Genomic DNA, 57,671 nt, shown 5'->3' with positions numbered 1-57,671 from the left:
ACCAGGTGGTGATTGAAAACGGCATCCTGCCCAACGACCAGCTGTACTGGTCGCTCAAGCCGCAATCGCTGAACCGCGGCCAGACCGACGTCAACAAGCTGTTTGCCGCCGAGCCGCAGCCGGCCTTGTCGGAGCAACTGGGCGACGGCCGCTTCCTGCTGTTCCGGGTCGGCGATTGCATCTCCATGCATAACATCCACGCCGCGATCTACGATTCGCTGCGCCTGTGCAAAGACTTCTGACCATGAGCGCGGCGGCTTCTTCTCTCAATCTGCTCATCACGGTCTTGTTCTGGCTTTCGGTGGCCGGACTGGCAGCTGGCATGGCGCGGCGGGCGGCGCTGTGGCGCGCCGGCCGCGAAGCGCCCGTGGCGTGGCTGGGATTGCTGGCCATTCCCAAGCGCTATTTTGTCGATCTGCATCACGTGGTGGCGCGCGACCCGTATATCGCCCGCACCCACGTGGCCACCGCCGGCGGCGCCATCGCCGCCATGGCGCTGGTGGCGGTCAACTACGGCTTGATGCTGTATGTGTCAGCCCTGAATACAGCAATCGGCTTGTTCGCGCTGCTGATGCTGGTGGGCGTGCTGTTCGTCTGGCATCGACGCCGCACGCCGCCGGCGCGGCTGTCGCGCGGCGCCTGGATGCGGCTGCCGTGGATGCTGGCGGCGTTTGCGCTGGGCCTGCTGGCGCTGGGCTTGATCCCTCTGCAGTTTGTCTCCGGTGTCAGCGCGCTGGCGACCGTGGTCTTGCTGGGCCTTGGCGCCTGGACCCTGACTGTCGGCGCCACCCGAGGCGGGCCGATGAAGCATGCGCTGGCCGGCTTGCTGCACCTGGCCTTTCATCCACGCCCGGAACGCTTCAATAAAACAGCTGGCGGCACCCCGACGACCGCGCTCAAGCCCCTGCAGCTGGAACAGGGCGAGCTGGGCGTCGGCAAGCCGGTCGAGTTTCGCTGGAATCAGTTGCTGAGTTTCGATGCCTGCGTCCAGTGCGGCAAGTGCGAAGCCGCCTGCCCGGCGTTTGCCGCAGGCCAGCCCCTGAATCCTAAGAAGCTGATTCAGGACATGGTGACCGGCATGGCCGGCGGCAGCGACGCCGGTTTCGCCGGCAGTCCCTATCCCGGCATCCCGCTCGGCGGCCATCAGGGAAGTCCGCTCGATGCGATCGTACCCGGCCTGATTTCCAGCGACACGCTATGGTCTTGCACCACCTGCCGCGCCTGCGTGCAGGAGTGCCCGATGCTGATCGAGCATGTCGACGCCATCGTCGACCTGCGCCGCCACCAGACCTTGCAGTTCGGCGCCGTGCCCGGCAAAGGGGCGGAAGTGCTGGCCAATTTGCGCGAGACCGGCAGCGCCGGCGGCTTCGACCTTGGCGCGCGCTACAACTGGGCGCTCGACCTGGATGTCAGGCAGATCAGCGCCGGCCAGCCAGTCGACGTGCTGCTGCTGGTGGGCGAGGGCGGCTTCGACATGCGCTACCAGCGCAGCCTGCGCGCGCTGGTCAAGGTGCTGCAAGCCGCGCAGGTCGATTTCGCCGTGCTTGGCTCACTCGAAAGCGATTGCGGCGATGTCGCGCGTCGTCTGGGCGATGAAGCAACCTTCCAGAACCTGGCGCAGCAGATGATTGCGCAGCTGTCGGCATTCACCTTCAAGCGGATCGTCACTGCCGATCCGCACGTCATGCACTGCCTGCGCAACGAATATCCGGCGCTGGGCGGCCGCTACGAGGTGCTGCATCACACCGGCTTCATGGCGTCGCTGGTCAGCGAAGGCAAGCTCAAGCCGCGCGCCGCCGTCGACAGCGATCTGCGCTTTACCTATCACGATCCCTGCTACCTGGGCCGCTATAACGGCGAAACCGAAGCGCCGCGCGAACTGCTGAAACTGCTGGGCTTGCCGCTGCACGAAATGGAACGCCACGGCATGCGCGGCCGCTGCTGCGGCGGTGGCGGCGGCGCGCCGTTGACCGATATCCCCGGCAAGCAGCGCATTCCCGATATCCGCATCCACGATGCCCGTGCGGTGCGCGCCGACACCGTGGTGGTGGCTTGTCCGAACTGCACCGCGATGCTGGAGGGCGTAGTGGGGCCGCGTCCCGAAGTGCGCGATATCGCTGAACTGCTTGCCGCCGCGTTGGAGAATTGAAGATGGACATGGCAACGACAATGACAACAGCGAGCGGCATCAGACGCATAGACCCGCGCCGCCCGTTCACGCTCAATGCCGATGGCTTGAAACGCATTGTGCTGGGGCAGGCTGGCAATGCGGACCTTGAACTGCATATGTTGCCGCATGCGCAGATACACCGGGCGATCAAGCCGCAGCGCCTGGCCGTCGACGCTCGGCTGACCAAATGCCTGCTGGCAGTGGCGCACAGCGACCGCGGCAGCCTCGATGAACATGCGCGCCAGGCGGTGGCTGCCGCAGCGCTGCTGGCGGACGAGGCCACCGAAGTGGTGCTGCTGGTGTTCGGTGCATTGAACGACGATGCCGCCGCGCTCGGTGCCGACCGCTGCATCGTCCTGCCCCAGTACGGCAGTCACCTGTTTGCGCCGGAAGCTGAACTGGCGGCCCTGATCGCCTTGCTCGAAGAATTGCTGCCGGCGCATGTCTTCATGCCGGATAACGGCGTCGCCGACAGCGATCTGGGACGACGCCTTGGTGCGGCCATCAACGTGGCCAGCATCGCCACTCATGTGGTGGAGATCAATTCTGCCGGCGTGGCGACTTATCGCCAGCAGGGCAGCCTGATGGCGCGCCGCAATCTGACGGAGATCATCTTGCTGGAGGCCGATGCGGTGGACGCACGCTTGCCCTTCCTCGGACGGGGGCAGCAGGCAGAGCAGCTGGTCGGGATGGTTGGTGCTGCCGCGAATGCCGCCGCGGCAGGCGCCTTTGCCGACCTCGGGGTCAGAACCATGGCGGCATCGCAGGTGGCGCTGGATGAAGCCGATTTCATCGTTTCCGCGGGTAATGGCGTGGGCGACGTTGCCTTGTTCAATGCGCTGGCGCAGGTGCTGGACGCTGCCGTCGGCGCCAGCCGGGTCGCGGTCGACGACGGCAAGTTCGAGCGCGACAAGCAGATCGGCGCCACCGGCAAGACGGTCAGCGCCAGCGCCTACCTGGCCTTTGGCATTTCCGGCGCGGTCCAGCATCTGCAGGGCATCAAGGATTGCCGTCACGTGATCGCGGTCAACCTGGATGCCAGCGCGCCCATGATCAAGCGCGCCGATCTCAGCGTCATCGGCGATGCGCAGGAACTGATGTCGGCTTTGCTGGAGCAGGTCCGGCAGGCTCGTGCTGTGGAGATAGCATCATGAAACAACAGGCTATCAGGCGCATCGCGGTGCTGGTATCGATAGGCAGGCACCCTGTCAGCGGCGTGCCGCGCTATAGCCGCAACGACGCCGCCGCACTCGGGCTGGCGAAGGAACTGGTGGCGCAACATGCGACCGCTGTCAGCATCGACGTGATCCACGCCGGCCAGGCCGACAATCCGGCGTTGCCCGAGTATCTGGCGTTGGGCGCGGCCAGGATCAGCGTGATCGAAACGGCTGCGGCGCAGGATGTATTGCCGGCCTTGCAGGAGCAGCTGCAAGCTTATGACCTGGTGCTGTGCGGCAGCCGCGCCGAGAGCGGCGAAGCCAGCGGCATGCTGCCTTATCTGCTGGCCGCGCGGCTGAACCTGCCTTTACTGGCCGGGGTGATTGCGATGACGTCGGGCAGCGATGCCATAGTCGCCCAGCAGTTCTTGCCGAAAGGGCGGCGGCGCGAAGTCGCGTTGTCGCTGCCGGCCTTGCTGACGGTGCATCCGTTGGCGCCGTCTCGCTTGCGTTATGCCTATGCCAGGCTGCGTGCCGGCCGCATCAGCAGCCAGGCTTCTCCTGAGGTGATGAGCGATGCGGGCGAGGAATGGCAGGTCGAAGCCGCCAGCGCATTGCCGCGCAAGCTGGCGGCGCCGGAGAAGCGTTCCGGCCACGCGCGCATGCAGGCGGCCACCGTGGCCGAAAGCCGCGGCGGCAAGGTGCTGCAGGAAGGCAGCGCAGCCGACAAAGCACAGGCGGTGCTGGCTTATTTGCGTGAACATCACCTGGTCGATTATTGATTTGTAAAGCGACGGTTCCATAAATGCATCACATGGAGAAAAAATTGAAAGTATCCAAAGAGATCCACTCACTGATCGCCGAACGCCTGCCTGGCCATAGCCTGGATGCGCCGTTTTACCTGAGTCCGGAAATTTTCGAGATGGATATCCGGGAGATTTTCGGCAAGCACTGGATCCATGTCGCGGTCGATCCCGACATTCCCGAGCCGGGCGACTACGTGACGGTCGAGATCGGCCTCAATTCCATCGTGGTGGTGCGCGACGACGACATGGCGGTGCGCGCCTATCACAACGTCTGCCGCCATCGCGGCGCGCGCCTGTGCTCGGAGCACAAGGGCTCGGTCGGCAACCTGGTCTGTCCCTACCACCAATGGACTTACAACCTGGGCGGCGAGCTGATCTATGCCGAGCACATGGGCGAGAAGTTCGACCGCTGCAAGCACAGTCTCAAGCCGGTGCATGTGGAAAACCTGGCGGGGCTGATTTTCATTTGCCTGGCGGAGCAGCCGCCTGAGGACTTCTCGGTGATGCGCGCAGCCATGGCGCCCTACCTGCAGCCTCACGGCCTGCAGGATTGCAAGATCGCCAAGCAGGTCGACCTGATCGAGGAGGGCAACTGGAAGCTGACCATGGAGAACAACCGCGAGTGCTACCACTGCGCGACCAATCATCCGGAACTGACAGCGTCCTTGTTCGAGTTCGGCTTCGGCTATCAGACCGCACCCGGCAACGCCGAGCAGATCGGCGAATTCAACCGCCTGGCGGCAGAACGCTGCGCCGAATGGGAAAGCGGCGGCCTGCCGTCGGCCGAGATCGAGCGGCTGGACGAGCTGGTGAGCGGCTTCCGCACCCAGCGCCTGCCGCTGGACCGCGCCGGCGAATCGCAGACGCTGGATGGCAAGGTTGCTTGCGGCAGGCTGCTGGGGCAGTTCGAACGCGCCGACCTGGGCGGCCTGTCGTTCTGGACCCAGCCGAATTCCTGGCATCACTTCATGAGCGACCATATCGTCAGTTTTTCGGTCTTGCCCTTGTCGGCGGAACGCACGCTGGTGCGCACCAAGTGGCTGGTGCACAAGGACGCGCGCGAAGGCATCGATTATCAGCTGGACAACCTGACGGCGGTGTGGAACGCCACTAACGACCAAGACAAGCGCCTGGTCGAACTGTCGCAGCAGGGGGCGCGCAGCAGCGCCTATCAGCCCGGCCCCTATTCGCCGTTTACCGAAGGCCTGGTGGAGAAATTCTGCACCTGGTACATCGGCCGTTTGAAGCACGGTTTGGCCGCGCCGGAGGCTGCTTCAGTGAGCGTGCTGCGGAGAATGGATTGAAAGCCGAAATTTTGCCGGGACCGGTCATGGAAACAAATAAACTGAATCGCCGGAATTTCTGGGACGCCATGCCGCCGCTGTGGAACAGCGAGAGCGAGGATGCCTTGGTATGTTGCCAGGTGCGGGCGGAGACGCATGACGTCAAGAGCTTTTTCTTCGCCACGCCCGACGGCAGCGGCTTCACCTTCCAGCCCGGCCAGTTCATCACGCTGGAGCTGGAAATCAATGGCGAAGCCGTCAACCGCTGCTACACCGTTTCCTCGTCGCCGGCGCGGCCGCATGCCATCTCGATCACGGTCAAGCGGGTGCCGGGAGGGCCGGTGTCCAACTGGTTGCACGACAACCTGAAAGCAGGCGACAAGGTCAAGGTGCTGAGGCCGGCCGGCGATTTCACCTGTGCGCTGCATCCGGCGGAGAAATACCTGTTCCTGTCGGCCGGCTCCGGCGTGACGCCCTTGATGTCGATGACGCGCGCCCACCATGACCTGTGCGACGACCGCGACATCGTTTTCATCCATAGCGCGCGCACGCCGGACGACATCATCTTCGAGCGCGAGCTGGGCCTGATCGCCGCCAGCCAGCAGAATTTCAAGACCCGTTTCATCTGCGAACGGCTCGGCCAGCGGCGCGACTGGCCGGGACCGACCGGCATGCTGTCGCTGGCGGCGCTGAAGCTGATGGCGCCCGATTTCATGGAACGCGAAGTCTTCGTCTGCGGCCCCGCGCCATACATGAAGGCGGTGCGCAGCATGCTGGATGAAGCAGGCTTCGACCGCGCGCGCCATCACGAAGAAAGCTTTTCCTTCGAGACCTTGCAGCAGGAGGCCGAGCAGGCAAGCGTGGCAAACGGCGTAACGCCGGCAAGCAGCGAACCGGCGGCGCTGGCCGGCTTTGAAATCAACTTCCAGAAAAGCAACCGCCAGATCGTCTGCGGTCCGCAGCAGCATGTGCTGGAAGCCGCCCGCAACGCCGGCGTACGCCTGGCATCCTCTTGCGCCCAAGGCATGTGCGGCACCTGCAAGGTCAAGCTGGTTTCAGGCAGCGTCGACATGCAGCACAAAGGCGGCATCCGCCAGCGTGAAATAGATCAAGGCATGGTGCTCCTGTGCTGCAGCAAGCCGTTAAGCAACCTCGTGGTAGACAAATAGGACGGCGCACCAGAAACGCAGTCATTCGGGGTCAGAGTAATTTACGACGGTTTCATCGTCGTAAATTACTCTGACCCCGATTGACGGATCACGGAGTACAGGCAGTAGCCAGTCGATGTAAATAAATTCAACTCCGACCCCAATTAATTCAATTGATGGCCCACGGAGTACAAGCCGCAGCAGGTCGGATCAAATTAATTCGACTCTGACCCCAATTAATTGCACGAACATTGAAAGAGTCGAGCCATGAACCCGCTACGAAAACTATGCTGTCTCGTCCTTATGCTGACATGCCTCGCAAGCTCAGGTGCAGCAATCGCTGAGTCTAAACCTGTCATCAAGATCGGCTATGTGGAAGGCTGGTCTGACAGTGTGGCGACGACCTATGTCGCGGCGCAAATCATCCGGCAGGACCTCGGCTATGAAGTCAAGCTGATTCCGGTTTCCGCCGGCCTGATGTGGCAGGGCGTGGCGCGCGGCGACCTGGATGCGACCATGTCGGCGTGGCTGCCGGCTACCCAGGGCGCCTACTATGAAAAGCTGAAGGACAAGGTAGTCAACCTGGGCGTCAACTTCCCCGGCGCCAGGATAGGCCTGATTGTGCCGGCCTATGTCAATGCCGCCAGCATCGCTGACTTGCCGGCGCAGAAAGCCGCTTTCGACGGCCGCATCGTCGGCATCGACGCCGGCGCCGGCGTCATGACCAAGACGGAACAGGCGATCAAGGAATACGGCCTGGACTACAAGTTGCTGCCGAGCTCGGGCAGCGGCATGGCAGCCGAACTGGAACGCTCGATCAGGAACAACAAGGCGATCGCGGTGACGGGCTGGGTGCCGCACTGGATGTTCGCCAAGTGGAAGCTCAAGTTCCTCGACGATCCGAAGAAGGTCTATGGCGAAGCCGAGCATGTCGACAATATCGCCAATCCCGGCCTGGCGGCGAAGGCCAGGCCGGTCAATGACTTGCTGAAGAACTTTTCATGGAAGCCGGGCGAAATCGACAGCGTCATGCTGGCGGTGGAAAACGGCGCCAAGCCGGAAGCGGCGGCGAAGCAATGGCTGGATGCACATCCGCAGCGCGTCAGTGAATGGCTGCAAAAATAGGGCAGGCGGAACTAACGGCTTGCTTATTTCTCGTTGTAGAACACTGGCGGCCGTTCCGCAGCAGCTGGGCTGGCTGCAGCTACTTTCATGTCGCCGCCTAGCGCCTGATACAGCTTGACCTGGCTGTTGAGCAGGTTGAGATTGTTGTCCGCCACAGCAATCTCGGCGGAGCGCAGGGTTTCCTGGGCGTCGAGCCAGATCTTCAGCGCCACCGAACCGGCGCGGTAGCGCTCCTGGTACAGGCTTTCGATGCGCCGGGCCGCCGCCAGCGACTGTGCCAGCTTGCGGCCTTGAGCCTGGAACTGGCTGCGTGCGGACAGCGCGATTTCGACGTCGCGCAAAGCCTTGTAGAAAGTCTGGCGGAAGTCGACCGAGGCCTTTTCATAATCGATCTTGGAGACGGCGATGTTCAGCTGCATCTGGTGCCATTGCAGGAATGGAAAAGTCAGGCTGGAGGCGAGCGTGCCTACCGGGTTCTGCAGCAGGTTTTGCAGGCTGGTGCTGGTGCTGCCGAGGCTGCCAGTCAGGCTGAAGGTCGGGTAGTAGCCGGTGCGTATGGCGTCGGCGCTGGACAGCGTCTTGCGCAGACGCAGTTCTGCCGCGCGCAGATCCGGGCGCCGCCCCAGCAGCTCTGCTGGCAGGCCGGCGTCGACCGCCGGCAGGGTCTCGGTGGCCAGCCGGTAATGCTCGCTGCCCCCGGTTTCCGGCGGACCGTCGAACAGGATCGCCAGCGCGCTGCGGGCTTCAACCATGTCTTGCAGCAGCTGCGTATGGCTGGCCTGCTGCGACGCCAGCGAGCGCTCGGCTTCCAGCACTTCCAGCGAGGAGACGGCGCCGGCGTCGTATTGCACGTGCACCAGCTGCAGGATCCTGGCGACATAGGCGATGCTTTGTTCGCTGAGGGCGATGCGTTGCTGCAGGTTGGCGATTTTCCAGTACAGGCCGGCGGTGGTGCCGATCAGCGACAAGGCCGCGCTGTCGCGGTCCTCCGCCGTCGCCAGCGCTTCCCATTGGGCGGCGTCGCGCTGGCTGGCCAGCTTGCCCCACAGGTCCACTTCATAGGCGACGCTCGCGCTCAGCGACTGGCTGCGGCTGCCGGCCGGCGTAGCGGGCAGGTCCGGAAAATCCGGCACAGCGCCGGATGATCCATTCAGATTGCGGCTGTTGCTGGTGCTCAGCCCTAGCGTGACGGTTGGATTGGTGGTGGCCAGGCCGGCTTGCAGCTGCGCCCGCCGCACCAGGATGGCGGCCGCCGCCAGGTCGTTGTTGCGCGCCAGCGCCAGCTCGATCAACTGGTCCAGCTGCGGATCGTTGAAGTTGCGCCACCAGCGGTCGCGCTGGGCGGCAGCGCCGGCAGTCGGGATCGGCTGGTTTTGCCAGCTTGCCGGCGCACTGAGCGCTTGCGGCTGGTAGGACGTGTGCAAAGCGCTGCAGCCGGCCAGCAGGCTGGCTGCAAAAACGCCGAGGGCGGTATGGAAATTACGCATGGGGATAGGTTTCATTCTCGTGCCAGGGCCTCGACCGGATCCAGGCGGGCCGCATTGCGGGCGGGTAGAAATCCGAAGATGATGCCGATCAGGGTGGAGCAGGTACAGGCGACCACGATCGAGGTGAGCGAATAGTGCATCTGGAAACTGCCGCCGAAACTGGCGAACAGCACGCCGATGCCGAGCGCCAGGCCGATGCCCAGCACGCCGCCCAGCAGGCAGACCAGCACCGCTTCGATCAGGAACTGCCGCATGATGTCTCCCTGCCGCGCGCCGACCGCCATGCGCACGCCGATTTCCTGGATCCGTTCGGTGACCGAGACCAGCATGATGTTCATCACGCCGATGCCGCCGACCGCCAGCGAGATCAGGGCGATCATCGACACCAGCAGGGTCATGGTGCGGGTGGTCGATTCGATCGTCTTGCGGATGCTGTCGCTGTTCAGGATGTAGAAATCCTTGCTGCCGTGGCGCTGGGTGAGCAGTTTGACGATGCTCTGCTCCGCGGCGGCAGGCGAGGCGGCATCGTTGATGCGCACCGCGATCGATTGCAGGGAAGACTGGCCGATGATGCGCTTCTGTGCGGTGGTGTAGGGCACCCACAAGGTCAGGCTGCTGCCGCCGCCGCCAAAGGAATTTCTTTCTTTCTTGGCGACGCCGATGATGCGGCTGGGTATATTTCCCAGCATCAGCACCTGGCCGACAGGATCGCCGCCGCTGCCGAACAGCTTCTGGCGCGTGTTGTGATCGATCACCACTTCCTGCAGCTGATGGCGGATGCTGTCCGGCGTAAAGGATCTACCTTCCGCCATCTCTATCCCGTACACGCGGAAATGCTGGTCGCCGACACCTTGCAGCGAAGCGCTCACCGAGATGTTCCGGTAGCGCACCGTGGCCGCCGTGGTGACGCCGGGCGTGGCGCTGTCGGCATACGGCTGCTGCGCCAGCACATCGGCGTCGGCCGACACCAGGGTGCGCAGCGCGGCGGCCTTTTCGTCGCCCCAGTCCTTGCCGGGATAGATCGTGATGTTGTTGGTGCCGAGGAAGCTGATGTCCTTCAGGATCTGGCGGCGCGAGCCTTCGCCCAGCGCCACCACCGACACCACCGAGGCGATGCCGATGATGATCCCCAGCATGGTGAGGAAACTGCGCAGCCGGTGCGAACGCATGGCCAGCAGGGCCATGCGGCAGGCTTCGACCAGGCTGGCGCCGGTGGCGCGCCAGGACGATTCTTGCTGCAGGCCGATCTGCGGCCGGCTTGCGTTTGCTGCGGCAGCCGGCGCTGAAGCCGACGCGATGCTGCCGCCGCTCTTGCTAGGACGGTCGGCGATGATTTCGCCGTCGCTGATCTCGATGATGCGTTGCGCATACTCGGCCACGTGCATGTCGTGCGTGACGATGATCACGGTATGGCCTTCGGCATGCAGTTCCTGCAGGATCTTGATGACTTCCTGGCCGCTGTGGCTGTCGAGGGCGCCGGTCGGTTCGTCCGCCAGGATCACCTGGCCGCCGTTCATCAGCGAGCGGGCGATGCTGACGCGCTGCTGCTGGCCGCCGGACAGCTGGCTGGGACGGTGGTGGCTGCGGTTGGCCAGGCCCAGGCGCGCCAGCAGTTCATGGGCACGCTGCCTGCGCGCTGCCGCCGGCTTGCCGGCATAGATCGCCGGGATTTCGACATTGCTGGCGGCGTCCAGGTCCGGCAGCAGATGATAGCGCTGGAAGATGAAGCCGAAATGCTCGCGCCGCAGCTGCGCCAGCGCATCCGGCTGCATCTCGCCGGTAGCCTGGCCGGCGACGTGATAGCTGCCGCTGCTGGGCCGGTCGAGGCAGCCGAGGATATTCATCAGCGTCGACTTGCCCGAGCCGGATGGGCCGACCAGCGCCACCATTTCGCCGGCGGCGATTTTCAGGTTGATATTGTTGAGGACGGTGACGGTTTCTTCGCCGGATGGAAAGCGCCGGTACAGTCCGCTCAGTTCTAGCAGTGCGGGTTCCATGCTCAGCCCGCGATCATGACGCTTTGTTCGGCCGCGGGAGCGCCGTCGGCCTCACCGATGACAACCTTTTCCCCGGCCTTGAGGCCATCCAGCACCTGCGCCTGGACATTGTTGATGCCGATCCGCACCTGGCGGGTATCGACGATATGCTTGCCATCTTTTTCCCGCAACACCTTGACCAGATAGCGTCCATCCTTGCCGCGTTCGCCCAGCGCGGTCGACGGAATCATCAGTGCGCCCTTGGCTTCGTTGAGGACGATGGAGACCTGCGCCGTCATCGAAATGCGCAGCTTGCTGTCGGGATTGGGGACGTCGAACAGAGCGTTGTAGTACACCGGCGCTGCGGTTGCATTGGTCTTGCTTTTGTCTGTGCCGTCGCCGCCGATCGAATCCGGCGCCGGATCGACGCTGCGCAGGGTGCCGTGGTAGCGGTGGTCGGGATCGCCCAGGATGGTGAAGAAGGCCGGCTGCTGCGGCTTGACGCGGATGACGTCGGCTTCCGACACCAGCGCTTTCACGGTCATGGTTTTCAGTTCGGCCAGGATGATGATGGTCGGCGCCAGCTGGGCGGAATTGACGGTTTGCCCTTCCTTGGTGACGATAGACACCACCTTGCCATCCATCGGCGCGGTGATCTTGGTGTAGCCCAGGTTCAGCATGGCGGTGCTGACGGTGATCTTGGCCTGTTCGATCTGGGCGTTGAGCGCATCGATATCGGCCAGGGTCGTTTGCAGCGTGGCTTGCGCGCTTTCATAGCTCTCGCGCGAACCGGCGTCGCCCGCCAGCAAGCGCTGCTGGCGCGCAAAATTCAGCCGCGCCTGCGCCAGGCTGGCCTGTTTGGAACGCAATTGGGCGCGCACCTGGTTCAGCCCCGCCTGCGCGTTTTGCAGCGCGTTCTGCTGCGTCAGCGAATCGATCTCCGCCACCAGCTGGCCCTTCTTCACCTCCTGGCCCAGCATCACCTTCAGCGATTTCAGCTGGCCGGATACCTGGGCGCCGACATTCACCTGCTGCAAGGCTTCCAGCGAACCGCTGGCCAGCACGGTGTCCTGGATGTCGCCGGTGGTGACCGGGGCGGTGAGATATTGCGGTTCTTTGCTAGCGGAAAAGAAATGGCGGTAGAGACCGAATGCAAGCAGTAAAAGTAGCCCTACGGAAACAATGTAGGTCAGGGGTTTGTTTTTCAATAAACGCATGATGGGAGTCCACGGATTGCCGGATCGCCATGTTCTGCCATTCAAATCGAAATGATGAAATAAAGAATAGAGAAAATGGCACGATATTCACGATGTTGCATCTCGGCATCTCGGCATCCCGGTTCCAGCCGTTGCTTCAATGCGGCTAGCGCATTGCGCATGGCTGTGCATCAGAAGCCGCACCGGCGCATTAGTTCCCTTGCCATGAGTGCAAGCCTGCGGTTGTCAGCGCGTTTCCTTTGCCGTTACTATGGGTTCACGCCACGCTGGCAACGTACCGGCTGTCGTGTATCTCATTAAAGAGGATGCTTATGGATCTGCTTATTCGTAATGCCTCGCTGCCGAACGGCAGGACCGGGGTTGATATCGCTATTGCCAACGGCCGTATCAATGCGATCGGCGCGGCGCTGGGGGTCAGCGCTGCGCAGGAAATCGATGCCGGCGGCAACCTGGTGACGCCGCCGTTCGTCGATGCCCATTTCCATATGGATGCCACGCTCAGCTACGGCCTGCCGCGCGTCAACAGCTCCGGCACGCTGCTGGAAGGGATTGCGCTGTGGGGCGAACTGAAGCCGATGCTGACGCAGGAAGCGCTGGTGGCGCGCGCCATGCAATATTGCGACTGGGCGGTGGCGCGCGGCTTGCTGGCGATCCGTTCGCATGTCGATATCTGCGACGACCGCCTGCTGGCGGTGGAGGCGCTGCTGCATGTCAAGCGCCGGGTCGCGCCGTATTTGGATCTGCAGCTGGTGGCGTTTCCGCAGGACGGCTTGCTGCGCAGTCCGAATGCGTTCGCCAACCTGAAGCGGGCCATCGCCATGGGCGTTGACGTGGTCGGCGGCATTCCGCATTTCGAGCGCACCATGGCCGAGGGCGCCGAGTCGATCAAGCTGCTGTGCGAGTTTGCCGCGGAGAAAGGACTGCGCGTCGACATGCATTGCGACGAATCGGACGACCCCATGTCGCGCCATATCGAAACCTTGGCCTTTCATGCGCGACGGCTGGGGCTGCACGGCCTGGTGGCGGGATCGCACCTGACCTCGATGCATTCGATGGATAACTATTACGTCAGCAAGCTGCTGCCGCTGATCCGCGAAGCGGGCGTGGCGGCGATCGCCAATCCGCTCATCAACATCACCCTGCAAGGCCGCCACGACACTTATCCGAAACGGCGCGGCATGACCCGCGTGCCGGAAATGCTGGCAGCCGGCATCGACGTCGCCTTCGGCCATGATTGCGTGATGGATCCCTGGTACAGCCTGGGATCGGGCGACATGCTGGAGGTGGCGCACATGGGCTTGCATGTGGCGCAGATGACCGGGCAGGAAGCGATGCACGCCTGCTTCATGGCGGTGACGGAAACGCCGGCGCGCATACTCGGCCTCGGCGGCTACGGCCTGGCGCCGGGCTGCAATGCCGACCTGGTGGTGCTGGATGCCGGCTGCACGGTGGAGGCGATCAGGCTGCGCGCCGGCAGGCGCTATGTGATCCGGCGCGGCAAGGTGATTAGCCAGTCGCCGGCGGCGCAGGCCACCCTGAACTTGCCGGGCCGGCCGGCGGCGCTCGATTTCCGCCTGCATTCCGCCTGACCGGAAACCGTCAGGCGGCCCCGGTCTGTCAGAAGGTTTTGGTGAGCGACAGCACCAGCGTGGTGGCCAGCGGATTCGAGACTTCCGCCACGCCGGCTGAATTCAGGACGCCGGTGGTGTAATGATCGTAGACACCGTTCTTGCCCCAGCCCTTGGTGACCGCGCCGGTTACCGACCAGCCGCCGTCGAAGGACTTGCTCAGCGCCACTTTGCCGTCCTGGAAGCTATAGGCGGAAAAATTCCTTACCCGTTCGTTACCGTAATGCAGCAGCAGGCTGTAGCCGCTGCCGAGATCGAAAGTGCCGTTCAGGTCGAGATAGCCGGAGCCGCGGCTGTGCTGGCCGTTGCCTATGCCCAGCGTGGCGCTGTTGTAGCCGAAATAGTCCGGCGTGTAGGTCAGCCAGTACTTGACGTTGAACCATTTATAGGTGAGCGAGGCGACCGCTTCGCCATAGTTGTACTTGGTGTGGGCAAACGATACTTCGGCGCCCGGGTAGACGTAATAGTAGATCTGTCCGGTGTAAGTCAGGTCGCCGGCGCTGCCGGTATAGCCGCCATACAAATCCCACTCGACCGAGCCGTTCTCGATGAAATGATCGCTCACGCTTGACATCCAGGTGCCGGCAAACAGGCCGCTCGGATGGGCATAGTCGACGCCGCCCTGTATCGCCGGCTTGCCCCAGGTCTGGCGGAAGCCGCGCGAGACATATTGCGATGCGATCGTGACGTTGGCGGTGAACGGCGATGCCGGAGCGGCGGCGGGCGCCGCAGCCGGCGCCGCGGCAGCACCGGCGCTGTCGCTGGTCTGGGCCAGCGCCGGCAGGTGCAAGGCGCAGGCCATCAGCGCCGCCAGCCATGGAGTTATCCTGATTCTGTTGAATTTCTGAAACATGTCTACTGCTCCCTTTGAATGCGTTTCCATTTTGATATCAATCGCATTTATGACGATTGCCGGCGATTGCTGCAAACGGAAAACGTGACTGCATGGATGCGGCGGCAGTCGAACCGCTGCCGTGCCGGTGCGGTAACGCGCGCCAGGTTGACGTGTGCGGCGATTACCTGCGGATAATTATTGTCCCGGCGTCCAAACGCAACTCCCCGCAATTGCGACTAAAAATGATGGAATTGCGACATGCCGCCAGCGCGCCGGCCGCCACCAGTCATGGCACGACACGTGCTTCGTCGTTTTTGAATAAGTGCTTGTCGTAAATCGTCATTCGGTCAAAGACCTTTGTCGCGACTATGTGATTAACGCTGGATGAAATTTCCCGTGAATTTCCCGCGATCGTGACGGTCGGGCCGATGCCGCTGCTGCTTGTCTTTCCTGCTGTGCTGCACATACACTCTGCAGCAGTGGATTTCAAACAAGCGGGCAATGACCGTCAGGCTAGACCCGCACGCTAGCGATACGTTGCAGCCAGGCATTGCCCCGGCAGCAACTGATCGCATGCATTATCAGGAGACAGGTAATGAAGTCTGCAAAAGTAGTGGTCGACCGTTTGTACAAGGTCTTCGGCAACAATCCGCAACTGGCCTTGAGCATGCTCGAAAAAGGGCACTCCAAGGACAAGATATTCGCCGAAACCGGGCAGGTGGTCGGCGTCCACAACGTCTCCTTCGAGGTGCAGGAGGGCGAGATCTTTGTCTTGATGGGGCTGTCCGGCTCCGGCAAGTCGACCCTGATCCGCCTCATCAACCGCCTGGTCGACCCGAGCGCCGGCAATGTCCTGGTGGATGGCCAGAACGTGGCGCAGATGACGAATTCGCAATTGATCAAGCTGCGTCGGCGCGACATGAGCATGGTGTTCCAGTCGTTCGCGCTGATGCCGCACCGCACCGTGCTGTCGAATGCGGCCTTCGGCCTGGAAGTGGCCGGCACCGGAAAAAAGGAACGCGAGCGGCGCACCATGACAGTACTGGACCAGGTCGGCCTGGCGCCGTTCGCCAACAAACTGCCGTGCGAACTGTCGGGCGGCATGCAGCAGCGCGTCGGCCTGGCGCGGGCGCTGGCGGTCAATCCGTCGCTGATGATCATGGACGAAGCCTTCTCCGCGCTCGATCCGCTCAAGCGCAAGGAAATGCAGGACGTGCTGCTGGATCTGCAAAAGGAACAGCGCCGCACCATCATCTTTGTTTCGCACGACCTGGAAGAAGCGCTGCGCATCGGCAGCCGCATCGCCATCATGGAAGGCGGCCGCCTGGTGCAGGTCGGCACTGCCCAGGAAATCATCGACAACCCGGCGGAAGAATACGTGCGCGCCTTCTTCGACGGCGTCGACACCAAGCGTTACCTGACCGCCGGCGACCTGATGCAGGCCAACGCCGTGCCGCTGGTGGCTTGCGCCAGCGAAGTCCATGCCAATGGCGACCTGTATCAGCGCAGCCGCTCCGACTATGCCTTCGTGGTGGATGGCGCGCGCAAGGTGCAGGGCATCGTCGCTACCCGCCGCCACGCCGACACCGACGGCAATCTCCAGGCCGGCGGCATGGACCGGATCGAGGTGATCCATCACCGCAGCAACCTGGAAGACGTGATGGACAAGCTGATAGTCAGCCGCTCGCCGCTGCCGGTGGTGGATGGCGACGGCTGCTACTGCGGCGCGATCAGCCAGGCCATGGTTCTGAAAGCTTTGTCTACATCCCGAGGTTCGCATGTCTGAGCATCTTCCTTTGGGGCGCTGGGTCGACCAGTTTGTCCATTACATCCTCGATAAGCACGGCAACAGTTTCGACAGCTTCGGCAACGCCATCAGCTGGTTTGCCGAATCCATAGAACACGGCTTGCAAGTGCTGCCGCTGTGGCTGCTGATGGGGTTCTTCATCGTGCTCGGCGTCTGGCGCGTCGGCTTCAAGTTTGCGCTGTTCACCGTGATGTCCTTCTTCGTGATCTACAACACCGGTTTCTGGGACCAGACCATCGTCACCCTGGGGCTGACCATTTCCTCCACCCTGATCAGCCTGGCGCTGGGGATTCCGGTCGGCGTCTGGGCCGCCAAGAGCAAGCGGGTGGCGATGATCGTGCGGCCCATCCTTGACCTGATGCAGACCATGCCTGCCTTCGTCTACCTGATCCCGGCCGCCATGATGTTCGGCCTGGGCCGGGTGCCGGGCATTATTTCCACCGTGATTTTTGCGATGCCGCCGGCAGTGCGCCTGACCGCGCTCGGCATCCGCCAGGTCAACAACGAAATCGTCGAAGCGGGGCAGGCCTTCGGCTGCACCAGCTGGCAGCTGCTGTACAAGGTGCAGTTCCCGAACGCCTTGCCATCGATCATGGCGGGCATCAACCAGACCATCATGATGGCCTTGTCGATGGTGATCATCGCTTCGATGGTGGGCGCGGGCGGGCTCGGCAACGACGTGCTGGCCAGCATCCAGCGGCTGGATATCGGGCTTGGTTTCGAGAGCGGCCTGAGCGTGGTGCTGCTGGCGATCATCCTCGACCGCATCACCGAAAGTTTCGGCCGCACGCCGGAAGCCGGCAAGGTGCAGCGTTTTTTCCGGCTGCGCAAATGGTTTCGCAAGAGCCCGGCGCTGGCCACCAGCTAGCCGGCCGGCAGAAGCATTAAGCAACTTGAGCAAGATTGCAGCAACGTGATCCGCGCGCTGGAAGTCCAGCGCCGGTAGCCAAAGATGGAGGCAGGATGTCTTCGCAGCAGCTAGCTTCAAAACCGGCGTTGCCGCACGGCGCAGCGCCGTCGGCGGTGGTTCATTTCGGCTTCCTGACCTTGCCGAATTTTTCGATGATCGCCTTCGCCAGCGCCATCGAGGTCCTGCGCATGGCCAACTACATCAGCCGCCAGACCTTGTACCGCTGGTCGGTGATCAGCGTCGACGGCTTGCCGGCGCAGGCCAGCAACGGCTTGCCGATCACGCCGACGCTGACGCTGGAGCAGGCCGGCACGCCCGACATCCTGTTCGTCTGCGGCGGCGTCAAGATCCACGAGGCGGTCAACGACAAGCTGAACGCCATGCTGACCCAGCTGGCGCGGCGCAACGTCATGCTGGGCGGGATCTGCACCGGCAGCTATGCCTTGGTCAAGGCCGGCCTGATGAACGGCTACCAGTGCGCCATCCATTGGGAAAACATCTCGGCCCTGCGCGAGGATTTTCCGCGGGTATTGTTTACCGAGGGGCTGTTCGCAGTGGACCGCGACCGCCTCACCTGTTCCGGCGGCACCGCGCCGATCGACCTGATGCTGAACCTGACCGCCAACCGCTACGGCAAGACGCTGGCGGCGGAAATTTCCGAACAGTTCATCCTGGAGCGCATCCGCGACGGCGCTTACCAGCAGCATATTCCGATCGCGGCCCGGCTCGGCTTCAGCCGCAAGGAACTGATCGAAGTGGCGCGGCTGATGGAAACCCACATCGAGGAAACCCTGTCGTTCGAGGAGATCGCCAGGCTGGTGGGCTTGTCGCAGCGTCAGCTGCAGCGCATGTTCAAGTACTATCTTGACGTCACGCCTACCCACTACTACCTGCAGCTGCGCTTGCGGCGCGCCCGCGAACTGCTGCTGCAGACCACGATGTCGATCATGAGCGTGACCGTGGCTTGCGGTTTCCAGTCGTCCTGCCATTTCAGCAAGGCTTACCGTAATCAGTTCGGACGTTCGCCCAGCAGCGAGCGGCACCTGCGCCATCCTTACCTGTCCGCGGTCGACGAATTGCCGCCGTTGCCGCCGCTGCCGCCGGCGCCGGACGAGCTGTTTGACGCAGGCAGGCAATAGCATGTCGCAATCGGTCTAAGCCGTCGCGCGCATGCGAGTAATTTCTGGTTTGTACGAGCACGCATGGTTCCCGCGCTGAGCGCGGGCCTTGCGTCGAAGTGCGAAACCAAGCGTTTAATTTATGCCGATGCAATGCAACCGGGAGCGTCGGACTTTCGTCTTTGCCATAGGAGAAAATGCAATGAAATCATTCAAGCTGGCGCTGGCCGGCATGGGCATGGCCTCGGCCTGTTTTATGCTAATGCCGGGTTCCGCACAGGCGCAGGAGCCGCAATCGTGCAAGAACGTGCGTTTCGCCGATGTCGGCTGGACGGATATCGCCGCCACCACCGGTCTCGCATCTGCCGTGTATGAAGGGTTGGGCTATCACACCAGCAAGACCATCGCCTCGGTGCCGATCACCTTTGCCGGCGTCAAGAACAAGCAGATCGACCTGTTCCTGGGCTACTGGGCGCCGACCATGGATCCTATCATCGCGCCGTTCGTCAAGGACAGTTCGGTGAAGGTGCTGGCCACGCCTAACCTGACCGGCGCCAAATATACGCTGGCGGTGCCGACCTATGCCTACGATGCCGGCCTCAAGACCTTTGCCGACATCGCTAAATTTTCCAAGGAGCTGGACGGCAAGATCTACGGCATCGAGCCCGGCAACGACGGCAATGCGCTGATCCAGGGCATGATCAGCAAGAACCAGTTCAACCTGAAGAACTTCAAGATGGTGGAATCCAGCGAGGCCGGCATGCTGATCGAGCTGGGCCGCGCGGTCAAGCAAAAGAAATGGATCGTGATCCTGGGCTGGGAACCGCATCCGATGAACGTGCAGCAAAAGATCAGCTACCTGAGCGGCGGTGACGAGGTGTTCGGTCCCAACTACGGCGAAGCCAAGGTCTACACCGTGACCGCAACCGATTACGCGGCACGCTGCCCGAACGCCGACAAGCTGGCCGTCAACCTGCAATTTTCCACTGGCATCGAAAACCAGCTGATGGGACGCATCATGGACAAGGAAGATCCGAAGACCGCGGCCAAGGAATGGCTGAAGAAGAATCCGCAGGTCCTGGAAAAACTGCTGGCCGGCGTCAAGACCTTCGATGGCAAGGACGGTTTGCCGGCGGTCAAGGCTTCCCTCGGCATCTGATCCGCAAGGCAAGAAACGGCTGCAAGCGCTCCGCTCGCGCGGAGCGTGATCCCGCTCGGCCGCGGCCGGCAATTCCCCATAATAATCTGACGCAAGGAGACAGCATGTCTGAAAATCGTGGCGTGGTTTATATCGAACAGGGCAAGGTAGAAATACAGTCCATCCCATTCCCCAAGCTGGATAATCCGCAAGGCCGGAAAATCGAGCATGGCGTGATCCTGAAAGTGGTGTCCACCAATATCTGCGGTTCTGACCAGCACATGGTGCGCGGCCGCACCACGGCGCAGGCCGGGCTGGTGCTGGGCCATGAAATTACCGGTGAAGTGATCGAGACCGGTTCCGATGTCGAAACCATCAGGAAGGGCGACCTGGTGTCGGTGCCGTTCAACGTCGCCTGCGGCCGCTGCCGCACCTGCAAGGAGCAGCACACCGGGGTCTGCGAAACCGTGAATCCGGCGCGCGCCGGCGGCGCTTACGGCTATGTCGACATGGGCGGCTGGATTGGCGGCCAGGCCGAATACGTGATGGTGCCGTATGCCGACTTCAACCTGCTGCGCTTCCCGGACAAAGAACAGGCGATGGCCAAGATCCGCGACCTGACCTGTCTGTCGGATATCCTGCCGACCGGTTACCACGGCGCGGTCACCGCCGGCGTCGGTCCCGGCGCGACCGTGTATGTCGCCGGCGCCGGTCCGGTCGGACTGGCGGCGGCTGCTTCCGCGCGTTTGCTGGGGGCGGCGGTAGTGATCGTCGGCGACGTCAATCCATTGCGCTTGATCCATGCGCGCAGCGTCGGCTTTGAAACGGTGGACCTGTCCACCGACGCTTCGCTCAGCGATCAGATCGCGCAGATACTCGGTGTGCCCGAGGTCGATTGCGCGATCGACTGCGTCGGCTTTGAAGCGCGCGGCCACGGCCATGCCGGGGCGCAGGCGGAAGCGCCGGCCACCGTGCTCAATTCGCTGATGGAAGTGACGCGGGTGGCGGGCAAGATCGGCATCCCGGGTTTGTATGTGACGGACGATCCGGGCGCCGTCGACAGTGCCGCCAAGCGCGGCAGCCTGAGCATCCGTCTCGGCCTCGGCTGGGCCAAGTCGCACAGCTTCCATACCGGACAGACGCCGGTGATGAAGTACAACCGCCAGCTGATGCAGGCCATCCTGTGGGACCGCATCAAGATTGCCGATATCGTCGGCGTTGAGGTGATCACCCTGGACCAGGCGCCGGCCGGCTACCAGCAGTTCGATGCCGGGGCGCCGAAGAAGTTTGTCATCGATCCGCATCATTTGCTGAAAAAAGCGGCTTGATGAAGTACTGCTGCCGGTTGTGTTGCGCCGGCAGCGGCAATTATCAGGCAGGCGCCAGCAGCGCCTGGAACTGATCCAGCGCCGTCACGACCTGCTGGTCGGACAGCGCCAGCAGCGCCTCTCCCACATACCACTCGATATAGCTCTGCTGCGGCAAGGCCGCGTCGCTGGCGCGGCCGAACAGCCATACGCCGTGTTCCCGGGCCAGCTGGTCGCGCGCGGCGTTCGCTGCCTCACGCTCGACCGGCAGGTAGAGATGCAGCATATTGCAATGCGGCTGCCGCGGGTTGACTTGCCAGCGCGGGTAGCGCGTCAGCAATTGATACAGTTCGCGCGTGCGCTGCAGATAGGCCGGCATGCGCGCCAGCTTTTCATCCAGCCGCATTGCCGCTGCCACCACGTAAGGCGAGCGCTGATAGACATTCCCGCCCATGCGCTTCATCCATTCGGATGCGCGGCTGATGAAATCCTGCTTGCCCAGCAACATGGCGCCGCCCAGGCCGTCGACCCCCTTGTAGAGCGAGACGTAGGCGCTGTCGAAGCCGGCTGCCACGCTGGCCAGCGGCTGGCCGTAGCCGGCGGCGGCTTCCCACAGGCGGGCGCCGTCCATGTGTAAATGAATATTCTTTTCACGGCAGTATTGCTTGATTGCTTCCAGCTGTTCCCAGGCCGGCAGCTGGCCGCCGATTTCGCGCATGGGCAGCTCATACAACGCGGCTCCCAGCCGATCCGGCAAGGCTTTCAGGTCATCCGCCGTCCAAGGCCGGAACGGGCTGCCGACGTTGAGTACGCTGAAATGATCGAGCAGCTGGTAATTGCTGCTTTCGTGGCGCAGTATGTGCGCCGTCGGGTGCAACGCCACCAGCCGGCTGTCCTTGTTCTGGCAGGCGAGGCGCAGCGCCACCGTTTGCGCCATCGTGCCGGTGATCACGAAGCGGGCCGCCTCGAAACCCAGCAACCCCGCCACCTTGTTCTCGAAATCCTGGATCAGCGCGCCTTCGCCATAGCTGTCGTGCTGGATATCATGCGCCTCGCACCAGGCCGCCATCGCGGCAAAATCCTGGGCGGCGGAACGCGGCGCCGATGAAGAAAAGAAGGTATGGCATTGCTTGCGAAGTTCGGCGTTAGACATATCTGGTGGCTGTGGCGCTTTTGGCTAGGTCTGTGAAAGGAAGCTTGCTATCCTACCGCGATTTGGCGTTGCCGCCATGAAAGCCATTTCTCGGTTGCAGGAAAAAGCTTGGCGCCCGGGCCGAAAGTGCCTAATTGGCAAGGTTTGTGCGCTTGACTTATCCCCTACAAGGAAATGTCATCGTATTGAGACTGCCACTTGGTCGTAAAATTAAAATATGTCGTGCTTGTCGGAAAAGGACAAACACTTGTCAGCTACGGAAAATAGACCAGCCGCTGCAAGGACAAAATGATGTCAAGGAATAGCGCTGCTTTATCGCTGATGGCGGTATCGATCAGCACTGTTGCACTGTACTCTGGCGTTGTGGTGTCTTGCGCGGCCGGTGATGTTTGCCGAGAAAATACTTCAACCCACCCAGGAGTTGTCATGAACGGTTTTACAGAATTTAGCCAGAGTATGAAATCGGGTTGTCTATGAACATCAGCACATTCGATTTATTCAAGGTCGGCATCGGTCCATCCAGCTCGCACACGGTGGGACCGATGATTGCCGCCAACCGGTTCGCTGCGTATTTGCACGACGCCAATCTGCTCGATGCGGTGCACGCGGTGCGCGTCGAGCTGTACGGTTCGCTGGGCGCCACCGGCAAAGGCCATGGCAGCGACAAGGCGGTGTTGCTGGGACTGGAAGCCAACCTGCCGGACAACATCGATCCGGATCACGTCGAGCCGCGGCTGGCGGAAATCCGCAGCAGCAAGAAGCTGCTGCTGAACGGCAGCCATCCGATCGGCTGCGTGGAAAAGGATCACGTGCTGTTTTTCCGGCGCGAGGCTTTGCCGCAGCATCCGAACGGCATGCGTTTCGTCGCCCTGGATGCGGCTGGCAGCGTGATTGCAGAGAAAGAATATTATTCGGTCGGCGGCGGCTTCGTAGTCAGCAAGGAAGGCCAGCGCGTCAACCTGGTGCAGGCCGGCAGCGTGCAGTCGGAAGGCGAGTTGCCTTACCCCTTCCATTGCGGCGACGACCTGCTGCGCATGTCGGCAGAAAGCGGTTTGACCATCGCTGCGCTGATGATGGAAAACGAAAAACACTGGCGCTCGGCGGAAGAAGTGCGCGCCAAGCTGCTGGGGATCTGGGATGTGATGGCGGCGGCGGTCAAGCGCGGCTGTTCCATCGATGGCGAATTGCCCGGCCCGATGAAGGTCAAGCGGCGCGCCGCCGAACTGTACCGGCAGCTGAAGAATCGCTCCGAGGAATCGTTTACCGATCCCTTATCGATGCTGGACTGGGTCAATCTGTATGCGATGGCGGTGAATGAAGAAAACGCCGCCGGCGGCCGTATCGTGACGGCGCCGACCAACGGTGCGGCAGGGGTGTTGCCGGCGGTGCTGCATTACTACACCAAGTTCATTCCCGGCTCGAACAAGGATGGCGTCATGACCTTCATGCTGACGGCGGCGGCGATCGGCCTGATCTACAAGGAAAATGCATCGATCTCGGGCGCCGAAGTCGGCTGCCAGGGCGAGGTCGGCGTGGCTTGCTCGATGGCGGCAGGCGCGCTGGCGGCTGTGCTGGGCGGCAGCACCGAGCAGATCGAGAACGCCGCCGAAATCGGCATGGAACACAATCTCGGCATGACCTGCGATCCGGTCGGCGGCCTGGTGCAGATTCCCTGCATCGAACGCAATGCGATGGGTGCGGTGAAGGCGATCAACGCGGCCCGCATGGCCCTGCGCGGCAACGGCAAGCACTATGTGTCGCTGGACAAGGTCATCAAGACCATGATGCAGACCGGCGCCGACATGAAGACCAAGTACAAGGAAACATCACGCGGTGGTTTGGCGGTAAATGTCATTGAGTGCTGAGTAGCTTTCAGCATTCAATGTTGACGAAACGGTTCCGGAATTTTGAGGGGTTTATGAGCAATTATTCGATATTCAGCTTGATCCGCAACAGCCTCTCCCATCATGAAAACTGGCAGCGGGCCTGGAAAAGCCCGGAACCGAAAAAGGAATACGACATCGTCATCGTCGGCGGCGGCGGCCATGGCCTGGCCACCGCCTACTACCTGGCCAAGGTGCATGGCTTGCGCAACATCGCCGTCATCGAAAAGGGCTGGATAGGCGGCGGCAACACCGCCCGCAACACCACCATCGTGCGTTCCAACTACCTGTGGGACGAATCGGCGATGCTGTATGAAAAGGCGATGCAGCTGTGGGAGGGCCTGTCGCAGGACCTCAACTACAACGTCATGTTCAGCCAGCGCGGCGTGATGAACCTGGCGCATACCTTGCAGGATGTGCGCGACACCGAGCGCCGCATCAACGCCAACCGTCTCAACGGCGTCGATGCCGAATGGCTGACGCCGGCGCAGGTCAAGGAAATCGTTCCTATCATCAATCTCAACAGCCACTATCCGGTGCTGGGCGCTTCGTTCCAGCGCCGCGGCGGGGTGGCGCGGCACGATGCGGTGGCCTGGGGCTTTGCCCGCGGCGCCGATGAGCGCGGCGTCGATATCCTGCAGAATTGCGGCGTCACCGGCATCCGCCGCGAGAACGGCGCGGTGACCGGGGTCGACACCGTCAAGGGTTTTATCAAGGCCAAGAAAGTGGCCGTGGTGGCGGCCGGGCATTCCAGCGTGCTGGCCGCGATGGCGGGCATCCGCCTGCCGCTGGAAAGCCATCCGCTGCAGGCGCTGGTGTCGGAGCCGATCAAGCCGGTGCTCGATACGGTGGTGATGTCGAACGCGGTGCATGCCTACATCAGCCAGTCCGACAAGGGCGACCTGGTGATCGGCGCCGGCGTCGACCAGTACACCGGCTACGGCCAGCGCGGCAGCTATCACGTGATCGAAGGCACCTTGCAGTCGATCGTCGAAATGTTCCCGGTGTTCAGCCGGGTCCGCATGAACCGCCAGTGGGGCGGGATCGTCGACGTTTCGCCTGACGCCTGCCCGATCATTTCAAAGACGCCGGTCAAGGGTTTGTACTTCAACTGCGGCTGGGGCACGGGCGGCTTCAAAGCGACGCCGGGCTCGGGTTGGGTGTTTGCGCATACGATTGCCAACGACAATCCGCACCCCTTGAACGCGCCGTTTGCGCTGGACCGTTTCTGCAGCGGCCACCTGATCGACGAACACGGCGCCGCCGCCGTCGCTCATTGATCCTGCCTTTCGATTCCTGATTCAATCCGCCATCTGTCTGGAGAACCACCATGTTACTGATCACCTGCCCTTGGTGCGGGCCGCGCGCCGAGAGTGAGTTCCATTGCGGCGGCGAAGCCGATATCGCCCGTCCGCTGGAAACCGAAAAACTGAGCGACGAAGCCTGGGGCGATTACCTGTTCATGCGCAAAAATCCGCGCGGCGCGCACCGCGAGCAGTGGGTGCATAACCAGGGCTGCCGCCGCTGGTTCATGGCCGAGCGCGATACCGTCACTTACGAATTCCTCAGCTACAGCAAGTTCGAAGCCAAGGCTGCCGCCGATGGCACGGGAGCCTAGGATGAACCAACTGAAGAGCCAACCGACAAACCAGACGCACAGGCTGGCAAGCGGCGGCCGCGTCGACCGCGCCGTTCCCCTCACTTTTACCTTCAATGGCAAAAGTTACCAGGGTTTTCAGGGCGATACCCTGGCCTCGGCACTGCTGGCCAACGGCGTGCATTTCGTCGCGCGCAGCTGGAAATACCACCGTCCGCGCGGCATCGTCACGGCCGGCGTGGAAGAGCCGAATGCGCTGGTGCAGCTGGAAAGCGGCGCCTTTACCGTGCCGAACGCCCGCGCCACCGAAATCGAGCTGTACCAGGGCTTGAGCGCGACCAGCGTCAACGCCAGCCCCAGCATCGAAAACGACCGCATGGCGATCAATCAGCTGTTCGCCCGCTTCATTCCGGCCGGTTTTTACTACAAGACCTTCAAGTGGCCGCGCAGCTGGTGGGGCAAGTACGAAGAAGTGATACGCGAAGCCGCGGGCTTCGGCAAGGCGCCGGCCGAGCTCGATCCGGACCGCTACGAGAAGACCTATGCCCATTGCGACGTGCTGGTGGCCGGCGCCGGCCCGGCCGGCCTGGCGGCGGCGTGGGTGGCGGCGCAATCGGGCGCGCGGGTAGTGCTGGTCGACGATCAGTCGGAACTGGGTGGCAGCCTGCTGTCGGGGCCGGCGCAGATCGACGGCTTGCCGGCCGCCGCGTGGGTAGCGAAAATCAGCGCGGAATTGCAGGTCTTGCCGGAAGTGACGATCCTGTCGCGCAGCACCGCATTCGGCTACCAGGATCACAACCTGGTGACCGTGACCCAGCGCCTGAGCGAGCATCTGCCGCTGGCGCAGCGGGGCGGCAAAGTGCGCGAACGCCTGTGGAAGGTGCGCGCCAAGCACGTGGTGCTGGCCACTGGCGCTCATGAGCGGCCTATCGTGTTCGGCAATAACGATCTGCCAGGCATCATGCTGGCCTCGGCGGTGTCGACCTATATCCATCGCTATAGCGTGCTGCCTGGACGCAAGGCGGTGATTTTTGCCAACAATGACGATGCCTATCAGACCGCTCTCGACTTAAAGAGCAACGGCGCCGAAGTGACCGTGGTCGATCCGCGTCCAGCTGGCAGCAGCAGCCTGCCGGCCGCCGCCAAACGGCAGGGCGTCCGCATCATCAATGACGCCGTGGTGGTGACCGCGCACGGCAGCCGCCACATCAAAAAGGTGGAAGTCGCCGCGCATAGCGATGGCGTGCCGGGGCAGTTCATCACATCGCTTGCCTGCGACTTGCTGGGCGTTTCCGGCGGTTGGAATCCGGTCATCCATCTGTTCGCCCAGTCCGGCGGCAAGGCGCACTGGAACAATGAAAAAGCCTGCTTTGTGCCGGGCTCGGCGATGCAAAAGGAAACCAGCGCCGGCGCCGCCAATGGCGATTTCAGCCTGGCCGGCGCCTTGCGCGATGGCGCCTTGGCCGCGCAGCGGGCTGTCGAGTCGGCTGGCTTGAGGCCGGTGGCGCTGCCGAACTGGAAAGTGGCGGAATTGTCGGAAGCGCCGATCATGCCGCTGTGGCTGGTGGGCGACCGCAAGCAGGTCGGACGCGACCCCAAGCAGTTCGTCGATTACCAGAACGATGTCTCCGCTGCCGATATCTATCTGGCCGCGCGCGAGGGCTATCACTCGGTCGAACATGTCAAGCGCTACACCGCGCTCGGCTTCGGCACCGACCAGGGCAAGCTTGGCAATATCAACGGCATGGCGATCCTGGCCGAAGTGCTGGGCCAGAGCATCCCGCAAACCGGCACCACGACTTTCCGCCCCAACTACACGCCTGTGAGCTTCGGCACGGTGGCTGGCCGCGAACTGGGCGAGTTCCTGACGCCTATCCGCAAGACGTGCATCCATCCCTGGCATCTGGAGCAGGGCGCCTTGTTCGAAGATGTCGGCAACTGGAAGCGTCCCTGGTACTACCCGCGCGGACAGGAAGACCTGCATGCGGCGGTATCGCGCGAATGCCTGGCGGCGCGCAACAGCGTCGGCATTCTCGATGCCTCCACCCTGGGCAAGATCGACGTGCAGGGACCGGATGCCGTCACGCTGCTGAACTGGATGTATACCAATCCCTGGAACAAGCTGGAAGTCGGCAAGTGCCGCTACGGCCTGATGCTGGATGAGAACGGCATGGTGTTCGACGACGGCGTCACGGTGCGCCTGGGCGAACAGCATTTCCTGATGAGCACCACCACCGGCGGCGCGGCGCGCGTGCTGGACTGGATGGAGCGCTGGCTGCAGACCGAATGGCCGCACCTGAAGGTCAACCTGACTTCCGTGACCGATCATTTCGCCACCTTTGCGGTGGTGGGGCCGAACGCCCGCCGGGTGCTGCAGAAAGTCTGCAAGGACATCGATTTCTCCAACGAGAAATTTCCCTTCATGTCGTTCCGCGAAGGCAGCATCAACAGCGTCTTCACCCGCATCATGCGCATCAGCTTTTCCGGCGAACTGTCGTATGAGGTGAACGTGCCGGCCAACATGGGGCGGGCGATCTGGGACGCCATCATCGAGGCCGGCAAGGAGTTCGACATCACGCCTTACGGCACCGAAACCATGCACGTGCTGCGGGCAGAGAAGGGCTACATCATCGTCGGCCAGGATACCGACGGCTCGGTCACGCCGTTCGACCTCGGCATGGGCGGGCTGGTCGCCAAGTCCAAGGATTTCCTCGGCAAGCGCTCGCTGTCGCGCTCGGATACCGCCGGCGAGAACCGCAAGCAGCTGGTGGGCCTGCTTAGCGAAGACAAGGATTTCGTGCTGCCGGAAGGCAGCCAGATCCTGGCCGAGCCCAGCAACGGGCCGACCGGCAGCATGATAGGGCATGTGACGTCCAGTTACTTCAGCCCGATCCTGCAGCGCTCGATCGCCTTCGCGCTGATCAAGGGCGGCCTCGGCAAGATGGGGCAAGAAGTCAGCATATCGCTGGAGAACGGCCGCAATATTGCCGCCAAGATCAGCAGCCTGGTGTTCTACGATGCAGAAGGAGTCCGTCAACATGTTGAATGAAACCCAGCTTTTTCAGGTGCAGCAGGAATCGCCATTGGCGGAACTGGGACAGTTGCTGGCGCCGCTCACGGTGGGCGCCAACCAGCCGGTCCGGCTGGAAGAGAAGCCTTTCCTGGAGTTGATCAATATCAAGGGCGATGCTGGATCAGCAAGCTTCCTGCGGGCAGTCAAGGATCTCACCGGTGCAGCATTGCCAGTGCAGCCGAATACGATCGCCGAAAGCGAACAGTTCGTCATCTACTGGCTGGCGCCGAACGAATGGCTGATCCAGTCCAGGCAGCCGCGCCTGCCTGCGCTGTGCGCCGACCTGGCCGGCGCGCTGGCGGGAGAGTTCGCTTCGGTGGTGGATGTCAGCAGCGGCAGCACCAGCCTGGTGCTCAGCGGCACAAAGGCGCGCGCAGTCTTGCAGAAGGGCTGCCCGCTGGATTTCCATGCCGGCGTGTTCAAGGCCGGCCAGTGCGCGCAGAGCCATTATTTCAAGGCCGGCGTCTTGCTTCGTCCTTTGGAAGACGGCGCCTATGAGCTGATCATCCGCCGCAGCTTTGCCGATTATTTCGGCCGCATTTTACTGGACGCCTGCCAGGAGTACCTCTGATGAAGAATGAAAACATCGCCAGCGGCGTGCGCTGGCAGATTTTCGTCGAGGGCTTGTCCGCGATGACCAGTGTCGGCCTGCATCCGCACGAGCATGAAAAGCCGCAGGCGGTCGAGCTGGACATCGAACTGTCGTACAAGACCGGCGGCAACGGCGCAGGCGACGTCGACGCCGCCGCGGTGATCGACTACGATCATTATTGCAGCGTGGTCACCGCCTTCCTGCAAGCCAAGCCGCATACGCGTCTGCTGGAGACGCTGGCCTCGGAAGTCGCCAGCCTGTCCTTCCGCCAATTCCCCATGCTCGATGAAATACGGGTGGCGATCCACAAGCCGAAGATCCGTCCTAATACCGCGCGCCTGGGCGTAGCTTCGAGCTGGACGCGCTGGAGCTATGAAACATTGCTGCTGGCGCAGACGCTGGAAAGCGGCGTTACTGCATGATCGGAACAGGATTTTTTTTGTTGATGTAGGGTAATAATTTAGCTATGACCTGTATCTGCCGACAAAAAGCCCGCATAAGCGGGCTTTTTGTTTTAAGTATAATTTTTAGTTAAAACCGGCTTGCGATTTTTTTAACGGAAGGCTGCAAGTTGCGCCAGTTTCGTCTACCATTTGCTATCAGCAGCACTATTCCAACGACAATCGCACCGAGTATATTTCCTTTCCAATAAGCATCTTCATTGGCAGAAAACAGAGCTAGCGGGCGCCGTCAGGGCGGACCGCTAAATCTTCTGCCAGGGCGTTGCTACCTCACACATTATCGTATCCAGGAGACCATCAATGAGCACCCCCACCACTCTTTCAGCGGCCGAGCAGGCCCTGCGCGATGCTGCGCTGGAATATCACCGCAGCCCGACGCGCGGCAAGATCGCCGTGGTGCCGACCAAGCCTTTGTCGAACCAGCGCGACCTGTCGCTGGCATATTCTCCGGGCGTGGCCTACGCCTGCCTGGCGATCCATGAAGATCCTGAGATGGCGGTGGAATACACTTCGCGCGCCAACCTGGTCGGCGTGGTCACCAACGGCACCGCCGTGCTGGGCCTGGGCGATATCGGCCCGCTGGCCGGCAAGCCGGTGATGGAAGGCAAGGGCTGCCTGTTCCATAATTTCGCCGGCATCGATGTGTTCGATATCGAACTGGCCGAGCGCGATCCGGACAAGCTGGTCGAGATCATCGCGGCGCTGGAGCCGACCCTGGGCGGCATCAACCTGGAAGACATCAAGGCGCCGGAATGTTTCTACATCGAGAAGAAGCTGCGCGAGCGCATGAAGATCCCGGTCTTCCATGACGATCAGCACGGCACCGCCATCATTTCATCGGCTGCGCTGCTGAACGGCCTGGAACTGGTCAACAAGAAGATCGGCGAAGTCAAGCTGGTGGCTTCGGGCGCCGGCGCGGCGGCGATTGCCTGCCTCGACCTGATGGTCGAGCTGGGCGTCAAGCGCGAAAACATTTTCGTCTGCGATTCGCGCGGCGTGATCCACGACAAGCGCGAAGACAAGCTGGATGTTTCCAAGCAGCGCTATCTGCAGGCTACCGACGCGCGCACGCTGGCCGATGCGATCGTCGGCGCCGACGTCTTCCTCGGCTGTTCGGCGCCTGGCGTGCTGTCGCAGGATATGGTCAAGACCATGGGCAGCCAGCCTATCATCCTGGCGCTGGCCAATCCGGAACCGGAAATCCGTCCGGAGCTTGCGCTGGAAGCGCGGCCGGACTGCATCATCGCCACCGGCCGTTCGGATTATCCGAACCAGGTCAACAACGTGCTGTGCTTCCCCTACATTTTCCGCGGCGCGCTGGATTGCGGCGCCACCAGCATCACCGAGGCGATGAAGGTCGCTTGCGTGCGCGAGATCGCCGACCTGACCAAGGCCGAAATCAGCGAGGAAGTGGCGTCGGCCTATGCCGGCCAGGAACTGCAGTTCGGCCCCGAGTACATCATTCCCAAGCCTTTCGATTCGCGCCTGATCCTGCGCATCGCGCCTGCGGTGGCGCGCGCTGCCGAAGAATCGGGCGTGGCGACGCGTCCGATCAAGGACATGGATGCCTATCGCCAGTCGCTGATGCGTTTCGTCAGCCACACCGGCATGTTCATGCGTCCGGTATTCCTGGCTGCGCGCGGCGAGCCGCAGCGCATCGTCTATGCTGAGGGCGAAGATGAGCGCGTGCTGCGCGCGGTGCAGATCGCACTGGAAGAAAAGCTGGTGCGGCCCATCCTGATCGGCCGTCCGGCCGTGATCGAAGCGCGCATCAAGCGCGCCGGCCTGCGCTTGCAGGCGGGGCGCGATTTCGAGCTGATCAATCCGGAAGACGACGTCCGTTTCCGCCAGTACTGGGAGGCCTATCACGAGATCAAGGCGCGCGACGGCGTGACGCCGGAGATGGCGAAATCGACCTTGCGCCGTTCGAACACGACCATCGCGTCGATGCTGGTCAAGCTGGGCGACGCCGACGGCATGCTGTGCGGCCTGGTGGGACGCTTCGACAGCCACCTGGAACATGTCAGCGACATCATCGGCCTGCGCGAAGGCGCCAAGGGCTTCGCCGCCATGAACGGCCTGGTGCTGGACAAGCACACCTTGTTCATCGCCGACACTTTCGTCAACGACGATCCGAGCGCAGAGCAGCTGGCCGACATCGCTGCCATGGCGGTGGAAGAAGTGCGCCGTTTCGGCGTGCCGCCCAAGGTGGCTTTCCTGTCGCACTCGATGTTCGGTTCCAGCAACCGGCCGTCGGCCAAGAAGATGCGCGCTGCGCGCGACCTGTTCGTCAAGCGCATGCCGGATGTCGAGGCCGATGGCGAGATGCACGGCGATGCCGCCTTGAGCGCGGAATTGCGCGCTCAATACCTGCCGAAATCAACCCTGTCGGGCGACGCCAATGTGCTGATCACGCCGAACCTGGATGCCGCCAACATCCTGTTCAACGTGCTGAAGATGACTGGCGGCCAGGGCGTGACGGTAGGCCCGGTGCTGCTGGGCGCCGCTGCCCCGGTGCACATCCTGAACCCGTCGGCCACGGTGCGCCGCGTCGTCAACATGACGGCGCTGGTGGTGGCGAATGCGATTTCGGCCAAGCAGAAAGTGTGATCGCTTAATATCTCAGACCTGTAAAAAATCCCCGGCGCGACATCTGTAGCGCCGGGGATTTTTTATGCATGGATGGCTGAGGAAAGTTGCCGGGCTGCGTCAGGCGAACATGCCGCGGCCGCTGTCCTGCTTCAACAGCGCCGTCCTTAGTGGTTCCGCATTCCTATATAGTGCAGAATAACTGTACGTTTATACAGTGTTAAAATAGGTAAAAGCGACGCTTATTGCGGCACTGAGCTCCTGCACCCGGAACATGAACAAAACGCTGGAAAACCGTTTCTACTACCTGGACAACTTCGTCACCGTTGTGGACTCGGTGCGCGCCCGCTATCGCCATTTGCTGAGCCGGGAAGAGCAGGCCTTCGTCGATGGTTTCGGCAACCTGCCGCAAGCCTCGGCGGCATTGCTGGTGCGGATGGTGATGCGCAAGGGCGAGCTGTTCCGGCTCAGCAAGCTGCGTTACGATGAAATCGGCTGCACCGCCAGCGCGGCGGCGCCGCTGACTGCGGCGGGCTGGGTCGAGCCGCGGCCGCTGCTGGATATCGGGCAGTTGTTCCGGGTGCTGACCAAGGTCGACATCGCGGCAGCTTTCCCGCAGCTGCGGCAGGTGGCGCGCAAGAGCGAGCAGCTGGATTTCCTGCGGCAGATGGAGGGCGGTGTAGCGGACGGTGCGGCGGGCGTGCGCAGCCTGGAGCAGTGGTGGCCCGGCGCCGCCGACAGCCTGTTGCAGCTATGCGAACCGGTGGCTGCGCTATGCGACCGCCTGCGCCTGATGTTTTTCGGTAATCTGTACCAGGACTGGTCGGAATTCGTGCTGTCCGAACTGGGCATCTTCAAATATGAGCAGGTCGATCTGTCGCCCGCCGCGCAAGGTTTCAGCAGCCGCCAGGATATCGACGACTACCTGCATCTGCATGCCTGCCGCGAGCGCTTTCTCGGCGGCGAGGAGCCGCATGCCGTGTTGGCGGATATCCCCGCCCAGCCTTATCCGAACCCATGGCTGGAAGAGCGCCGCGGCAAGCTGCTGTTCCAGGTCGCCCAGCACTATGAACGCAATGGCGAGCTGGCGCCGGCGCTGCGCCTGTATGTCGGCAGCAGCCGGCCCGGCGCGCGCTTGCGGGCGATCCGGGTGCTGGAGCGCTGCGGCCAGCCTGAAGCAGCGTTTGTATTGGCGCAGCAGGCGGAACAGCAGGCCGAGAGCGAAGCCGAACAGCAGCAGCTGCTGCGCGTCATGCCGCGTCTGCGGCGCGCGCTCGGCCATCCCAAATTGACGCCGTCCGCTGCTGTCAGCATCTCCCAGCACGAAATCGCCTTGCCGCGGCCTGCTCCGGGCAGCTCGGTCGAAGGGGCGCTCAGCCGGCACCTGACCTGTGCCGATGCGCCGGCGCTGTATGTCGAAAACGCCCTGATCAATTCGCTGTTCGGCCTGTTGTTCTGGGATGCTGTGTTCGCGCCGGTGCCGGGTGCTTTCTTCCATCCGTTCCAGAGCGGACCGGCCGATTTGCACAGTCCTGATTTCCGTTTGCGCCGTGCGCCGCAGTTCGAGGCCGGCTTTGCGCTGCTGCGCAACGGCGGCTACCGGCGGACCATCCTGCACAATTTCCGCATCAAGGAAAACACCCAGTCGCCCTTCGTGTTCTGGGGCGCCATCGATGAAGCATTGCTGGCCATGGCGCTGGATTGTCTGCCGCCTCGACACCTGCAACTATGTTTCGAGCGCATCCTGCAGGATATCAAGAGCAACCGTTCCGGCCTGCCTGACCTGATCCAGTTCTGGCCGGCGGAGAAGCGCTACCGGATGATCGAGGTCAAGGGCCCGGGCGACCGCCTGCAAGACAACCAGATCCGCTGGCTGGATTATTTCGCCCGGCATGACATCCCGGTTGCGGTGTATTACGTGCAATGGACCGGGGAGAGCGCGTGATGGCGACGGCCCCTGCGCAATATGTGGTCGCCGTGCGCGCGCTGTGCGAATTCACGGCCAAGCAGGGCGATCTCGACCTGCGCTTCACGCCGTCGCCGACGGCGCAGGAAGGCATCACCGGCCATGCCGTGGTGGCGGCGCGCCGTTCTCCAGCTTATGAGGCGGAAGTCAGCCTGAGCGGCAGCTTCGGTCCCTTGCTGGTGCGCGGCCGCGCCGACGGCTACGATCCGCGCCTCAACCGGCTAGAGGAAGTCAAGACGTATCGCGGCGACCTCGGCCGCATGCCGGACAACCATCGCCATCTGCACTGGGCGCAGGTCAGGATCTACGGCCACCTGCTGTGCCAGAGCCGCGGCCTGGACGAGCTGCAGCTGGCGCTGGTCTACTACGATATCGGCAGCCAGAAGGAAACCTTGCTGACCGAGCACCTGACCGCGGAACTATTGCGGCAATTCTTCGAAGATCATTGCCAGCGCTTCCTGGCCTGGGCCGAACAGGAAATGGCCCATCGCACTGCGCGCGATGTGCAGCTGACGGCGCTGCAGTTTCCGCATGCGGATTTCCGTCCCGGCCAGCGTGTCATGGCCGAAGCCGTCTACAAAAGCGCCGTCAGCGGCCGCTGCCTGCTGGCGCAGGCGCCGACCGGCATCGGCAAGACCATCGGCAGCCTGTTTCCGATGCTGAAGGCGAGTCCGGGCCAGGCACTGGACAAGATCTTTTTCCTGGCGGCCAAGACTTCCGGCAGGGCGCTGGCGCTGGAAGCCGTGGCGCGCATCAAGCAGGGTGCGCCGGCCTTGCCCCTGCGTGTGCTGGAACTGGTGGCCCGAGACAAGGCTTGCGAACATCCGGACAAAGCCTGCCATGGCGAATCCTGCCCCTTGGCGCAAGGCTTCTACGACCGCCTGCCGCAGGCGCGCAGTGCGGCGATCGAAGCCGGTGCGCTGGACCGCGATGGCTTGCGCCGGGTGGCTGCCGAACATCGGGTCTGTCCCTATTACCTGAGCCAGGAAATGGCCAACTGGTCGGATGTCATCGTCGGCGACTACAACTACTATTTCGACATCAGCGCCATGCTGTATGGCATGGCCAGCATCAACCAGTGGCGGGTGGGGGTGCTGGTGGATGAGGCGCACAATATGATAGACCGGGCGCGCAAGATGTATTCCGCGGAAATGGAATACAACCAGCTGAAAGCCCTGCGCCGCAACGCGCCGCCGGCGCTCAAGCGCGGACTGGACCGGGTCAGCCGGCAATGGAATGCGCTGGGCAAGGAGCAGGAAGGCGACTACCTGCATTATGCGGAAATACCAGAGGCCTTCGTCGGCGCGCTGCTGCAGGCGGTGGCGGATATCACCGACCATATGGTGGAGTATCCGGCCGCCATGGACAGCCATCTGCAGCAATTCTATTTCGACGCCTTGCACTTCGCCCGCATGGCCGAGCTGTTCGGCCCGCATTCGCTGTTCGACATCACGCGCCAAAGCGGACAGGGCAGCACCCTATGCATCCGCAATATCGTACCGGCGCCTTTCCTGACGCCACGTTTCGCCGCGGCGCGCAGCACGGTGCTGTTTTCCGCCACCTTGAGTCCCTGGCATTTTTACAGCGATACGCTGGGCATGCCGGCCGACACCGCCTGGATCGACGTCCCTTCGCCCTTCACCGCGGACCAGTTGCAGGTGCAGCTGGTGACCGCCATCTCGACCCGTTTCCAGCATCGCGATCGTTCGCTGGCGCCTATCGTCGAACTGATCGCGCGTCAGTACCGGCAGCAGGCCGGCAATTATCTGATGTTTTTCAGCAGCTACGATTATCTGGAAAAGGTCGCCGCGCTGTTCGCCGAGCAGTATCCGGAGATTCCGCTATGGTTGCAGGCGCGCCGCATGGATGAACGGGAAAGGGAAGATTTTCTGGCGCGCTTTACCGACAGCTCGCAAGGAATAGGCTTTGCGGTGCTGGGTGGCTCGTTCGCCGAGGGTATCGACCTGCCTGGCGCGCGCCTGATCGGCGCTTTCATCGCCACGCTGGGGCTGCCGCAGATCAATCCGGTCAACGAACAGATCATGCGGCGCATGGGTGAGACTTTCGGCAACGGTTACGACTACACCTATCTTTATCCCGGCATGCAAAAAGTGGTGCAGGCCGCCGGCCGGGTGATCCGCACCCAGCAGGACCGCGGCGTGGTGTACCTGATCGACGACCGCTTTGCACGGCCGGAAATCAGGCAGCTGCTGCCGGCGTGGTGGCAGGTTTCGTAGAGCGTAGTCACCATCGCCTGCAGCGGGCTGTCAGTCGAACAGCTCTTGCCAGAAACTTTCCTTTTTCTTGGGGCGGCGGTAGTCGTTGTAATGCGAGCCATGCTGAGGCGCGCGGTGCTCCGGCTGCTGGCGCGCTTGCTGTTGCGGCTGCGATTGTGGCTGCATATTGGCCAGCTCTTGCGTCGATTGCTGGATGATCTTGTCCAGTTCACCGCGGTCCAGCCAGACCCCGCGGCAGCCGGGACAATAATCGATTTCAATGCTCTGGCGCTCGCTCATCACGAGCTCCTTGTCTTTACATACCGGGCAATACATAAGCGTTCTCCATTATCCTGAAAGTTGATCGGGCCGGACGGCGTACGTCCGGCCCGAGATTTACTCTTTGTTGACGAAGCCCAGCAGCTGCAGCAGGCTGGTGAACAGGCTGAAAATCGAGACGAACAGGCTGACGGTCGCCATCACGTAATTGGTTTCGCCGCCGCGCACGATATTGTTGGTTTCAAACAAAATCATGCCGGACATCAGCAGTACGAACACCGCCGATACGGTCAGCGACAAGGCCGGGATGTTGAAGAACATCGCCGCCAGCCCCGCCACGAAAGCCACCAGCACGCCCACCGTCAGCATGCCGCCCATGAAGGACAGGTCGCGCTTGGTGACCAGCGCATAGGCCGACATGCTCAGGAAAATGATGGCGGTGCCGGCCAGCGCCATCATCACGGTCAAGCTGCCGTTGGGCATGCTCAGGTACTTGCTGAGGATAGGCCCCAGGGTGTAGCCCATGAAGCCGGTCAGTGCGAACACCAGTCCGACGCCGAGGCCGCGGTCGCGGTACTTGGTGACCAGGAACAGCAGGCCGAAGTAGCCGCCCAGGGTGATGATGATGCCGGGACCAGGCAAATTCAGCGCCAGCGCAGCGGCGGCGACAATGGCGCTGAAGCCCAGGCACAGCGACAGCAGCAGATAGGTGTTGCGCAAGACCTGGCGCGCAGCGCCGTCCATCACTGTGGTGGCGGCATAGCTGGCGCTGCGGTTGCGCAGGGTGTCGTAGCGGTTGTTCATGATGGCCTTTCGTAAATTAAATTAGATAGCCGCCGGTTCAAGCGCCGGCGCCAGGTACTTGGTGTGGCTGATCGATCTGGTGCGCGCCAGCAAGCGTTCGATCGCCTGGGCGGCGCGATGCGCTGCCTGGTCGACCATGGCGGCGATATCGCTGCCCTTTTCCGTGATCACCACGGTCGGCAGGCCGTTCAGGGTCAGCTGGATCTGGCATTGCTTGTCGATGCCGCCGCGCGGACCGTTCTGGTCGCTGATGCGCACCTTCATTGCCTGGATGCTGTAGTGCTTGCGGTCCAGCGCGAGGCTGAGCCGGTTGCTCATGTACTCGCGCAGTCTGCGGCTGAGTTTTACACCTTTGGTAGCGACGATCGCGATGCTCGGTTTCATCAAAGACTCCAGTTCGTTTGAGGAGCAATCATCATATGGCCGCGACATGGATTAAAAAAGCGAAGATAATCGAAGAATTACTTCGGAAAAACAGAACAATGAAATCATCGTCGCTGAACTTTCGGCATCTGCACTATTTCTGGGTAGTGGCCAAGGAGGGCAGCGTCACGCGCGCCGCCGAACGGCTGGGGCTGGCGGTGCAAACCGTCAGCGCCCAGCTCTCGCTGCTGGAACAGGAGGTCGGCAAGGCGCTGCTGGCGCCGCAAGGACGGCGCCTGGTGCTGACCGAAGCGGGGCGGCTGGCGCTCGGCTACGCCGACCAGATTTTTCTGCTGGGCGAGCAGATGCAAGAGGCGCTGGCGGCGGCTGACGATGAACCGACCATGCGGCTGGCGGTAGGGATTTCCGATTCCTTGCCAAAACTGATCTCGGCGCGCCTGCTGGAGGCCGCCTTGCGCTTGCCGCAACGGGTCAAGCTGGTGTGTTTCGAAGACAAGTTCGAAGCGCTGCTGGGCGATCTCACGCTGCACAAGCTGGACGTGGTGCTGACCGACCGGCCGGCGCCGTCCGGCACGGCGCTGCGGGTGTTCAGCCATCTGTTGGGCGAGAGCGATATCGCGCTGTTCGGCAGCAAGGAGCTGGCCAAGCGCTATAAGCCCAAATTCCCGGCCAGCCTGCGCGGCGCGCCTGTGTTGCTGCCGACCCGCAATAACGTCATCCGCGGACGCATCGACCATTGGTTTGAGACGCGCGAGCTGCGGCCGGATGTGGTGGGGGAGTTCGATGACAATGCTTTGCTGAACACTTTCGGCCGCAGCGGCCTCGGCCTGTTCCCGGCGCCGTCGGCGCTGGCGGCGGATGTCGAGGAACAGTTCGGCGCCGTGCTGATCGGCCAGCTGGAGCAGGTGCATGAACAGTTTTATGCGGTCTCGAATGAGCGCAAGATCAAGCATCCGGCGGTGGAGGCGATCCTGTCGGCGATCCATGGTCGGGTGTTTGCGCAAACCAGGCGCAAATGAATCGTGAGTTCCGAGCCGCAAATAATGCGGAATCGTAGCCACACGGTCTCCATCATTGAAGAATGTATTTGATTACTACAATTAATGGATAATTAGTTACAAATTGAAATGTTTATCTTAATAACCTAGAATGATGCACTTAATCCAGTATTCAGAACGTCGGCGTCGCCGAGAATTTCAAAAAAGGGCTCAGCGTGGCATTTTTCCCCGTTTTCCTGTCAGTGGTTTTGGTGGTGCGCAATCAAACTGAGCACATCGAAAAAATACTGTCAGATGCTGCTGTCAGCATTTCTTCCTTGGTCAGCGACTACGAGCTGATCGTGGTGGACAATGCCTCGGACGACGATAGCATAGCCGTTTTGAAAAAAATGACGGGGGAGAATGGACACCCCAATTTGCAAGTCTATGCTCTGACCAAGGCAGTCGATACCGATACGGCATCGTGGATCGGCCTGGAAAACGCCTTGGGAGACTTTGTTGCCGTTATTGATCCATGTGCCGACGATATCGTTTTTTTACCCGAAATGCTTGACCAGGCTGCCAGCGGCGCTGACGTGGTGTTTGCCAAGAACAACCAGCAAAGTGCTGCCCAAACTCTTGCTTATCGAGGGGCGCATGCGGTTTTCAACGTGCTATACAAGTGGTTCAATGGCGTCAATCTTGCGCAAGATGCGCCGCAATACCGCATTTTGAGCAAGAAAGTCGTCAATTTCATTCTTCAGCATCCGCAACCTTCGATGACCTATCGTCATCTTCCTGCGACCGGCGGTTTCTCACGTGTCAATCTCAGCTACAGCTCAACCCCAAAGATTGCGCAAACCAAACTGCTGAACGACAGTATCGACAGGGGCATCCGATTGCTGGTTTCGACCACCCGCGCGCCGATGCGCCTTGTGACTTCTCTTTCATTGTTTGGCGCCGTTGCCAATCTGGTGTATTCCCTCTACGTGGTGGCGGTTGGACTGCTTGATGAGCATGTCGCCCCAGGCTGGGTTAGCCTGTCTTTACAGCAGTCAGGCATGTTTTTCCTTATATCCTCAGTTCTCTTTGTGCTGGGCGAATACATCTTGCATATGGCCAATCTGTCGAATGAAGGCCCGCAATATCACGTCGGCCAAGAATTTACTAGCGCTCGCATGACGCGCCGGGAGAAGCTCAATATCGAGGAAGTATCGTCAAGGCCGGTAGCGGGGATCTGTTCCGAGCGTGTAGGCTGATGCTAAATGAGGTAAGCCACGATGCCGTGATTATCGGTGGCGGATTCTACGGTGCAGCTATTGCAGTCTACCTGGCCAAGCAGCGCGGTTTCAAGCGTATCGTTATTATAGAGCGCGAGCAGGCGCTCCTTACGCGCGCTTCTTACAGCAATCAGGCTCGCGTGCATAACGGATACCACTACCCTCGCAGCTTCACTACTGCGTATCGAAGCCGGGTTAACCTGCCCAAGTTCGTACGTGATTGGCCGGCGGCTGTACACAGCGATTTTCTGAAATTATATGCAATTGCGCGCCGCAACTCGAAGGTTACCGCAAAGCAGTTTGAGCGCTTCTGCCGCGAAATTGACGCCCGCATACGACCTGTCGAACTAGCGCAAAGAGCGCTGTTTGAGCCACGCCTGATCGAAGACGTATTCGTGGTGGAAGAATACGCTTTCGACTCTACCAAACTGGCAAGTTGGGCCTTGCGAGAACTGCAGCAACACGGTGTGCAAATCAGATGTGAAACTTACGCTACTTCAATCGCGAAGGCGGGGCGGAAGGCATTGGTAGTTGTCGCCAAAAATAACCATGGGACTGAAGAGTCCATCTCCTGCCGCTACGTGTTCAATTGTACCTATAGCGGCCTCAACCAGTTCAAAGGGGATTTTCCTGGAATACGATCCGGACTCAAGCAGGAAATCACCGAGATGGCATTGATGCAAGTGCCCGCTGCTCTTGACGGATTGGGAATCACGGTAATGGACGGTCCTTTTTTTTCGATGATGCCGTTTCCTGCGCGCGGGTTGCACACGCTTTCCCATGTCCGCTATACCCCGCACATGCACTGGGACGATCAACGAGGAATCGACCCCTATCAAAAACTCAGACAGTACGATTGCGCAACCCGTGTCGACCGCATGGTCCGTGACGTAGGTCGCTATTTACCGGCAATGCGCGACGCCAAGTACGTGGACTCGCTGTTTGAAGTAAAAACCGTCCTGACAAAGAATGAAGGCGATGACGGAAGACCGATCCTGTTCGAAAAACATCTGGAGTTACCTGGTTGTTACTCTATATTAGGCGGAAAAATAGACAATATATACGACGTTCTGGAAAAGTTGGACGGGGAGCAGCTTGTTGCGGCAACAAATTAGGAGCAACTCGGATTTGGAGGAATGTATGACTAATGCACTCATTGGATATTCCGGCTTTGTAGGAGGGACGCTGCTCAAGCAAGCGGCCTTTGAATCGCTTTATCGATCAACAAATATTGCTGAAATTGATGGCCAATCGTTTGATACTGTGGTTTGCGCAGGCGCCCCTGCACAAAAGTGGATCGCGAATCGTGAGCCTGAGGCGGATCGTCAAAAAATTGACGGCCTGATTGCGCATCTCAAGACAATACGCTGCAACAATTTTGTTTTGATCAGTACTGTCGATGTTTTCAAAAATCCGGTTGGAGTTGATGAAGATACGCTTGTCGATGTCTCTGGATTGCACTCTTACGGTCTGCACCGGCGCTTGCTGGAACAGTTTGTCGAGGCTCATTTCACGAACCACCTGATTGTTCGTCTTCCGGGGCTGGTAGGCCCTGGTCTGCGGAAAAACGTTATTTTTGATTTTTTGAATCAAAATAATCTAGATCTGATCGACAGTCGCGGGATTTTTCAGTTTTATCCGATGGTCAATCTCTGGTTCGATATTCAAATAGCGCTCAATGCAGGCTTGAATTTGCTGCACCTTACCGCAGAGCCGATCAGCGTGGCGAATATTTCTCTCAAAGGATTTGGCAAATCCTTTGAGCACGCCCTGCCTAATGCGTCTGCTACCTACGATATGCAGACCCGTCATGCCCCGATTTTTGGCGCTGCCGGCCGGTACCAGTACGGCGCGCGTGAAACCATTCAGGCGGTCAGAGCATATGGGCAGTCCGAGCCGCTTACAATCAAGCCGGGTTTGGGAGTGAAATAATGAGACTGGCTATTTCAAACATTGCGTGGGATCCGTCGGAAGATGAAACAATCGCCGAGATCCTTGTGCGCTCAGGCGTCGATGCAATTGACATCGCTCCGGGAAAATATTTTCCAGATCCGCTCCAGGCGACCGAGCAGGACATTGCTTCTGTCAAGAACCGGTGGGCGGAACGTGCCATTGAAATAACTGGTATGCAGGCACTGCTGTTTGGTACAACCGGCTTGAATGTCTTTGGCGACTCTGACGTTCAGGACGCGATGCTGCGGCATCTCACTGCGGTATGCCGTATCGGCGCCGGCCTTGGCGCCCGGAAGCTGGTGTTTGGCTCACCGAAAAATCGGGACCGCAGCGCTTTGAGCGATCAGGAAACGGAAGATATTGCGTTACCGTTTTTCAGGCGCCTGGGCGATATAGCCGATTCGTTTGGCGTCATGATCTGCCTTGAGCCGAATCCTCAATGCTATGGCGCTAACTTCATGACCTCTAGCGCTGAAACCGCAATGGTGGTGCGGGGGGTCGGGCATGCCGCGATTCGAATGCAACTGGATACCGGCGCGCTTGCCATCAACGATGAAGATCCAGGCATAGTGCTGCAGGACTGTGCCGATCTCATCGGCCATGTTCATGCTAGCGAGCCGGACTTGCTTCCGCTGGGAGATGGTGGAGCCGATCACGCCAAGGTGGCTGCTGCCTTGCTGCGGCATCTGCCTGATCATGTCGTTTCGATTGAAATGCTGGCGACAAAGAACGAGCCGCATCATGTATCGATTGAACGTGCGCTGGCCGTGGCAATTCGATGCTACCGCGGTAACAGCGCCAAGACTTCCGCATGAGGTGGCTCATCCTGATTCTTGGCATCGCTTCTAACGCTTCTGCTAGCATTCTAGTCAAGATAGCCATGATGCCGCCTCGAAAATTCCCATCTCTTACAGATCCCGTGGCAGCGCTTGGCAATTGGCCTTTCTGGGCAGGACTGGGGCTCTATGGGGCGGCATTCCTGCTCTATGCCGCGGCTTTGGCTCGCTTGCCGTTGAATGTCGCACATCCGGTCCTGACCGCGGGAGCAGTGGCGACCGTGGCTTTGTTTTCGATATTGATTTTTCGGGAACCGTTTCACTGGACAACCGGTGCTGGAATTGCGCTCGTTATTGCCGGTGTTGCCCTGATTACGATTCGAGTGGTTTGAAGATTGAAGAAGAAAAGAAAATGATGCCTGATATTACCCGTGAAGTGCGCGCCAGCTGGCAAGTTCCCACCTATGAAACACGCTTTTGGCTTGGACGACGGCACCCATACTGTGTCGTGATTCCGGTGATAAATGAAGGCACGAGGATAGGCAACCTTCTTTCCAGGATGGCGGCACTAGGAATCGACCGGGTCGCCGACATCATCATCGTTGATGGCGGCAGCACGGATGGTTCACTGGAACTTGAATCATTGCAGAAAAAAGGCGTATGCGGACTACTAGTCAAGACGGGATTCGGAAAATTGAGTGCTCAGCTTCGTTGCGCCTATGCTTTTGCGCTTGACCAAGGTTATGAAGGCATCGTCAGCATTGATGGCAACGACAAGGACGATCCGGAAGCGATACCGCGCTTCATTGAAAGCTTGAGGCAAGGCGTGGATTTCGTGCAGGCATCGCGTTTTATCGCCGGCGGGGTAGCAGAGAATACGCCAAAATCACGGGATTTTGCCATCCGTTTCATTCATGCCCCGATGCTAAGTCTATTTTCGGGTTTTCCATGGACCGACACTACCCAGGGTTTTCGCGCTTATAGCCGGGCAATGATGCTTGATTCGAAAGTAGCGCCGTTTCGTGACATATTTATGACCTACGAGCTGCTCGCCTATCTTTCTTACCGAGTGCCCAAACTTGGCTACCGCTGTCTTGAGTTGTCGACCATCCGGCGCTACCCAAAGGGAGAAATACCTACCAAAATCAGCGCCTTCAAGGGGAATCTGTCGGTGTTACTGGTCCTCTTCCGAGCATGTTTTGGTGTATATAATCCTATTGGAAATTGATTGTGACTATTCTGATGTTTAAACAATTTTCTTCCATGGAAAAACTTGCCGTGGCTGCCCCATCGTGTGTACTTGCTGCTCTGGCGCTGGTGGCGAGCCTCAAATTTTCGCTTGCGCCGAGCTATGCTGATTTTATCGTCGGAAATATTGCATGGCAGGCTGATACAAAGTTGCAAGATCTTATAGCCGCACCAGTTCTTATTGCCGTTTTATTCTTCGGAGTGCTATTTTTATCACTTCAATTGATCAAGCAAAAACAGCAGTTTGGTGAAGGTTGTTCCATTGAATTATCTAATCAACTGATTTGGTGGTCTGTGCCATCCATTGCTGCCATTTTCAGTTTGACTCTAGGTTTTGCAATTGATGAAAAATTATTGATCATGTCCTCCACCGGGATTGGTCTTGTGGCGATTATTTCCGCTTCCTGTACGGCGAAGAAAATAAAAATTAGTCCGGAAATTATCGGCGTTGGTACACTTTCAATAATGTTGGCCGGGCTTATTCCTCTAGAAATTGCTCTTGTACTGGGGAGAGCTCCAATAGCTTTAGTTTCATCCGTTACTGTTGCTGGTTACGAAATGGCGACCTATGTAGTTAGCGGAATTGGACTGCTTGTCTGGTTGCTCTATGGCGTACGCTATCCAGAGAAATTGTCTCGTTTATTACCGAAACTGATATTGATAGGACAAATTGGCCTGCCAGCGCTGTTTCTGTCTCTCTACCCAGCACGGCTGCTGCAACCCGACGGAATACTTACGAAATATCAAACTACTTGGGGGTTCAGGGTCCTCGTTGCGGGCATGGTTGCTTGGGGAATGTTTGACGTAATACGTCGCTATCGGAAATTTTCGACAATTGCGGGCTATAGCAGGGCATTTTTGTTTTCTCCAATAGCATTATTTGGGCTTTTGATTGCTCTTAAAGTTGGCAACACGATAGCCCCGTTTATTAGTCCAGACGACTACCATTTTGGTGAAATGACGCTGGGAGTTTGGTCGTATTTGCATGGGGTAATACCGTATGTCGGATACATTCCCTCCCACGGAATAGTTTCGGATGATTTGTCTCCATTTCTTTCATATATTTTTTATGACGGAACTGCCGGAAGTTTTGTGGAGGCGGGCCGCTTAAGTTACGCTTTACTGGCATTCGCCACTTTTATATCTATCTATCGCTTCTCTGGCAGCATTGTGCTTGCATTTGTATCGACTTTTTTTGTTGGTGGAAATTTGGCATGGCTCTTTTTTACCCCCTTTCTTTGTTTATGGTTCAGTCGCTCGCTATGCGCTAATCCGGCGAAATGGTTAAGCGTCTGGATGATAACGGCGATCATTGTCATCTTGGCCGTGCCAGGCCAAGGGATGTTGCTTGTTGCCGCGTCCGGGGTCATGGCGCTTTACATGATATGGAGTCTTTGGCAGGACGCCACGCAAAGAAAGTGGATGAGTATTGGAATATCGCTGCTCGCGCTCATCGTCGCTGCGCTCGCAATGCCAATGTTGCAGATGTTGCAAGGCGCGATACAGTATGTATTGGAAAACGGCCCCATTAATCAAACAGCTTACGGTGTATCTTGGGCGCTCAGTTGGAAAGCAGGCGCAAATGCAGGCTTCGTATTTGAAGCGATTCGTATGTCATGGGTCGTCGTTCCTTTTGTTTGCATGATGCTAATTTACGCCGGTATGAAAGATCAGGCCGATAGAAGGAATGTTGTTCTCCCCGCCATCGTTGTTTTCCTGTTCGTCATGCTGCTGGTTCCGTATTCCATGGGGCGGATTGATCCAGGGGGGGTATCAAGACCAGGTGTCGTTGCAATTTTCTGCTGGGCGATATTACTACCTGTGACAACATGGCGATTTTTAGCGCCGGCAAATAGAGCAGCTTTGATCCTTTTGATTGCAGGCATGAGCGCCACCCTGAATTTTACTCAACTGTCGGTTTTCAATTTGGTTTCAGCTGCTTCTGCCCAGGTGAACTCCGGCATATTGAAGAATGGGCCAAGCGCGGGCTTGGCCAATATTGGTATGGCTACAGTTCAGGACGCGCATTGGGATCGTCTTACTAGGTTGAATGCACTATTGAACAACAAGCTTGCTCCGGACGAAAGCTATCTTGATTTGACATCTCGAAATGCGCAGTATTTTTACTTAAATCGACTTCCGATGATGGCCGTGAGCGCTCCTTATAACATGGCGCCACCCACCCAGCAGGAGCGTGCAGTAAAGCAGCTTTCACAAAACTTACCGCGCGTCGCGCTTCTAGATGGAGCGAATATTATCCATGACGGAGGTGGTCTTGCGTTGCGTGATCCTTATTTATACCGCTTCACTCTTAATAATTATTTGCCGCAATTCGAAGACGGTTTTATTTTTGGCTATAAGCGCACTATTGGATCGAGCCATGGTGAGCCAGCGATTGATGCTGTCGCCAGAAATTTGACTGATGAAAATTGGGATCGTGGCGTTAATCGCAGAGAGCCGGCGATTCTTATAGAAAACCCTGTCTTGTTATCACTTCTTGCTGCGGGTACTCAAGTGAGAATCGGCGTGGATGAGATGCGCAGGATCAATAGGATTTCGAAAGAAGAAAACACGATCTGGCTAGATGGCTCCGTGATTGATGCTGCGGCAGCGGGTTATCCGAAACAAATTCAGGTTTTAGTTACTCCGGGGCTGGACGCCGAATACAGAACGGCTTTGTTTGAGAAAGCGTTCGCGCTATCAGATTTCAAAAAAATCCCAGTTGCCTGGGGCAGGTCGGAAAGATCCTTAGCGCGGAAAATGACATTGATCACGAAGTTTGACACGTTGACTCCCTCTATACATGATCTGGTTTCTGAAAATGGGCATTACAAGGTTACCGGCATTGACCCGCTGTTGAGTTTTGATATTTCAAATCTTAATCTTGCCGGAACCGATGCAGGACTTTTGAGATTCAGTTTTTCTTGTATAAACAGGAGCTCAGAGCCACGCATACAGGTGTTTTGGTGGGGGGACGATCATAATGGTCCTTTTGAGGTCTCTAGTGTACGATTTACTGCGGATGATGGAGCCTTGATAGTCCCTCTTGAGGCATCTCCGCGTTGGCTGGCAACCAAGCACGTCAAAGGGATTCGGATTGATCTCGATAATGCATCGGCATGTACTTCGTTTAACGTTAAAGATATATCCCTTCTCCAGCGGCATTTGAAATAGAGTTTTTTGTGAATGGGAGGTCATTTTTTTCCGATGAATGATGACCACTCTGAATATTCGGGAGATATTGGCGCAATATTTATCTTCTTGCTAAACGAGGTGAAGACAAAGACCGGCGATGTTCGCCAGGACTGTTTCCTGTCCATTTTTTAAATGCCCGATGGAATGTACTGGGATCGGCAAAGCCGAGGCTGATGGCGATTTCTTCGATGCTCCTGGCCGAACCGCTCAGGTAGTTGATCGCCAGGTCGCGCCGCAGATTGTCCTTGATCGCCTGGTACGATTGCCCCTCCTGGCTGAGCTTGCGGCGCAGCGTCGAAGCCGGCGTCTGCAGCTGCCGCGCCAAGCTGTCGAAATCCGACCATTCATTCATCGGCCGCTGGCGCAGGTGGCGGCGGATGGTGGCCGCCAGGCTGTCGTGGTTGCTGTATTTCACCAGCAGGTTGCCGGGCGCTTCACGCAGGAAGGCGGGCAGCGTGCGCTGGTTCTGCACGATCGGCAGAGCCAGGCAGGCGGCGTCGAAGGTGATGCTGGTGCGCGCCTGGCCGAAGCGCGCCTGGTCGCAGAAGCGGATCTTGTAGTCGAGGCTGGAGAGCGGTTCGTCGCAGCGGAAATCGGCCGACAGCAGCTGGATGCGGCGGCCGATCAGCCAGCTGCCGACGCCGTGCACGAACATCAGGAAGGTGGCATAGGTGAACATGCGGCGCGGGCTGCCGCTTTCATTGATGACGATGCAGGCCACACCATCCTGTTGCGACAGGCTGGCCGAGATATCGTCCAGCACCAGCCGCAGGAAATCCAGCATGCGCGACAAGGCCTTGCCCAAGTTGGCGCTGTGCAGGGCGCTGCGGCACAAGAGATTGAAGCTGCCGACCCGCATCGGATGGCTGTCCATGCCGAAGAATTCGTCGTCGGTGGCTTGCGAGATCAGATACCACAGGCGGCCGTAGCCGGCTGCCGCCACACGCGCGTGCGACGCCGTCAGCAGGCGCGGCGAAATCCCCGCCTGCAGCAGCGCATCGGTATCCATGCCGCGCTGGCGCATGCAGTGCAGCGCTTCGCCCACCAGGCTAATCGCAATTGTTCCCTTTTCCCAATCTTCCATAATTCCTGGCTATTGCAATTCCGATCAACCGTAATGATCGCTTTTAACATGGCCCCAAGTCACTAAATATCCTAGACTTAGCCCCAATACGCTGATTTCTCATGACAACAAAACAAGAGCTGACCCAGTCAGTCATTTTAGGTTAGAGGAGAACATTCATGTCATCAGGCTTCCAAGGCGCGACCCATGCCGTGCCGGACTATGCGCAGTTCTATGCCGATTTCAAGCTCGACAGGGTGGCTGCCGAACTGGCCGGCAACCTGGAGACGGGCGTCAATGCCTGCATCGAATGCTGCGACCGCCATGCCACGCCGGGCCGCATCGCCCTGAACTGGGAAGGCAAGGATGGCCGCAGCGCCAGCTATACCTTTGCTCAGTTGCAGGAGTTGTCTGGTCGTTTTGCTAATTTCCTGAAGGCGCAGGGCGTGCAGCCGGGCGACCGCGTCGCCGGTTTGCTGCCGCGCACGCCGGAACTGCTGGTGGCGATCCTCGGCACCTGGCGCGCCGGTGCGGTGTACCAGCCGCTGTTTACCGCCTTCGGTTCGAAATCGATCGAGTACCGGGTCGCCGCCAGCGAGGCCAGGCTGATCATTACCGATGCCGACAATCGCCATAAGCTGGACGAAGTGCCGCAATGTCCGCCGGTGATGACGGTCAACGGCGCCAGCGCCTTGAATGCTGGCGACCTCGGCTTCTGGGACGAGATGGGCAAGCACTCGACCGAATTTGCGCCGGTGATGCGCAAGGCCGACGATGCCTTCATCATGCTGTTCACCTCCGGCACTACCGGCCCGGCCAAGGGCGTGTCGGTGCCGCTGAAGGCGCTGCTGTCGTTCTATGTCTACACCCGCTATGCGGTCGACCTGCGGCCCGAGGACGCGTTCTGGAATATCGCCGATCCGGGCTGGGCTTATGGCCTGTATTACTGCGTGACCGGACCGCTGATGATGGGCCACGCGATTACTTTTTACGAAGGTTCCTTCACCGTAGAGAGCACCTACCGCATCATCAAGAAATACGGCATCACCAACCTGACCGGCTCGCCGACTGCCTATCGCATGCTGATCGCCGCCGGCGCGGATGCCGCGGCGCCGGTCAAAGGCCAGCTGCGCGCGGTCAGCAGCGCCGGCGAGCCCTTGAATCCGGAAGTGATCCGCTGGTTCCGCGAGCATCTGGATACGCTCATCAACGATCACTACGGCCAGACCGAAACCGGCATGGTGCTGTGCAATCATCACGGCTTGCAGCACGAGGTGCACATGGGCTCGGCCGGCCTCGCCATGCCGGGCTACCGGCTGGCGGTGATCGACGACGATGAAAAGGAACTGGGCGTCGGCGAGCCGGGCGTGCTGGCGGTGGATCGTCCGCGTTCGCCCATCTACTGGTTCCAGGGATATTGGCAGCAGGACAGCAGCCGCGACCAGAGCGACTATTACATCACCGGCGATACGGTGGAGCGCAACCAGGACGGCAGCATCAGCTTTATCGGCCGTGGCGACGACATCATTACTTCTTCCGGCTACCGCATCGGCCCGTTCGACGTGGAGAGCGCGCTGCTGGAACATCCGGCGGTGGTCGAAGCTGCGGTGGTCGGCAAGCCGGATCCGGAACGCACGGAACTGGTCAAGGCCTTCGTCGTCCTCGGCAAGGATTACGCGCCCAGCGATGCGCTGACGGAGGAGCTGCAGCAATACGTCAAGCGCCGCCTGGCCGCGCATTCCTATCCGCGCGAAATCGAATTTTTGACAGAATTACCCAAAACCCCCAGCGGCAAACTGCAGCGCTTTATCTTGCGCAACCAGGAAGTCGCTAAAGCAAAAATGTAAGGAAGAGAAGATATGCAAATCGAAAACAATGTATTCCTGATCTCCGGCGGCGGTTCCGGCCTCGGCGCGGCCACTGCCGCCATGCTGGTGCAAGGCGGCGCCAAAGTGGTGATCGCCGACATCAACCAGGAAGCCGGCGCTGCGCTGGCGACGCAGTTGGGCAGCAATGCTCGCTTTGTCGCTACCGATGTCTGCAGCGAGAGCAGCGCACAGGCAGCCGTGGACACCGCAGTCAAGGTGTTCGGCGGCCTGCACGGCCTGATCAGCTGCGCCGGCGTGGCTCCTGCCAAGCGCATCGTCGGCAAGGAAGGCCCGCATGGGCTGGAAGACTTTACGCGGGTGGTGCAGATCAACCTGATCGGCACCTTCAACATGATGCGCCTGGCGGCCGACGCCATGAGCAAGGGCGAGCCGAACGCGGACGGCGAGCGCGGCGTGGTCATCAACACCGCTTCGGTAGCAGCCTTCGACGGCCAGATCGGCCAGGCGGCCTATGCTTCGTCCAAGGGCGGCGTGGTGGCGCTGACCTTGCCGGCGGCGCGCGAGCTGTCGCGCCACGGCATCCGTGTGATGACGATTGCGCCGGGCATCATGGAGACGCCGATGCTGCTGGGCATGCCGGCGGAAGTGCAGGAAGCGCTGGGGAAAATGGTGCCGTTCCCGCCGCGGCTGGGCAAGCCGGCCGAATTCTCGGCGCTGGTGAAAACCATCCTGGAAACGGTTTATCTGAACGGCGAAGTGATCCGCCTGGACGGCGGCATCCGCTTGGCGCCAAAGTGATTGCCTGAAGCGGGCCGGATCAGCCTGTGCTGGTCCGGCCTGTAGTTCCTATCGTTTTACAATTTCCTTGTTGAAGAAATCATAGATGCCGTTCTCGCCCATGCGGCGGGCATCGGCCAGCTCGCCAGCCTTGGTCGAGTAGATGATCTTGTTGTCCGGGCTGAGCAGCACTGCCGCCGGAATGCCTTTTTTGATCGGGTTGCCGTAAGACTGGGCAACGTCGAGATTCTTGTCGAAATTGCCGACATCGACCTTCACCAGAATGAATTTGCCGTCGATCAGCGCTGCGCTTTTGCCGTGCAGGGCCTTGTCCAGTTCGCGGCAATCGGTGCACCAGTTGGCGCCGAACACCAGGATCACCTGTTTCTGGCTGGCTTGCGCCTGACTCAGGGCCTGGCTGACGTCGGCCTTGGCGTCGGCTTTTTCGTCATAGGGCAGGTTGGCTGCCGTCACCGCCTGCGCCAGCAGCAAGCCCAGGCACAGCGCAAAGAATTTTTTCATGATGCGGTCCTCAATAGTTCCGAATGGTTTGGGTAGGCATCCGCCAGCGGCCGGATGTTTTACGAATGTGGTTGTATGTCTGAGAGTATATTTCGTTTTGGCAATTGATGGCGCCATCCTGGTTTTCTGGGCGCCATTCGATATTGAACGATAGCACCTGCTTAGGATCAGAGTAAGCGCATTTAGCTGGAAAGCCCCGTGAGTCTGTCAAATTATGGCAAACTGCGGGCTGATTTTGGGAGCCTCGCATTGAGCATCATAAAAAATTTACCATTTGAGTGGCTGGTCGGCATCCGCTACACCCGTGCGGGCAAGCGCAGCGGCCGCAACAGCTTCATTTCCTTCATTTCCCTGATTTCGATGGCCGGCATTGCCCTTGGCGTCGCCGCGCTGATCGTGGTGCTGTCGGTGATGAACGGCTTCCAGAAGGATGTGCGCGACCGCATGCTGTCGGTGCTGGCGCATATCGAAGTGTTCGACGCTTCCGGCTCCATGCAGAACTGGGAAGAAGTCGCCAAGCAGGCCTTCAAGAACAAGGAAGTGATTGGCGCCGCCCCCTATGTCGATGCGCAAGCCATGCTGGTGCGCGACAGCGTCCTGCGCGGCGTGGCGGTACGCGGCGTCTTGCCGGCCGAAGAGCCCAAGGTGTCGGACGTCGCCAAGAAGGTCAAGCAAGGCAGTTTCAACGACCTGAAGGCGGGCGAATTCAATATCGTGCTGGGGATCGAACTGGCGCATGCCTTGAGCGTCGGCATCGGCGACAAGGTGACGCTGATGGCGGCGCAGGGGCAGGTGACGCCGGCCGGCGTGATTCCGCGCTTGCGGCAATTTACCGTGGCCGGGATTTTCGAGGCTGGCCATTTTGAATACGATTCGACCCTGGCCTTCATCCATCTGGACGATGCGGAAAAGATGTTCCGTCAGGATTCGCCCTCCGGCGTGCGCCTGAAGGTGACCGACATGCTGGAAGCGCCGCAGATCGTGCAGCAGCTGGCGACCACGCTGCCGCCGAACCTGTACCTGCGCGACTGGACCCAGCAGAACAGCAACTGGTTCGCCGCGGTCAAGACCGAGAAGCGCATGATGTTCATCATCCTCACCCTGATCATCGCGGTGGCGGCGTTCAACCTGGTGTCGACGCTGGTGATGACGGTGACCGACAAGCAGGCTGACATCGCGATCTTGCGCACCCTGGGCGCATCGCCCGGTTCGATCATGAAGATCTTCATGATCCAGGGCGCGCTGGTGGGCCTGATCGGCACCGCCATCGGCGTCGGCGGCGGCGTGTTGATCGCCTTGAATATCGATGTCATCGTGCCGTTCATCGAAAACCTGCTGCACGTGCAGTTCCTGCCGAAGAGCGTGTATGTGATCACCGAATTGCCGTCAGACCTGCGCTGGCCGGACGTCTGGACCATCGGCAGCGTCGCCGTGGTGCTGGCCTTCCTGGCGACCCTGTACCCGAGCTGGTGGGCCGCCCGGGTGAAACCTGCCGAGGCATTGCGTTATGAGTAATACAATCAATACAATCGATACAATCGATACAATCGATACAAATAATCAAAACAATAATCAGGTGGTGCTTTCCTGCCGCGGCCTGGGCAAGACCTTTACCCAGGGCAGTTATTCGGTCAAGGTCTTGAACGGCATCGATATCGATGTCGTCAAGGGCGAGCAGGTCGCCATCGTCGGCGCTTCCGGTTCCGGCAAGTCGACCCTGCTGCACTTGCTGGGCGGCCTGGATACGCCGACCGCCGGCAATGTCAGCCTGCTCGGCAAGGACTTCACCACGCTGGGCGAAAAGACCCGCGGCGACTTGCGCAACAATGCGCTGGGTTTCGTCTACCAGTTCCATCATCTGCTGCCGGAATTTTCGGCGCTGGACAACGTTGCCATGCCGCTCATGATCCGCCGCCTCAAGCGCAGCGATGCGCAGCAGCTGGCGCGCGAAATCCTGACGCGGGTCGGTTTGGGCGAGCGCGTGATCCACGTGCCGGGCGAGCTGTCCGGCGGCGAACGCCAGCGGGTGGCGCTGGCGCGGGCGCTGGTGACCAGGCCGGCCTGCGTGCTGGCCGATGAGCCGACCGGCAACCTCGACCGCGCCACCGCGCAAATGACTTTCGACCTGATGCTGGAATTGTCGCAGACGCTAGGCACCGCCTTCGTCATCGTCACCCACGACATCGAACTGGCGCGCCGCTGCGGCCGCATCCTGCACCTGTCGGACCGCGGGCTGGAGCCGTATCGGGACTAGGGCTTGTTAAGCGGAGGAATCAGGAAGCCGGCGTCGTCAGATTGCCGGCTTCTTTGTTTTGCAGGTTGCGGAAAGCCTGAGGCTTATCGGCCGAAGCGGCTATGCTCAAAGCGCGGATCGGGGCCGTTTTCCAGCTTGCGCACAATGCCGCTGTCGTCGAAATACACCGTCATCTCCGAGTTCCAGACGCCCGATTCCTTGTAGGCGTAGTTCCAGCCGTTCAGCTTGACCCGGTCGTAGTAGACGGTTTCGAAAGGCTTGCCGATGGTGCGCAGCACATCGGCCTGGTTGAACTGGCCGACCTTGATGGCGGCAAATTTCTCCAGGGTTAGAACTTGCTCATAGGAAATTAATTTATGGTCGGGGCCGATTTTCGCCATGTACGTCGCCTGGCCGAATGGGCCGCGCGCATATTCCAGTAGCACATCATTGCCGTCTTGATAAGTCCCGGTCGGCTTGCCCAGGCGCGCCAATACTTGCGCTTCCGGCTCGCCCGGATTGACCGGCGGCGCCAGCAGCGAGGCGCAACCGCCCAGGCTGAGCAGCAGGCCGGCTAACAAGGCGGGGTAGAGTTGCTTCATGACTATGCTCCAAAAATTGATTGTTGTTGGTGTCGCGCTAAGTATTTGAATCCGCAGGTTTTTTGCTATATACTGCGCGTCTGGTCAAGTTTGACCGGATTTTTTAATTGTTTGTTCACGGTGCATAGGGTTGCGTACTCTGTACACCGCTTGTGAAAGGTAAAGCATGACTATCGAAAAAACAGCCAAGGCCGCTATTATCACTGATAATGCGCGCGGTCAAAACGACACCGGCTCCCCGGAAGTGCAAGTTGCGCTGCTGACAGCCCGTATCAACGACCTGAACGGTCACTTCAAAGCCCACGCCAAGGATCACCATTCCCGCCGCGGCCTGATCATGATGGTTAACCGTCGTAAAAGCCTGCTGTCCTACCTGAAGGGTAAGGACCTGAACCGTTACCGCTCGCTGATCGAAAAACTCGGCTTGCGTAAGTAATCGTCAGTGCGCGACTCATCGTCGGCCGACGTTATTTTCTGCGACATCCTGTTTCGATATTTCGCGACGATGTCCTTGGTCCGTCGATAAGTTGAAAAAAATGCCTGTATCAGTCTCTGATGCGGGCATTTTTGCTTTTGGCAGCAGCTTTTGTGCAGCTTATCTGCACAAGTATTAGAAGTTAGTTCTACGCAAGGAGATGGCACTCGCTGGCTATGTCAGCGTTGCGGCTATCTGTGGTGAGGTGAACGACAGCGCCTGAAAATCTGTCGGCAAAATGAAAGGATATATTGTGTTTAATAAAGTTACGAAGACATTCCAGTATGGCCAGCATCAGGTCACCCTGGAAACTGGCGAGATCGCTCGCCAAGCCTCCGGCGCAGTGCTGGTATCGATCGAAGATACCGTTGTGCTGGCTACCGTTGTGGCACGCAAAGATGCCAAGCCAGGTCAGGATTTTTTCCCGTTGACCGTTGATTACGTTGAAAAGACATACGCAGCTGGCCGTATCCCAGGCGGTTTCTTCAAGCGCGAAGGCCGTCCTTCCGAAAAAGAAACCCTGACATCGCGCCTGATCGATCGTCCGATTCGCCCGCTGTTCCCAGAAGGTTACCTGAATGAAGTGCAAGTCATCATTCACGTGCTGTCGGTCAATCCAGAAATCGATCCGGACATCGCTGCAATGATCGGCGCCTCCGCCGCTTTGTCGGTTGCCGGCATTCCTTTCGCCGGCCCGGTCGGCGCTGCGCGCGTCGGTTACATCGACGGCCAGTACGTCTTGAACCCAACCACTTCGCAACTGACCAAGTCAGCCATGGACCTGGTGGTTGCCGGTACTGAAACCGCCGTGCTGATGGTGGAATCGGAAGCCAAGCAACTGTCGGAAGAAATCATGCTGGGCGCGGTTGTATTCGGCCACGAGCAATCGAAGGCAGTGATCGACGCGATCCACGAGCTGGTGCGCGACGGCGGCAAGCCTGAAGTCGAATGGAGCCCGGCGCCGAAGAACGACGCCCTGATCGCGCGCGTTGCGCATTTCGGCGAAGCCAAGCTGCGTGAAGCCTATCAAACCAAAGACAAGCAAGCTCGTACTACAAAGCTGAAGGACGCTTTCGCTGAAGTCAACACAGCACTGGCTGCCGAAGCTGCATCGATTGGCGCTACTGCACCTGATTCGTCGGAAGTCAGCGGCATCCTGTTCGACCTGGAAGCCAAGATCGTCCGTTCGCAGATCCTCGAAGGCGAGCCACGCATCGACGGCCGCGACACACGCACCGTGCGCCCGATCACGATCCGTACCGGCGTCCTGCCGCGTACCCACGGTTCGGCATTGTTCACCCGTGGCGAAACCCAGGCGCTGGTAGTCGCTACGCTGGGCACCGCGCGCGACGAACAAAAGATCGACGCGCTGATGGGCGAGTACTCGGACCGCTTCATGCTGCATTACAACATGCCACCGTTCGCCACTGGCGAAACCGGCCGCGTCGGTACGCCTAAGCGCCGCGAAATCGGTCACGGCCGTCTGGCCAAGCGTGCTCTGCAAGCAGCACTGCCGGCGCCGGAAGATTTCAGCTACTCGGTGCGCCTGGTGTCGGAAATCACCGAATCCAACGGTTCGTCGTCGATGGCTTCTGTCTGCGGCGGCTGCCTGGCGCTGATGGACGCCGGCGTGCCGATGCAAGCGCACGTGGCCGGTATCGCCATGGGCCTGATCAAGGATGGCAGCAAGTTCGCCGTCCTGACCGACATCCTGGGCGATGAAGATCACCTGGGCGACATGGACTTCAAGGTAGCTGGTACAGCCAACGGTATCACTGCTCTGCAGATGGATATCAAGATCCAGGGCATCACCAAGGAAATCATGCAGGTCGCTCTGGCGCAAGCCAAGGAAGGCCGTATCCATATCCTGGGCAAGATGCAGGAAGCCGTACCGCACGGTAAAACCGAGCTGTCCGATTTCGCTCCGCGCCTGATCACCATCAAGATCAATCCGGAAAAAATCCGCGACGTGATCGGCAAGGGCGGCGCCGTGATTCGCGCGCTGACCGAAGAAACCGGCACCCAGATCGATATCAGCGACGAAGGCGTCGTGACTATCGCTTCGGTGGATGCTGCTGCAGGCCAGGAAGCCAAGCGCCGTATCGAAGAACTGACTGCTTCGGTTGAAGTCGGCAAGGTCTACGAAGGTACTGTCTTGAAGCTGCTGGACTTCGGCGCAATCGTCCAGGTATTGCCGGGCAAAGACGGTCTGCTGCACATCAGCCAGATCGCCAATGAGCGTGTGAATGCCGTTGCCGACTACCTGAAAGAAGGCCAGCAAGTGCGCGTCAAGGTTCTCGAGACCGACGACCGCGGCCGTCTGAAACTGTCGATGAAGGCAGCCCAGTCTGACGAAGGCGGCGAAGCTGCTCCGGCAGCGGCACAGTAATTCCGCAGTAAATCAGCGGTATGAAAAACGCCCGGGATGCTTATGCATTCCGGGCGTTTTTACGTTTACCAGGCAAGCTGAAGGCCAGTGCGGCTGGCTTACTCGCTGCTCCAGCCCTCGATGTTGAGGTGATAGCGTGTCGAGCGGCCGGCGCCGGCGCGCCGCAGCAAACCCATCTCTTCCAGTTCGATCAGGTCGCGTGAAGAGGTGGCGCGCGAGGCGCCGCTCAGGTGTTCGTATTTC

General features: G+C 60.1%; 48 protein-coding genes (2 of these 48 running past the window's edge). 36 read left to right on the top strand and 12 right to left on the bottom strand.

What is annotated here, in order from left to right; translation table 11 throughout:
* The 7 genes from AC07V8_RS04225 to AC07V8_RS04195 form a co-directional block, all read left to right on the top strand.
* Positions 1-242, top strand: the end of a protein-coding gene (locus tag AC07V8_RS04225) for an oxidoreductase (protein ID WP_494677416.1). The gene continues 1,822 nt to the left of window position 1, outside the view; 242 of the gene's 2,064 nt are visible here — the last part of the coding sequence; its start codon lies off the left edge, out of view; it ends in the stop codon at positions 240-242.
* Between the two features lie 2 nt (positions 243-244).
* Complete coding sequence (locus tag AC07V8_RS04220) at positions 245-2,149, top strand: (Fe-S)-binding protein (RefSeq protein WP_494677759.1); 1,905 nt, start codon at positions 245-247, stop codon at positions 2,147-2,149.
* Between the two features lie 20 nt (positions 2,150-2,169).
* Positions 2,170-3,324 (top strand): electron transfer flavoprotein subunit alpha/FixB family protein, encoded by a 1,155-nt coding sequence (locus tag AC07V8_RS04215; RefSeq protein WP_494677415.1) that lies wholly within the window; start codon positions 2,170-2,172, stop codon positions 3,322-3,324.
* Positions 3,318-4,109, top strand: coding sequence for an electron transfer flavoprotein subunit beta/FixA family protein (locus AC07V8_RS04210; RefSeq protein ID WP_494677758.1), 792 nt, complete (start codon positions 3,318-3,320; stop codon positions 4,107-4,109). The genes AC07V8_RS04215 and AC07V8_RS04210 overlap by 7 nt, the downstream gene beginning before the upstream one ends.
* Positions 4,110-4,132: 23 nt before the next feature.
* On the top strand, positions 4,133-5,437 hold the full coding sequence (locus tag AC07V8_RS04205) for an aromatic ring-hydroxylating oxygenase subunit alpha (protein ID WP_494677414.1): 1,305 nt from the start codon (positions 4,133-4,135) through the stop codon (positions 5,435-5,437).
* A 26-nt stretch (positions 5,438-5,463) separates the two neighbouring features.
* Positions 5,464-6,585, top strand: a complete 1,122-nt coding sequence (locus AC07V8_RS04200) for an FAD-binding oxidoreductase (RefSeq protein ID WP_494677413.1) — start codon at positions 5,464-5,466, stop codon at positions 6,583-6,585.
* A gap of 246 nt (positions 6,586-6,831) precedes the next feature.
* Positions 6,832-7,689 (top strand): glycine betaine ABC transporter substrate-binding protein, encoded by an 858-nt coding sequence (locus AC07V8_RS04195; RefSeq protein WP_494677412.1) that lies wholly within the window; start codon positions 6,832-6,834, stop codon positions 7,687-7,689.
* Positions 7,690-7,712: 23 nt separating this feature from the next.
* On the opposite strand, the gene AC07V8_RS04190 is transcribed toward AC07V8_RS04195, so the two are convergent.
* From AC07V8_RS04190 to macA, 3 genes are read right to left on the bottom strand one after another with little or no spacing between them, the layout of a single operon-like run.
* The gene (locus AC07V8_RS04190) at positions 7,713-9,191 is read right to left on the bottom strand and encodes an efflux transporter outer membrane subunit (protein WP_494677411.1); all 1,479 of its coding nucleotides are present in this window, start codon (positions 9,189-9,191) and stop codon (positions 7,713-7,715) included.
* Positions 9,188-11,173 carry a MacB family efflux pump subunit gene (locus tag AC07V8_RS04185; RefSeq protein ID WP_494677410.1) on the bottom strand — a complete coding sequence of 662 codons (1,986 nt, stop codon included), beginning with the start codon at positions 11,171-11,173 and terminating at the stop codon, positions 9,188-9,190. The genes AC07V8_RS04190 and AC07V8_RS04185 overlap by 4 nt, the downstream gene beginning before the upstream one ends.
* Positions 11,174-11,175: 2 nt before the next feature.
* Complete coding sequence (macA, locus tag AC07V8_RS04180) at positions 11,176-12,369, bottom strand: macrolide transporter subunit MacA (protein WP_494677409.1); 1,194 nt, start codon at positions 12,367-12,369, stop codon at positions 11,176-11,178.
* Positions 12,370-12,680: 311 nt separating this feature from the next.
* On the opposite strand from macA, the gene AC07V8_RS04175 reads away from it, so the two are divergent.
* On the top strand, positions 12,681-13,958 hold the full coding sequence (locus tag AC07V8_RS04175) for an amidohydrolase family protein (protein ID WP_494677408.1): 1,278 nt from the start codon (positions 12,681-12,683) through the stop codon (positions 13,956-13,958).
* A 28-nt stretch (positions 13,959-13,986) separates the two neighbouring features.
* On the opposite strand, the gene AC07V8_RS04170 is transcribed toward AC07V8_RS04175, so the two are convergent.
* Positions 13,987-14,850 carry a TorF family putative porin gene (locus AC07V8_RS04170; RefSeq protein WP_494677407.1) on the bottom strand — a complete coding sequence of 288 codons (864 nt, stop codon included), beginning with the start codon at positions 14,848-14,850 and terminating at the stop codon, positions 13,987-13,989.
* A gap of 577 nt (positions 14,851-15,427) precedes the next feature.
* Between AC07V8_RS04170 and AC07V8_RS04165 the strand changes: the two genes are divergently transcribed.
* The 5 genes from AC07V8_RS04165 (at position 15,428) to fdhA (ending at position 21,133) form a co-directional block, all read left to right on the top strand.
* On the top strand, positions 15,428-16,618 hold the full coding sequence (locus tag AC07V8_RS04165; protein WP_494677406.1) for a quaternary amine ABC transporter ATP-binding protein: 1,191 nt from the start codon (positions 15,428-15,430) through the stop codon (positions 16,616-16,618).
* Entirely contained in the window at positions 16,611-17,507 is an 897-nt protein-coding gene (choW, locus tag AC07V8_RS04160) for a choline ABC transporter permease subunit (protein ID WP_494677405.1), read from the top strand. Before AC07V8_RS04165 ends, choW begins: the two co-directional genes overlap by 8 nt.
* 95 nt (positions 17,508-17,602) lie before the next feature.
* Positions 17,603-18,688 carry a GlxA family transcriptional regulator gene (locus AC07V8_RS04155; RefSeq protein WP_494677404.1) on the top strand — a complete coding sequence of 362 codons (1,086 nt, stop codon included), beginning with the start codon at positions 17,603-17,605 and terminating at the stop codon, positions 18,686-18,688.
* A 181-nt stretch (positions 18,689-18,869) separates the two neighbouring features.
* The gene (locus AC07V8_RS04150; protein ID WP_494677403.1) at positions 18,870-19,826 is read left to right on the top strand and encodes a choline ABC transporter substrate-binding protein; all 957 of its coding nucleotides are present in this window, start codon (positions 18,870-18,872) and stop codon (positions 19,824-19,826) included.
* A gap of 104 nt (positions 19,827-19,930) precedes the next feature.
* The gene (gene fdhA, locus AC07V8_RS04145; RefSeq protein ID WP_494677402.1) at positions 19,931-21,133 is read left to right on the top strand and encodes a formaldehyde dehydrogenase, glutathione-independent; all 1,203 of its coding nucleotides are present in this window, start codon (positions 19,931-19,933) and stop codon (positions 21,131-21,133) included.
* Between the two features lie 43 nt (positions 21,134-21,176).
* Here the strand turns inward: fdhA and AC07V8_RS04140 are convergent, their stop codons facing one another.
* Entirely contained in the window at positions 21,177-22,265 is a 1,089-nt protein-coding gene (locus AC07V8_RS04140; protein ID WP_494677401.1) for a threonine aldolase family protein, read from the bottom strand.
* Between the two features lie 473 nt (positions 22,266-22,738).
* Between AC07V8_RS04140 and AC07V8_RS04135 the strand changes: the two genes are divergently transcribed.
* The 9 genes from AC07V8_RS04135 (at position 22,739) to AC07V8_RS04095 (ending at position 36,663) form a co-directional block, all read left to right on the top strand.
* Entirely contained in the window at positions 22,739-24,130 is a 1,392-nt protein-coding gene (locus tag AC07V8_RS04135; RefSeq protein ID WP_494677400.1) for an L-serine ammonia-lyase, read from the top strand.
* Between the two features lie 53 nt (positions 24,131-24,183).
* The gene (locus tag AC07V8_RS04130; RefSeq protein ID WP_494677399.1) at positions 24,184-25,428 is read left to right on the top strand and encodes a sarcosine oxidase subunit beta family protein; all 1,245 of its coding nucleotides are present in this window, start codon (positions 24,184-24,186) and stop codon (positions 25,426-25,428) included.
* A 50-nt stretch (positions 25,429-25,478) separates the two neighbouring features.
* Positions 25,479-25,766 (top strand): sarcosine oxidase subunit delta, encoded by a 288-nt coding sequence (locus tag AC07V8_RS04125; protein ID WP_494677398.1) that lies wholly within the window; start codon positions 25,479-25,481, stop codon positions 25,764-25,766.
* Position 25,767: 1 nt separating this feature from the next.
* Positions 25,768-28,794, top strand: a complete 3,027-nt coding sequence (locus tag AC07V8_RS04120; RefSeq protein WP_494677397.1) for a sarcosine oxidase subunit alpha family protein — start codon at positions 25,768-25,770, stop codon at positions 28,792-28,794.
* Positions 28,784-29,389, top strand: a complete 606-nt coding sequence (locus tag AC07V8_RS04115) for a sarcosine oxidase subunit gamma (RefSeq protein ID WP_494677396.1) — start codon at positions 28,784-28,786, stop codon at positions 29,387-29,389. The genes AC07V8_RS04120 and AC07V8_RS04115 overlap by 11 nt, the downstream gene beginning before the upstream one ends.
* Positions 29,389-29,832, top strand: a complete 444-nt coding sequence (locus tag AC07V8_RS04110) for a dihydroneopterin aldolase (RefSeq protein WP_494677395.1) — start codon at positions 29,389-29,391, stop codon at positions 29,830-29,832. The genes AC07V8_RS04115 and AC07V8_RS04110 overlap by 1 nt, the downstream gene beginning before the upstream one ends.
* Positions 29,833-30,171: 339 nt before the next feature.
* Positions 30,172-32,481 (top strand): NADP-dependent malic enzyme, encoded by a 2,310-nt coding sequence (locus AC07V8_RS04105; RefSeq protein WP_494677394.1) that lies wholly within the window; start codon positions 30,172-30,174, stop codon positions 32,479-32,481.
* A 253-nt stretch (positions 32,482-32,734) separates the two neighbouring features.
* Entirely contained in the window at positions 32,735-34,405 is a 1,671-nt protein-coding gene (locus AC07V8_RS04100) for a VRR-NUC domain-containing protein (RefSeq protein ID WP_494677393.1), read from the top strand.
* A complete protein-coding gene (locus AC07V8_RS04095) occupies positions 34,405-36,663 on the top strand; it encodes an ATP-dependent DNA helicase (RefSeq protein WP_494677392.1) in 2,259 nt (752 codons plus the stop codon). The genes AC07V8_RS04100 and AC07V8_RS04095 overlap by 1 nt, the downstream gene beginning before the upstream one ends.
* Positions 36,664-36,693: 30 nt before the next feature.
* On the opposite strand, the gene AC07V8_RS04090 is transcribed toward AC07V8_RS04095, so the two are convergent.
* The 3 genes from AC07V8_RS04090 to AC07V8_RS04080 are packed head-to-tail and all read right to left on the bottom strand — an operon-like array spanning position 36,694 to position 38,109.
* A complete protein-coding gene (locus AC07V8_RS04090; RefSeq protein ID WP_494677391.1) occupies positions 36,694-36,978 on the bottom strand; it encodes a TFIIB-type zinc ribbon-containing protein in 285 nt (94 codons plus the stop codon).
* Positions 36,979-37,038: 60 nt separating this feature from the next.
* Positions 37,039-37,725 (bottom strand): Bax inhibitor-1/YccA family protein, encoded by a 687-nt coding sequence (locus AC07V8_RS04085; protein WP_494677390.1) that lies wholly within the window; start codon positions 37,723-37,725, stop codon positions 37,039-37,041.
* Positions 37,726-37,746: 21 nt separating this feature from the next.
* The gene (locus tag AC07V8_RS04080) at positions 37,747-38,109 is read right to left on the bottom strand and encodes an HPF/RaiA family ribosome-associated protein (RefSeq protein WP_494677389.1); all 363 of its coding nucleotides are present in this window, start codon (positions 38,107-38,109) and stop codon (positions 37,747-37,749) included.
* A gap of 98 nt (positions 38,110-38,207) precedes the next feature.
* Between AC07V8_RS04080 and nhaR the strand changes: the two genes are divergently transcribed.
* The 8 genes from nhaR (at position 38,208) to AC07V8_RS04040 (ending at position 47,517) form a co-directional block, all read left to right on the top strand.
* A complete protein-coding gene (nhaR, locus tag AC07V8_RS04075; RefSeq protein ID WP_494677388.1) occupies positions 38,208-39,128 on the top strand; it encodes a transcriptional activator NhaR in 921 nt (306 codons plus the stop codon).
* Between the two features lie 194 nt (positions 39,129-39,322).
* Positions 39,323-40,345, top strand: a complete 1,023-nt coding sequence (locus AC07V8_RS04070; protein WP_494677387.1) for a glycosyltransferase — start codon at positions 39,323-39,325, stop codon at positions 40,343-40,345.
* Complete coding sequence (locus tag AC07V8_RS04065) at positions 40,345-41,481, top strand: NAD(P)/FAD-dependent oxidoreductase (protein ID WP_494677386.1); 1,137 nt, start codon at positions 40,345-40,347, stop codon at positions 41,479-41,481. The genes AC07V8_RS04070 and AC07V8_RS04065 overlap by 1 nt, the downstream gene beginning before the upstream one ends.
* Before the next feature lie 25 nt (positions 41,482-41,506).
* On the top strand, positions 41,507-42,298 hold the full coding sequence (locus AC07V8_RS04060) for an NAD-dependent epimerase/dehydratase family protein (protein WP_494677385.1): 792 nt from the start codon (positions 41,507-41,509) through the stop codon (positions 42,296-42,298).
* Positions 42,298-43,134: a sugar phosphate isomerase/epimerase family protein gene (locus AC07V8_RS04055; RefSeq protein ID WP_494677384.1), complete on the top strand. Its 837-nt coding sequence runs from the start codon at positions 42,298-42,300 to the stop codon at positions 43,132-43,134. Before AC07V8_RS04060 ends, AC07V8_RS04055 begins: the two co-directional genes overlap by 1 nt.
* The gene (locus tag AC07V8_RS04050; RefSeq protein WP_494677383.1) at positions 43,131-43,487 is read left to right on the top strand and encodes an EamA family transporter; all 357 of its coding nucleotides are present in this window, start codon (positions 43,131-43,133) and stop codon (positions 43,485-43,487) included. The genes AC07V8_RS04055 and AC07V8_RS04050 overlap by 4 nt, the downstream gene beginning before the upstream one ends.
* The gene (locus tag AC07V8_RS04045) at positions 43,484-44,323 is read left to right on the top strand and encodes a glycosyltransferase family 2 protein (RefSeq protein WP_494677382.1); all 840 of its coding nucleotides are present in this window, start codon (positions 43,484-43,486) and stop codon (positions 44,321-44,323) included. The genes AC07V8_RS04050 and AC07V8_RS04045 overlap by 4 nt, the downstream gene beginning before the upstream one ends.
* Before the next feature lie 2 nt (positions 44,324-44,325).
* A complete protein-coding gene (locus AC07V8_RS04040; protein WP_494677381.1) occupies positions 44,326-47,517 on the top strand; it encodes a hypothetical protein in 3,192 nt (1,063 codons plus the stop codon).
* A gap of 79 nt (positions 47,518-47,596) precedes the next feature.
* Here the strand turns inward: AC07V8_RS04040 and AC07V8_RS04035 are convergent, their stop codons facing one another.
* Positions 47,597-48,622, bottom strand: a complete 1,026-nt coding sequence (locus AC07V8_RS04035; RefSeq protein ID WP_494677380.1) for an AraC family transcriptional regulator — start codon at positions 48,620-48,622, stop codon at positions 47,597-47,599.
* 158 nt (positions 48,623-48,780) lie between these two features.
* Between AC07V8_RS04035 and AC07V8_RS04030 the strand changes: the two genes are divergently transcribed.
* Positions 48,781-50,448 carry an AMP-binding protein gene (locus AC07V8_RS04030; RefSeq protein ID WP_494677379.1) on the top strand — a complete coding sequence of 556 codons (1,668 nt, stop codon included), beginning with the start codon at positions 48,781-48,783 and terminating at the stop codon, positions 50,446-50,448.
* 12 nt (positions 50,449-50,460) lie between these two features.
* Positions 50,461-51,228, top strand: coding sequence for an SDR family NAD(P)-dependent oxidoreductase (locus AC07V8_RS04025; RefSeq protein WP_494677378.1), 768 nt, complete (start codon positions 50,461-50,463; stop codon positions 51,226-51,228).
* Between the two features lie 48 nt (positions 51,229-51,276).
* Here the strand turns inward: AC07V8_RS04025 and AC07V8_RS04020 are convergent, their stop codons facing one another.
* Positions 51,277-51,729: a thioredoxin family protein gene (locus tag AC07V8_RS04020; protein ID WP_098496054.1), complete on the bottom strand. Its 453-nt coding sequence runs from the start codon at positions 51,727-51,729 to the stop codon at positions 51,277-51,279.
* 249 nt (positions 51,730-51,978) lie between these two features.
* Between AC07V8_RS04020 and AC07V8_RS04015 the strand changes: the two genes are divergently transcribed.
* Together AC07V8_RS04015 and lolD are read left to right on the top strand one after the other, a co-directional pair.
* Positions 51,979-53,244, top strand: coding sequence for a lipoprotein-releasing ABC transporter permease subunit (locus AC07V8_RS04015; RefSeq protein WP_494677377.1), 1,266 nt, complete (start codon positions 51,979-51,981; stop codon positions 53,242-53,244).
* A complete protein-coding gene (gene lolD / locus AC07V8_RS04010) occupies positions 53,237-53,983 on the top strand; it encodes a lipoprotein-releasing ABC transporter ATP-binding protein LolD (RefSeq protein ID WP_494677376.1) in 747 nt (248 codons plus the stop codon). The genes AC07V8_RS04015 and lolD overlap by 8 nt, the downstream gene beginning before the upstream one ends.
* A gap of 83 nt (positions 53,984-54,066) precedes the next feature.
* Here the strand turns inward: lolD and bamE are convergent, their stop codons facing one another.
* On the bottom strand, positions 54,067-54,564 hold the full coding sequence (gene bamE / locus AC07V8_RS04005; RefSeq protein ID WP_494677375.1) for an outer membrane protein assembly factor BamE domain-containing protein: 498 nt from the start codon (positions 54,562-54,564) through the stop codon (positions 54,067-54,069).
* Positions 54,565-54,730: 166 nt separating this feature from the next.
* On the opposite strand from bamE, the gene rpsO reads away from it, so the two are divergent.
* Complete coding sequence (gene rpsO, locus AC07V8_RS04000; RefSeq protein WP_014007042.1) at positions 54,731-55,000, top strand: 30S ribosomal protein S15; 270 nt, start codon at positions 54,731-54,733, stop codon at positions 54,998-55,000.
* A 292-nt stretch (positions 55,001-55,292) separates the two neighbouring features.
* Positions 55,293-57,428 carry a polyribonucleotide nucleotidyltransferase gene (pnp, locus tag AC07V8_RS03995; RefSeq protein WP_494677374.1) on the top strand — a complete coding sequence of 712 codons (2,136 nt, stop codon included), beginning with the start codon at positions 55,293-55,295 and terminating at the stop codon, positions 57,426-57,428.
* A 98-nt stretch (positions 57,429-57,526) separates the two neighbouring features.
* Here pnp and AC07V8_RS03990 read toward each other — a convergent pair whose 3' ends face one another.
* A protein-coding gene (locus AC07V8_RS03990) for a Fic family protein (RefSeq protein WP_494677373.1) crosses the window boundary here: on the bottom strand, positions 57,527-57,671 show its final stretch. The gene runs 989 nt beyond the window's last position; only the last 145 of its 1,134 coding nucleotides appear in the window; its start codon lies off the right edge, out of view — the gene reads right to left on this strand; its stop codon occupies positions 57,527-57,529.

The sequence above is a fragment of the Collimonas sp. GW821-FHT02H07 genome (assembly GCF_059421505.1).
This window is presented reverse-complemented; position numbering and strand designations above follow the sequence as displayed.

Excerpts from the sequence above, each read along its gene's own strand:
- AC07V8_RS04220 (WP_494677759.1), top strand. The coding sequence starts at position 245 with ATGAGCGCGGCGGCTTCTTCTCTCAATCTGCTCATCACGGTCTTGTTC.
- AC07V8_RS04215 (WP_494677415.1), top strand. The coding sequence starts at position 2,170 with ATGACAACAGCGAGCGGCATCAGACGCATAGACCCGCGCCGCCCGTTC.
- AC07V8_RS04205 (WP_494677414.1), top strand. The coding sequence starts at position 4,133 with ATGCATCACATGGAGAAAAAATTGAAAGTATCCAAAGAGATCCACTCA.
- AC07V8_RS04200 (WP_494677413.1), top strand. The coding sequence starts at position 5,464 with ATGGAAACAAATAAACTGAATCGCCGGAATTTCTGGGACGCCATGCCG.
- AC07V8_RS04195 (WP_494677412.1), top strand. The coding sequence starts at position 6,832 with ATGAACCCGCTACGAAAACTATGCTGTCTCGTCCTTATGCTGACATGC.
- AC07V8_RS04190 (WP_494677411.1), bottom strand. The coding sequence starts at position 9,191 with ATGAAACCTATCCCCATGCGTAATTTCCATACCGCCCTCGGCGTTTTT.
- AC07V8_RS04185 (WP_494677410.1), bottom strand. The coding sequence starts at position 11,173 with ATGGAACCCGCACTGCTAGAACTGAGCGGACTGTACCGGCGCTTTCCA.
- macA (WP_494677409.1), bottom strand. The coding sequence starts at position 12,369 with ATGCGTTTATTGAAAAACAAACCCCTGACCTACATTGTTTCCGTAGGG.
- AC07V8_RS04175 (WP_494677408.1), top strand. The coding sequence starts at position 12,681 with ATGGATCTGCTTATTCGTAATGCCTCGCTGCCGAACGGCAGGACCGGG.
- AC07V8_RS04170 (WP_494677407.1), bottom strand. The coding sequence starts at position 14,850 with ATGTTTCAGAAATTCAACAGAATCAGGATAACTCCATGGCTGGCGGCG.
- AC07V8_RS04165 (WP_494677406.1), top strand. The coding sequence starts at position 15,428 with ATGAAGTCTGCAAAAGTAGTGGTCGACCGTTTGTACAAGGTCTTCGGC.
- choW (WP_494677405.1), top strand. The coding sequence starts at position 16,611 with ATGTCTGAGCATCTTCCTTTGGGGCGCTGGGTCGACCAGTTTGTCCAT.
- AC07V8_RS04155 (WP_494677404.1), top strand. The coding sequence starts at position 17,603 with ATGTCTTCGCAGCAGCTAGCTTCAAAACCGGCGTTGCCGCACGGCGCA.
- AC07V8_RS04150 (WP_494677403.1), top strand. The coding sequence starts at position 18,870 with ATGAAATCATTCAAGCTGGCGCTGGCCGGCATGGGCATGGCCTCGGCC.
- fdhA (WP_494677402.1), top strand. The coding sequence starts at position 19,931 with ATGTCTGAAAATCGTGGCGTGGTTTATATCGAACAGGGCAAGGTAGAA.
- AC07V8_RS04140 (WP_494677401.1), bottom strand. The coding sequence starts at position 22,265 with ATGTCTAACGCCGAACTTCGCAAGCAATGCCATACCTTCTTTTCTTCA.
- AC07V8_RS04135 (WP_494677400.1), top strand. The coding sequence starts at position 22,739 with ATGAACATCAGCACATTCGATTTATTCAAGGTCGGCATCGGTCCATCC.
- AC07V8_RS04130 (WP_494677399.1), top strand. The coding sequence starts at position 24,184 with ATGAGCAATTATTCGATATTCAGCTTGATCCGCAACAGCCTCTCCCAT.
- AC07V8_RS04125 (WP_494677398.1), top strand. The coding sequence starts at position 25,479 with ATGTTACTGATCACCTGCCCTTGGTGCGGGCCGCGCGCCGAGAGTGAG.
- AC07V8_RS04120 (WP_494677397.1), top strand. The coding sequence starts at position 25,768 with ATGAACCAACTGAAGAGCCAACCGACAAACCAGACGCACAGGCTGGCA.
- AC07V8_RS04115 (WP_494677396.1), top strand. The coding sequence starts at position 28,784 with ATGTTGAATGAAACCCAGCTTTTTCAGGTGCAGCAGGAATCGCCATTG.
- AC07V8_RS04110 (WP_494677395.1), top strand. The coding sequence starts at position 29,389 with ATGAAGAATGAAAACATCGCCAGCGGCGTGCGCTGGCAGATTTTCGTC.
- AC07V8_RS04105 (WP_494677394.1), top strand. The coding sequence starts at position 30,172 with ATGAGCACCCCCACCACTCTTTCAGCGGCCGAGCAGGCCCTGCGCGAT.
- AC07V8_RS04100 (WP_494677393.1), top strand. The coding sequence starts at position 32,735 with ATGAACAAAACGCTGGAAAACCGTTTCTACTACCTGGACAACTTCGTC.
- AC07V8_RS04095 (WP_494677392.1), top strand. The coding sequence starts at position 34,405 with ATGGCGACGGCCCCTGCGCAATATGTGGTCGCCGTGCGCGCGCTGTGC.
- AC07V8_RS04090 (WP_494677391.1), bottom strand. The coding sequence starts at position 36,978 with ATGTATTGCCCGGTATGTAAAGACAAGGAGCTCGTGATGAGCGAGCGC.
- AC07V8_RS04085 (WP_494677390.1), bottom strand. The coding sequence starts at position 37,725 with ATGAACAACCGCTACGACACCCTGCGCAACCGCAGCGCCAGCTATGCC.
- AC07V8_RS04080 (WP_494677389.1), bottom strand. The coding sequence starts at position 38,109 with ATGAAACCGAGCATCGCGATCGTCGCTACCAAAGGTGTAAAACTCAGC.
- nhaR (WP_494677388.1), top strand. The coding sequence starts at position 38,208 with ATGAAATCATCGTCGCTGAACTTTCGGCATCTGCACTATTTCTGGGTA.
- AC07V8_RS04065 (WP_494677386.1), top strand. The coding sequence starts at position 40,345 with ATGCTAAATGAGGTAAGCCACGATGCCGTGATTATCGGTGGCGGATTC.
- AC07V8_RS04060 (WP_494677385.1), top strand. The coding sequence starts at position 41,507 with ATGACTAATGCACTCATTGGATATTCCGGCTTTGTAGGAGGGACGCTG.
- AC07V8_RS04055 (WP_494677384.1), top strand. The coding sequence starts at position 42,298 with ATGAGACTGGCTATTTCAAACATTGCGTGGGATCCGTCGGAAGATGAA.
- AC07V8_RS04050 (WP_494677383.1), top strand. The coding sequence starts at position 43,131 with ATGAGGTGGCTCATCCTGATTCTTGGCATCGCTTCTAACGCTTCTGCT.
- AC07V8_RS04035 (WP_494677380.1), bottom strand. The coding sequence starts at position 48,622 with ATGGAAGATTGGGAAAAGGGAACAATTGCGATTAGCCTGGTGGGCGAA.
- AC07V8_RS04030 (WP_494677379.1), top strand. The coding sequence starts at position 48,781 with ATGTCATCAGGCTTCCAAGGCGCGACCCATGCCGTGCCGGACTATGCG.
- AC07V8_RS04025 (WP_494677378.1), top strand. The coding sequence starts at position 50,461 with ATGCAAATCGAAAACAATGTATTCCTGATCTCCGGCGGCGGTTCCGGC.
- AC07V8_RS04020 (WP_098496054.1), bottom strand. The coding sequence starts at position 51,729 with ATGAAAAAATTCTTTGCGCTGTGCCTGGGCTTGCTGCTGGCGCAGGCG.
- lolD (WP_494677376.1), top strand. The coding sequence starts at position 53,237 with ATGAGTAATACAATCAATACAATCGATACAATCGATACAATCGATACA.
- bamE (WP_494677375.1), bottom strand. The coding sequence starts at position 54,564 with ATGAAGCAACTCTACCCCGCCTTGTTAGCCGGCCTGCTGCTCAGCCTG.
- rpsO (WP_014007042.1), top strand. The coding sequence starts at position 54,731 with ATGACTATCGAAAAAACAGCCAAGGCCGCTATTATCACTGATAATGCG.